We start from the raw sequence: 57,671 nt of genomic DNA, 5'->3' as shown, positions 1-57,671 counted from the left end.
CCGAACCCGGTGACATGATTAAAAACCGGGATTTGGTCTACGATAAGGCGGAAGAAATGGCTGCTAAGTATCGTGAACAGCTGTTAGCCAAGCAACAAGGTGCTACTGCTGCGCCTGCTGCACCTGCCGAAGTTGTAGCAGAGGAAGATATTCCACCAGCGGCGGAACTTGAAGAAGAAATTCCACCAGCAGCGGAACTAGAAGAAGAAATTCCACCAGCAGCAGAAATTGAGGAAGTAATTCCAGTAGTTGCGGAAATTGAAGAAGAGATTCCAGCAGCAACGGAAACTGAAGAAGAAATTCCAGCAGCTATTGAAGAATAATACATTTATAGTTTTACTTCTTTTTAAGTAAGAGTATTAAATTATTGTATAAAGAGGGTTTTTCCCTCTTTTTTTATGTGGAAAATTGCTAGGAGTTATGAGTTAATAAAAACTCCTAACTCCTAACTAAATAACTGGGGTGGAATATTGTGGCAAGCATTAAATGTAGAAATATCACTTTTGATAATATCCAGGCAATTTTGTTTGACAAAAACGGTACTCTAGAAGATTCAGAAACGTATTTGCGATCGCTTGCACAAAAGGCAGCAAGATTAATAGACGCTCAAATCCCTGGAACCGGGGAACCCCTATTAATGGCATTTGGCATCAATGGTAGTTTTCTAGACCCCGCAGGTTTAATATCAGTAGCGAGTCGCCGCGAAACAGAAGTTGCGGCTGCGGCATATATTGCTGAAACTGGAAGAGGATGGTTTGAGTGCTTAAAAATAGCCCGTCAAGCTTTAGATGAAGCGGAGAAATACATTGGACAAACTCCTTCACCACTGTTTGTAGGTAGCTTAGAAATTTTGAAATACCTGCAAGAAGGTGGACTAAAACTTGGTATCCTTTCAGCCGCGACAACTGAAGAAGTACGTAATTTTGTTGTTAATCACCAGTTAAGTGATTATATCGAGTTGGAAATGGGAGTAGATGAGGGGCCGAGTAAACCAGATCCAATACTATTTTTGCAAGCTTGCCAAGCTTTGGGAGTCGAACCAGGCGCTACATTAATGGTGGGTGATTCAGTTGGTGATATGCAAATGGCACGTAATGCTAAAGCCGCAGGTTGTATTGGTATCACTTGGGTAGGTAAGTCAGATAATGTCCGAGGTGCGGATGTGGTAATTAATCAACTCGATGAAATCCAGATTTTAGAGGATTAAGTTATAGCAGTTTTCAATTGCGTGAAATACAGCAACTTGTAGGGGTACACAGCTAGTGCAGTAGCGCGTAAATAGCTACCATCTCAATTCTGGTAAACTGAGTAAGGCACTGGCTCCTCCTCTACACTATCTTCTAATTATTTGCTCTTACATACTTATAAATTCTGGATTTTTCTTCAAATTCACCTGACAGTGCTAATAAACACATACCTGAACATATTCATGAAATATTTCTCTACCTAACGGAGGAATTGAGAAAGATAGTATCAAGACAAAATAAACAGATATTCCGATCACCTGACGAACTTTAACTCATATTTCCCCATTTCTATCTAGCAATGGGGATTTTTTTCAAAAGCTACCAACATAGAATTCAAATGAAATGTTTATCTGTCTTAAGGAGGAATAATATAAAGTCGATAAATAATAAAAACTTAAGTAGCCCGATTACCCTACCGGACTTTAGTTCTAACTCTCCTCATGTTTTTATCTAACGGGGGAGAGTTTATTTAATCGATTTGATTAAGAAGAATTCAGAATTCAGGAGTCAGAATTCAGTATGAATGTAAAGTATTCACAAATTCTGAATAATATTTTATTCTTCCTCTTTCTTCTCTTCCAAATTGATTATCTTTGTATTTTGCAGAGTGATATGGCCTTCCTGATTCTGTTTTTTTTCTTTATTTTCTTGTACAACTTGAGTGGCATATATTTCCACATCTCGCTGAATAATATCTTCTACATGACCTGCGAACAGATTAAAAGCTTGTTCGTGGCTTGTATAATTACAATAAGGGCCTGTCAACTGCGAGAATTGCCACCCTTGGGTTTTCAAAGATTCGACTGTACGGCGATAGTGTCGCCAGCGTTCTCCATAGTGAAAAAACTCTTCAATGGCAGCACTAATAGCAACTATTTGGCTCAAACCAAAAGTTGACCAGATAATGATATCCCTTTTAGGAGTGGTGTTAATGTTTAGACTTACCAATGCTGGGAGAATTACACCACCGATAATAGTTGTGATCCGCAAATAATAATGGCGATCGCGCGATGAATTCGCCTTAGCTTCCATCCAGAGTACTTGGTCTAACCAGCGCGATCGCAAAAAATGTTTTTGCACATCGCCTAAGTTCATCCCTGCAAATAACTTGTTAAAATCTTCCTTTAAAAATTCCTGATAACTATCTTTTTTTCCCATTATTTACTCCTCATTAGAAAGTAACCCCTTAATTACTTTGCCTAAATTCTCAACTCCCTTCTCTATGTCGCTTAAGTCGATGTATTGTAATGTACCAGATTTAGCCAGCTTTTTAGCTCGTTCATCAGTAGCCTTTCCACGCAAGGCATCTGCAAGTATATCTGCGGTTCTACCACTACCAGCAATCACAATAACTAACCTGCCAGTATTAACACTAGAAAGCGCATCCTTAAAGGTAATTTCACCACCGTTCAGCAGTACTGTTACCGAAGGTGCACCATTGGCTAGCACAGTTGCAACGTGAGATATCCAAGGAGACTCGTCGCCCCAATTCTTCCCAGGAACTAGCACAAAATGAGTGTGGTTTGGCTCTAAGGGTGTCAAATCAGCAGCCGTTTCTGAATGATTAGGTAAAGCCACTTTGCTTTCGGGTGTCACACCAACCAAGGCAAACTTAGCACCTATCTGAATACGAGCCTTACCCATCATTCGCATGATTCCTACATCCGTACCCCCATCCACAACGTAAGCCCCCAAAGTTTCGGCGATGGGGGCTAAAACTTCCACAAACAACCTTTGAATGCGGAGAAAGTCAGCTTCACTGATGTTACTTGCACCGCCTACTACTACTAAAACAGGACGCGAACCACCAAGCCCTATTTCCACAAGAGCATTTGCCAATTCTGCTTGCTGCTCAACTTGAGTAGCTAATGCTGTTTGCCCATTGTCAAAGGTAAGCTTTAAACAACTTTTCATTTTTTCAAAATACTGACTGCTTTGGTTTCCCAGCGTAGTGCTTCGCAGTCATTTTCTGCAAGTGTTGTATTCCATTCTCACCTGAAGGATAAGGAATTTTATGATGCTTTTGTAGGAGTTGATCGTTGATTAATGTGCTACTAGATTTCCTCTTATATGTAAATGGCGATGACTGCTGTGGTAACAGAGCTTTGTCATTTGCGTAGTATCTCGTAGAGAAGTGCAGACTATACTTACACTCAAGTTTTTTACGATTATTTTGCTTGCTAGAAAATTTTTGATGCACAAAGTAATAGCTTCTTGTTTGTTAGCATCATAAATTATGATTTTGCATTTTATTTATGGGCAAGATCACCAGTTTTTAAGTTAATCTGAATGATTGGATTTTAACTATAAGTCCCTGCTCTATCACTTATTACCGCAATAGGTTCTGACTCTATATCATCTATCTTATTAAACTCTCCAGCCCGCCAGCTATCTGTTGTATCCTTGATAAAACTGGCAATAGGGATTGCAATTAACAAACCCAGCACTCCTCCCAACTTTGCCCCCAGCAATAAAGAAATCACCACCCACACAGGATTTAAACCAGTCAAATTGCTGAGAATTCGAGGTGCAATAATATTAGAATTAACTTGGTCAATGGCAACAGCTATACCTAAGACTTCTACTCCTAACCAAAAATTTTGCAGGGCTACCAACAAACTTACGATGGCGATACCGACTCCAGTACCAAAGGGGAAGAGTGAAAACAAGCCAATACCAATGCCAAAAAGTAGAGCTAAGGGAACTTGCAACGCCAAAAATACCAGTGTAATTGTCACCCCTAATACAGCTCCCAATGTTGCTTGACCGATGAAGTAATTATGGAAATCCTCTCGCAGTAATTCCCGCACTCTTAACCCAATGTTATGGGGAAACCACTGAAAAATTCCGTCCCAAAGACGCTCACCATTCAATGTTAGGTAGATAGTCAGCACTACCGCTAGTAGCACGTTGAGGACAATACCAATGGTATCGACGGCAAAACCAAGAATTCTACCAGTGAAGGACTGAAGTTGGTTAGATAATCGTTCTAGAACTTGGGTAAATAAACCACTCAAATTAATAGGAAGTTGCTGTTGACTTAACGCCCAATCTTGAAAAGTTTGCAGCTGTTGAGTACCAGAATCAATCCAACTGGGCAAAATATTAGCCAGTTCCACGAGTTGTTGAATAATTAGGGGAACCAAGGTGATGCCTAGAGCTACTAAAATCACCAGAGTCAAAAGCAACACTCCCCCGATAGCTAAGTTGCGTTTCACCCCTTGTTCCTGAAGAAACTGGATTGGATAATTCAGTACAAAAGCCAGTAGGATGGCGGCGGCAATAATGCTAACCAAGGGTTGAAAATACTGTACAACCTGGATTAATAGCCAGCCGTTGAGAATGGCAACGGGAAATGCCAATCCTATAGTTAACCATCGCGGCAGTTTGTTTGTTGATTGCATTTAGTGATGATCCTATAAGAGTTCTAACTTTATTTTGGCTTTTTGGGAGTGGGGAATGGGGGAAGCAGTGGGCAAGGGGGACAAGGGAGAATTATTGAATAAGTCTCTACCTTGTCTCTTCTCCATGCCCCATGCCCAAATTATGTTGGATTTTTCTCAATAAAATCCAACATAATTTTTTGATGCATGTCCCCTAAAGGTCGGACTTCGCCAGCATTTTGTGAATAACAGTTACCTTGGCGAATATCTTCTGGCGTAAATAACCCCATATCCCAGCCCTCATTCAGAACTAGTTGATTTAATTCCACTAAGAGTGGTGCATGAAAGACATGACGAACAACTCTTTCGTTGGAATAACAACCAAATTCAACGAATGGTGGTAATATATAGCCGATTTCTTCTAAAATTTCTCGCTTTACTGCTACATCTGGCGTTTCACCAGGTTCGATGTGACCGCCAAACAGTGCCCAATAACCAGGGTAGAGAATACCGGGGATGTTGTCGCGCAGTTGCATGAGAAACTTGTTTTTCTGGTAGAGAATTGCGATCGCTACATGCACCTGTTGATTGTTCATAAGTTCATTTTTAATTACTGAGTTACTCTTCTTCTAAATAAACTTCCCCCAATTCTTTGCCAGCTAAGGGAATACTCCGGTAGCGAACTGTACCCTTAATCACCACTTGTGCGCCCTCACCCAGGTTCTTTTGATTGGTGACAACCCAAATTTTGCCAGTTGAGTCATTAATTTTATAAGCCCACTGTTTCATCATGGGAGCTTGCTTTTCTACCTGACCTTGGATGTAAACTATAGCCTGATTGTCTTGTTTTGGTTTAATTTCTCCAATTGGGGTGACATTTGTCCCAATTTTTAAGCCATTCCCACTCAAGCCAGACGATGTCAAGTTACCACAACTACAAAGCCCCGCTGCTAGGAAAAAAGTCAACCCCAGTCGGTAAGGAACAATACTGTGCCGACGATACAAGAACGAAAGGGACAAATTTCTTGTTTGTTGCATGAAAGCTACCGATTTATTTATTTTGGGCATTAGACATAGAAAAGAGACAAGGCAGACAAGGAAGAGGGCAAAGACAAAGAACAAAAGATACTTATTCAATAATTCCTCCTTGTCCCCCATGTCCCTCTAATCTCTCCATTTTGTGCTCCCCAATTCTTTATTCTTCAGATGATGTCGTTGATCTGAGAAAATAAATATTATGAATTTACTGTGAGAGAAACTCTACGACATCAAACAGCAACACAATAATAGTCGAAAGTCAAGATTCAATAATCAATACTTTCACTTTTGACTTTGGACAAAAAGCGAACATAGCTGGGAATTTTCATGGAAACAAAAACTGCCAAACTCCTTGATGGTAAAGCTTTAGCTGCAAAAATTCAGCAAGAACTTTCTGTTGCCATTACACAATTACAACCAAAAATTGGACGACCCCCTGGTTTAGCAGTGTTGATGGTTGGTGATAACCCAGCGTCAGCCGCCTATGTACGCAATAAAGAAAAAGCCTGCGCTAAAGTTGGTATCGCTTCTTTTGGCAAACATTTTCCTGCCCAAACTACTTTGGAGGAGTTAGAAGAGGTAATTGCCGCCCTCAACCACGATGAACGGGTGGATGGCATTCTTGTACAGTTGCCTTTACCTGACCACTTGGATGCTGTGGCTCTGCTGCATCAAATCGATCCCGATAAAGATGCTGACGGACTGCACCCAGTGAACTTGGGGCGACTAGTACGGGGAGAAACTGGTTTACGCAGCTGCACCCCGGCTGGTGTGATGCGCCTTTTACAAGAATATGAAATTCCTTTGCAGGGAAAAAATGCAGTAGTTGTGGGACGCAGTATTTTGGTGGGTAAACCTATGGCGTTGATGCTACTAGAAGCTGATGCCACAGTTACCATCGCTCACTCGCGATCGCATGACCTCAAAAGCATCACCCAAAATGCTGATATTCTAATTGCAGCAGTAGGTCGTCCCGGACTGATCTCTGCTGATATGGTGAAACCAGGCGCTGTTGTGGTAGATGTGGGAATGAACCGCGTCACCGATGCTAGTGGCAAAAGTCGCCTCATTGGCGATGTCCACTTTGAATCAACCGCTGGTGTAGCAGGATTTATCACCCCCGTTCCTGGTGGTGTTGGCCCTATGACTGTCGCCATATTGTTGCAAAATACATTGGACAGCTATTCCAGAGCGGCAAGAAAAGAAAAAGAGTGATGAGTTAAAAGTTAAGAGTTATTAATTTCTAACTGCTAACTCTTAATTCCTAACTCCTAACTCCTAACTCTTCATTTTTTTCAGCCCCACAGCACCTTAAAATTGTGACGTATAAGACAAAATCCCAAAGTGTCAGGAATGAAAGAATGGTAGCAACTGATAACGTTCAAAAGACACCACCAGAGGAAGCCACGTTTAACTTAGCAGCTTATCTAAAAGAGCGGCAAAAGCTTTGTGATAATGCTTTGGATCAGGCTATCCCCATCATTTATCCAGAAAAGATTTATGAGGCGATGCGCTACTCGTTATTAGCTGGAGGCAAGCGTGTACGTCCCATTCTTTGCCTTGCTACCTGTGAAATGATGGGTGGAAGTATTGAGATGGCTATGCCAACGGCTTGTGCAGTGGAGATGATCCACACAATGTCGTTGATTCATGACGACCTCCCAGCGATGGATAATGACGATTATCGTCGTGGGAAGCTGACGAATCATAAAGTCTATGGCGAAGATGTGGCGATTTTAGCTGGGGATGGCTTGTTGGCTCTCGCTTTTGAGTTTGTTGCCCTTCAAACCCCCCAAAGTGTTCCCAGAGAGCTAGTCTTACAGGTAGTTGTCCGTCTTGGTCGGGCGCTGGGAGCGGCTGGTTTGGTCGGCGGTCAAGTTGTCGATTTAGAGTCAGAGGGGAAATCAGATATTTCCTTAGAAACGCTAAATTTCATTCATCAACACAAAACGGCTGCCCTTTTGGAAGCTTCTGTAGTTTGTGGCGGGATCATTACTGGGGCATCACCTGAAGATGTGCAGCGATTGACCCGTTATGCTCAAAATATTGGGCTAGCATTCCAAATCATAGATGATATTCTGGATATCACTTCTACCCAAGAGGAATTAGGTAAAACTGCTGGCAAAGACCAAAAAGCCAAGAAAGTGACCTATCCCAGCCTTTGGGGACTTGATGAATCGCGATCAATTGCCCAAGAGCTAGTTAAAGCAGCTTGTGCGGAATTAGAACCATTTGGGGAGAGAGCCAAATCACTCCAAGCGATCGCTCATTTTATTGTCAGCCGCAATAACTAGTAACGCTTTTGGTAATTCGTAATTCGTAATTTCCATACCGCAAGCGTTTCATTGATTTGCAATGGGTGGTTATATTGAGTCCATGCTTTACTACACCGCCCTGCGGAATTCAAACTTTACTCATTCAAAATTCAAAAAGCTTATCATCTAAGCTTTTTGGTGATTTTGAATAATTGGTCTGTTTCCGTCGTAATGTACTTAGGTTAATTTTGGATTTTGGGTTGAATCTAAATGTTTCCTCAACCGACAACTGCTGCTAATATTTACTAACCTAACCAAAATACCATGCAGGACATAGGCAACATTTTAGACAACCGGGTGCTGCTGGTTGCTCTGGTAGCTTGTTTAATTGCTCAAGCATTAAAGCTCGTAGTCGAGATCATCAAACATCGCAAACTTAATATACGTGTTTTGGTAACAACAGGAGGTATGCCCAGTGCCCATTCAGCTTTAGTTACAGCTTTAGCTGCTGGTGTAGGGCAAACACTAGGTTGGGCATCTCCTGATTTTGCCGTTGCGATCGTTTTTGCCATTATCGTCATGTATGATGCAGCCGGAGTACGCCAAGCAGCCGGTAAGCAAGCTCGTATTCTCAATCAAATGATTGATGAATTATTTCATGAAAAACCAGACTTTAGCCAAGACCGTCTCAAGGAATTACTCGGACACACACCAGTTCAGGTAATCGCTGGGTCGGCTTTGGGTATAACCATCTATTGGTTAGCTAGGTCTGCTTATTAGTCAATAGTCTACAGTCTATTAACCAATGACTAATGACTAATGACTAATGACTAATGACTAATAGACTACAATCGCACAGTTGAGCGCAGCAGAATCACCTTACGACTATCTACGATGCTGGCAACGAAACCGCCATTGTTCAGCTTTTGTAATGTGTTGTATGCTTCACTTTGGTTAGTGGTATAAACTGCTAGTAAGTAGGGGCGTTGTCCATAAGAAACAAAACCTACGTTACCTCCTACCGCTTGCTGCACACTATTTACTAGTTCTGGACGATTGTAATAATCTACCAGCACTGCATAACCCTCTCCTAATGCTTGAGGATTATAGCTGACTGTCTGCTGAGGTGACTGTAGCTGTTGCTGTGGTTGTCGCTGTGGCTGTGGTTGTGATTGTGGCTGGACATCTGCCGCTGTTGGTCGAGTGGTAATTATGGCAGACAAGCCAACAATATTGCTGACATATCTCGCCCAACGATTAGCATCATCAATTTTGTTAAAGCCCCCTACTCGCGTCACAGTTTCGTTGAGATATTGACAGGTGATGGTCTTAAGTTCAGGTGGTAAGGCACTACGCAACTGCTTTTGATTATTTGCTGTGGGACTTACTACTAATAAAAGATACTCACCCGCATTTGGTGGTTGACAGAGGGGAATTGCTTGTTGGGCAAAGACAGAACTCATCCCACCAATCAGCCCTGCGTAAGCGAAGCTCGCCGTAGATATCGCTAGTCCTAAAACACTTGGTAAAGTCTGAAATCTATGCACAAAAGTTAGATTATGTAAATCAAGGTGTCTTAGAAGATTTTATAAGAAAAAAGCTGAAAACCCAGCTACTTCAGTATGTAGATAAAAAGAGTGTCAAAAAATATATTTTGTTACTCACAAATAAAATTGGGACTGGGGACTGGGGAGATGAGGGGAATGAGGGGGAATATTGAATAAGTCTCTTCCTTGTCTACCATGCCCCATGCCCAATGCCCCATGCCCAATTCCCAATTTCTAAGATACGGTGGCAAGCGATGCCAATGCATCGGGTATTGCTTCAGAAGGAGCCTGGAATTCACCAGTGATGACGTACTCTAAACGCAGTTTTAACCAAGTAATAAATTGGGCATTTGTAGAAATAATTGCTACTGCTGGTTGGGGACACTTCGCCTTTAGCTCTGCAAACTGCGGTGTTTCCAAGAAAGCTGGTTGCTCAACTAACCAAAAATCTATTTGTTTTTCTTGTTCGTGATAGTGACGAGTGCGTTCTTTGATAACTTCGTGTATCGGTTCTTCTTCGAGAAGAAAACGTTGACTGGCCAAAACGTAATGGTATGTTTGCATTTTCATCCTTTGGTTGCTATGTGAATAATTTAAGGGTACAGTGCTGCACTGTACCCTTACAAACTAACTTTTGTTGGATTTCTTGAACCAAGAACTGAACGGACAAGCACTTTTCTCGTTGTCAGCATTTGTCTGTTTGCCACCAGATGTTAACTTTTCCAAGAACAGATTATTGTCAAAGTAGTGTTCTAAGAAAACAACCTTCAAGTCATCGGTAACTTTTGCAATGCTCATGCCGATAATTTCTACTGTCTCTCCAGTAGGTGCATAGTCTTTGTATTCTCCTTTAAAATGTCCCCAATGCCGCCATTTGAATGTGACATTTGGTGGCCCTGAGTAAACTTCCAATACTTCCCAAGGAAATCCTTGGGGAAATGTTGTGTGGAAGAGTTTTGCGGATGATTCAAAGCTTTCTTCTGAAGCTTTGTAATGCTCTGAATCAGTCATAAATAGATTGTAAGTACCTTGGGCTGATAAATCTGCTGCGGTGTACTCGACTCCACCATTGGTACTCACACGAAACTGTTCATTAACAATAGACAACCACTCTTGTGGGTTAGCTTTGAAGGACACCTCCATCTCGAAGGTTCGCACCAAGTTTTGTACGATCGCTTCCAGTGTACCTTCAAGGTGATTGTAGATACTTTCTTTAGCGAGATTCTCTTTTGAGCGGGAATAATCAGGCGGTGTCTGATAGCGCCACTCGACATCAGTGCTTTCTGCTATCACCTTATCTCTATCCTGTACCCAAAGTGGTAGGTTGTTAGATTCTGTTGCGCTCATAGAAGTTTTTGCTGAAGATTTGATCCCAATTTCTAGATTTCGCAGTGACAACCCTCTGTGGGGATTGGGGATTAGGGATTGGGGACTGGAGGCAGGGGGAGCAGGGGAAGCAGGGGGAGATGAGGGGGATAAGGGAGAATTATTGAACAAGTTTCTTCCTTGTCTCCCCCTCTTCCTTGTCTTTTTCCAATGCCCAATGCCCAATGCCCCATTCCCTATTCCCTATTCCCTTTTATAGCTTGTTTCATCTCGCGGACTGCCCTTTCTATACCTACTAATGCTGCCCGACTGATGATGGTATGACCAATGTTCAGTTCTTCCATGCCGGGAAGCGCAGCTACCGGATAGACGTTCCAGTAAGTGAGTCCATGCCCAGCGTTGACTCGCAATCCAGCTTGAAGCGCTTGTTCACACCCTTTAGCTAATATGGCTAATTCTCGATGGCGATTTGCTTCGTCCTTAGCCTCAGCGTATTGTCCGGTGTGCAATTCAATAAACTGCGCTTGCACCTTGATAGATGCTTCTATTTGTGCTGGTTCAGCATCGATAAATAAACTAACTGGAATGCTAGCGCTTTGCAATTTATCGACTATCTCACCTATTCTAGCAATTTGGAGGGTAATATCTAGTCCGCCTTCTGTTGTGACTTCTTCGCGCTTTTCGGGGACTAAAGTCACGTAATCTGGTTTGATATCGAGAGCGATCGCTAGCATTTCATCTGTAGCGGCCATTTCTAAATTAAGATGCGATCGCACTGTTTGCCGCAATATACGCACATCCCTATCTTGGATATGCCGCCGATCTTCGCGCAGATGCACCGTAATCCCATCAGCACCCGCTAATTCTGCCAGCACCGCAGCTGCCACGGGATCTGGTTCCACCGTCCGCCGTGCTTGCCGGATAGTGGCGATGTGGTCAATGTTAACACCAAGTGTAGGCACCCCTAATTTCTCCCAAATCCACAGTCCTCAGAACTTGATTTTACCGGAAATAGCGGGAGTTTTGCTTGAGGATCTACAGACACATCACACAAGTGAAATGCAATGTCTACGAATTACGAATTACGAATTACGAATTATTGGGTTGTTAAGCTGCTGGCGTTGAGCAATTTGGATTAATAATCGCAATGCCTCATTCACGGATGCATCCGTCGGAAAAGCTTGGGCAACATCAGGCTCTAGAAGGACTAAATTTGTCCCGGCTCGGTATCGCTCAACATACTTACCTTTTACACCTTTTGCCATCTTCGAGAAGTCGTATTCAGGACGTAGTTCGTCTTCTAGCTCGTCAATTTCCTTCTTCATAAAACCTCCTTTCTTGGCGGGTGGCTTTTCTAGCACTGATGATTCGAGTGCAATTTTCTCGGTCAGTGTGGGAGACAACCAATAAGTTACCTGACCCAGACATTCCAATAATAATGTAGCGGTTTTCCCCAATCGAATGATCAGGGTCAGGAAATGTCACAGATAAGGAGTCCTCAAATACGGTCGTGGCTTCTGGGAAAGAGACATCATGCTTTTTCAGGTTGATAACAGCTTTATCTGGGTTCCACTCAAATTCCATGCCAAAAATTTCATTGCCAATGCGCCCAGCAGTTTAGCACGTTACCAATTTTACCGGAAATAGCGGGAGTTTTGCTTGAGAAACTCAAGACACATCACACAGGTTAAATGCGATGTTTACGATTGGCTACGCCTACGCTCAAAAGAAAACTGAGTTAGAAAAAGCTGGTTTTTGGGCAGACTACTTTAAATAAATAGCTGATTTCACAAGAGTTGATCAAGTATGAATACAGCAGTTGAACCGATGGACAAGCTTTTGAACTACCGAATTAGCGAACAACTTTATGCAGGTTCTAGAACCTTAGTTTATCGTGCAATTCGAGAGGCTGATCAACTTCCAGTTGTCATCAAACTGCTTCAGCAGGAGTATCCCACCTTCAATGAACTGTTGCTGTTCCGTAATCAGTATACGATCGCTAAAAATCTTGACTTACCCGGTATTGTTCATCCCTACAGTCTAGAACCTTACGGCAACAGCTATGCTTTGGTGATGGAAGATTTTGGTGGTATTTCCCTCAGAGATTGGATGAACCAAAAAATAGGGAGCAACCAATATACTCTGACAGAGTTCTTGGAAATTGCGATCGCTCTGAGTAATATTCTTGATGGACTCTATCGCCATCGGATTATCCACAAAGACATCAAACCTGCCAACATCCTGATTAACCCGGAAACTAAGCAAGTTAAGTTGATTGACTTTAGTATTGCCTCTCTTTTACCTAGAGAAACCCAGGAAATTCACAGTCCTAATGTCTTAGAAGGTACTCTCGCCTACCTTTCCCCGGAACAAACCGGGCGGATGAATCGCGGAATTGACTATCGCAGTGATTACTACTCCCTTGGTATCACTTTCTATGAACTACTTACCGGGGAGCTACCCTTCCAGTCTAATGATCCGATGGAGTTGGTTCACTGTCATATTGCCAAGCAACCGGAACGTTTGGTAGGCAGGGGGCAGGGGGCAGGGGGCAAGGGGGAAGAGGAGATTCCCGAAGTTATTTGTGACATTGTAATGAAATTGATGGCGAAAAATGCTGAAGACCGCTATCAGAGTGCATTAGGACTAAAGTATGATTTAGAACAATGTTTAGAGCAACTGGAAAACACGGGTAGAATTGAGAGTTTTCCAATTGCACAAAGGGATATTTGCGATCGCTTCATCATCCCAGAAAAACTCTACGGTCGCCAAGCCGAAGTTGAAAGCTTACTAGATGCCTTTGAGAGAGTCAGTCAGGGAAGTACTGAAATTATTTTGGTAGCAGGCTTCTCCGGGATTGGCAAAACTGCTGTGGTGAACGAAGTCCACAAGCCAATTGTGCGGCAACGGGGTTACTTTATCAAAGGTAAATTTGACCAGTTCCAGCGCAACATCCCTTTCTCTGCTTTTGTCCAAGCTTTCCGAGACTTAATCGGGCAACTGCTGAGTGAAACTGACGCTCAATTCGAGCAGTGGAAGTGCAAAATTCTCTCTGCTTTGGGTGAGAACGGACAAGTGATGGTTGAGGTAATTCCAGAACTGGAAAGTATTATTGGTAAACAGCCTCCGGCGTCGATACTCTCTGGGAGTGCGGCACAAAATCGCTTCAATTCGCTATTTTTGAAGTTCACTCAAGTGTTCACGACAAGAGAACATCCATTAGTGATCTTTATTGATGATTTGCAATGGGCTGATTCTGCTTCTTTAAAGTTAATGCACTTGTTAATGAGCGAAGCTGATATCGGCTATCTACTGTTAATTGGTGCTTATCGAGATAACGAAGTCAACCCTGTACATCCACTGATGTTGACTTTGGAAGAAATTCAGAAATTAGGCGCTACAGTCAATACGATTACTTTATCTCCCCTGGATCAGATTTCTATTAATCATTTGGTTGCAGATACATTGAATTGTTCTGTAACATTAGCTGCACCATTAACAGAGTTAGTATTAAGTAAAACTAAAGGCAATCCTTTCTTCAGTACCCAGTTTCTCAAAGCTCTATATCAAGATCAACTAATTACATTTAACTCCCATCACTCCCCACAGGGAGGAATTCAAAGGGGATGGGAATGTGATGTTGCTCAGGTGCGATCGCTAGCTTTGACCGATGATGTAGTAGAGTTCATGGCAATTCAACTGCAAAAGTTATCAATTGAAACTCAAGCAGTCTTGAAGTTAGCGGCTTGTGTGGGAAACCAATTTGATTTGGCGGCATTAGCGATCGTCTATGAAAAATCTCAGGTGGAAACATCCGCAGATTTTTGGAAAGCTATGCAAGATGGGTTGATTATTCCTACCAATGAGGTCTACAAGTTCTATCAAGAGGAGTCAGAATTTAGAATTCAGAATTCAGAATTTATACAACCCAATTCTCCTGACTCCTGTTCTTACAAATTTCTCCATGATCGTGTTCAGCAAGCTGCCTACTCTCTAATCCCTGAATCTCAAAGAAAAGCTACTCATTTAAAAATTGGACAATTACTCTTAAACAATACATCACCATTAGAACTCGAAGGTAGTATTTTTGATATTGTTAATCAGTTAAATGAGGGAATTGACATAATTGATGAGCAATCCAAAAAATATGATCTAGCTCAACTAAATTTAATTGCTGGGAAGAAAGCTAAAGCTTCCACTGCTTATAGAGCAGCCGTTAAATATTTCACATTAGGCAGAGAATTATTAATAGAAGAAAGTTGGACTACTAACTATCAACTAACTTTTAAATTGCATCGAGAATCTGCGGAATGTGAATATTTGACTGGTAATTTTGATGATGCAGAGAGATTATTTAATTTGGTATTATATCATTGCCAAGATAAATTTGAACAAGCAGATATTTATCGAATTCAGATGCATCTGAAAATGACTCAGGGCGAAAATATAGAATCTGGCTTTGAAGCTGGGTTAAAAGGTTTGAGCATCATGGGGATGCATTTGCCAGTAACTTCTGAAGAACAACAAGCTGCCATCGAAACTAAACTTGAAGAATTAAAAGCTAAATTTAAAACGACTCGGACAGCAGATTTGTTCGATCTGCCTGAAATGACAGATCCAGAAAAGAAAGTTTGTATGGGTCTTTTAGCTGACCTTTGGGCAGCTGCTTATATGGGAGGAGATCAAAATCTTAGTTGCTTGATGCCTCTATTAATGATCAGCTTATCGTTGAAATATGGCAATGCAGAAAGCTCTGGTTTTGCTTACTGTTTATATGGAATGAGTCTGGCAAATCAAGGTAATTATCAAACTGCTTATGAGTTCGGTACACTAGCATTAAAAGTTGATCGCTATTTTAATAGTACTCAGTTTATCCCTAAGACTAATAATATCTTTGCACACACAACTAATCCCTATAATCAGCATTTAAAAACGAATTTACCAATTTCTCAACAATCATTCCAAGTCTGTCAAGAAACTGGAAATTTGGTGTTCGGGGTTTGGGCAGTTTCGTTCCTCATTTGGGCAATGTTAATTAAAGGCGATCGCCTCTCTGATGTCTACACGGAAACTGAGAAATATTTGGGCTATGTACAACAGGTAAATGATACTAATATGCTGTATGCATTTACTTTACAACGGCAGTTTTTATTGAACTTACAAGATATATCTAAAAACACCGATTTATTAGATAATCACAATGGCGAAGATATTCCCTATATAGAAGTTTGGCGACAGAAGAATAACTTTGAGCATGGAATTAATTGGTACTGCTTTCTCAAAATCCAATTATCATATCTTTATGGCCGCTACGCAGATGCAGTGAAAGCAGCAGAAGAAGCTGATAAAACCCTTGCTTCTAACTCTGGCTTTTTCCCAATTATTCAATATCATTTCTATTATCCACTCAGTTTGATAGCCCTCTATCCCAATGCGACATTAGAGAAGAAAAAGCAATATTGGGAAATTATCCGAGAGCATCAACAAATTCAAAAAACCTGGGCGAATAATTGCCCAACAAACTTTCTGCATCGCCATCTATTATTATCTGCGGAAATAGCAAGAATTTCTGGTAAGTATATGGATGCAATCGAGTCATACGATCGCGCCATTGCTAAAGCTAAAGAAAACGAATATGTCAATGAAGAAGCTCTCGCCAACGAACTCGCAGCCAAGTTTTATTTAGAATGGGGTAAAGAACGCATTGCACAAGAGTATTTGATTAATGCTTATTATTGCTACACCCACTGGGGCGCTAAAGCTAAAGTCGATGATTTAGAACAGCATTATCCAAAATTGCTAGCTCCTATTTTACAACAGACGCGTTCACGAAGTGACTCTGAAAAAGTATCGCCACTCACACACAATGAGACGATCGCAAATATTGACAGCATTGCTACCTTCCACCCAAGTATTAGCAAATCAATAACTTCTAGCAGCAGTGCATCAGTGATGCTAGATTTGGCAACAGTTATCAAAGCATCTCAGACTCTCTCTAGTGAAATCGAACTGGATAAATTACTTACTAAGCTGTTGCAAGTTGTGATTGAAAATGCTGGAGCAGATAAGTGTGTTTTACTACTACTTAAAGAAGATAGATTGGTAATTGAGGCTACTACTGAAATTGGGCAGCAATCAACCGTGCTACAGTCCATTTTTGTGGAAGATAGCGCAGAGGTTCCCCATAGCCTGATTTACGCCGTCAAACGCAGCCTACAAACTAGCGTCATCTTTAATACAACATTGTCTTCGGCGCTGATAGCTGATCCTTATATCATTCATCACCAACCCAAAAGCTTGCTGTGTATGCCGATTTTGTATCAAGGCAAACTGTTGGGGATTTTGTATTTAGAAAACAATCTTACCACTGGGGCGTTTACTAGCGATCGCGTCGAAGTTCTCAATCTGTTATGCACTCAAGCTGCAATCTCCCTAGAAAACGCCCGACTTTATCAACAAGCACAAGATACTTCAGAAAACCTGAGACAGACTGAACAATTCTTGCGGTTAATTATGGACAATATTCCCCAGTCTGTTTTCTGGAAAGACCGCAATAGTGTTTATTTAGGCTGTAACCAGAAATTTGCTGAAATTTCGGGTGTAGGAGTGCCAGAAAATGTTATTGATAAAACAGACTACGATCTCTCTTGGACTCGTGAAGAATCAGATTGGTATGTAGAGTACGATCGCCAAGTTATGGAGTCTGGACAAGCTCAACTCAATATTATCGAAACAGTCCTGCAAGCAGACGGAAAACAAATCTGGTCGAATACAAATAAAATTCCTCTAAAAGATCGAGAAGGAAACGTTTTTGGCATCCTTGGCACGTGTGAAGACATCACTGCACCTCAACAAGCACAACAATTATTGCAACAGCAAAAGCAACAATTAGAACAAGCGTTGCAAGAACTCCAAACAATGCAATTGCAATTGGTGCAAGGTGAAAAAATGTCTGCCCTTGGTAATTTGGTAGCAGGTGTTGCCCATGAAATTAACAATCCTGTTGGCTTTATTGCTGGCAATTTAGAACCAGCTAAAGATTATATCAAAGACTTGTTTGCACTAATTAAGCTTTATCAACAGAAATTTCCTAATCCCGGCTCAGAAATTGAAGATGAAATTGATGCTATTGACCTAAATTATTTACTTGAAGATTTACCTAAATTGCTGGATTCGATGAAATTAGGTGTTAGCCGTATCCGCAGTATTAGTACCAGTTTACGAACCTTCTCCAGAGCAGATAAGGATTATAAAGTTCCTTTTGATATTCACGAAGGCATTGACAGCACTATTTTGATTCTTAGACATCGTTTAAAAGCTAACGAAAACCGTCCAGCAATTGATGTGGTTAAAAATTATGGCAAACTCCCCCTAGTAGAATGTTTTGCTGGACAACTTAATCAGGTGTTTATGAACTTGTTAGCAAATGCCATTGATGCACTTGAACAATACAATACGGAGCGGAGTTTAGAAGCGATTCTAGACAACCCTAATTGCATCACCATTCAAACCTGTGTAGCAGACTCAGGTAAGGATGTTTTGATTAAGATTGCTGATAATGGCGTGGGAATGTCACCAGAAGTTAAACAAAAAGTTTTTGACCATTTATTCACCACCAAACCTGTAGGACAAGGCACTGGATTGGGATTAGCGATCGCTCGTCAAATTGTCGTAGATGCACATGGCGGTTCACTCTCTTGCACTTCAGAACTTGGAAAGGGTACAGAGTTTGTCATTCAAATCTCTACTCAACAACAATGATGAGTGCTGAGTCAATACGGTTTGGTTAAGGCAAGAGACGGCGATTTATCGCGTATTTGGATCTAGAATTTTCATCAAAAAACCTTAACCGAACCGTATTGAGTGCTGAGTGATGAGTACTTTATTTAGTATAAAACACGCTACATTTTTGTTTTTTAAATTTTAACTTGGAATAAATCGATGATAATGCTTAAATTGCGAAAAGTGTGGTTGAAAATCACGTCACAATGGTATGCTCCAACCAATAAAAATTACTACTCATTGAAATGGCGATCGCGAAATTTACTATTACTATCAATTGTAGTGATTTTGTCCATTAGTATTAGTGTTACAGCTATCACTAGTTACAAGATTATTAAGGGGTTGTTGCTTAATAGTCTCAAGGAGCAAGCACTTTTAAAAACACAGCAAGGTGAGAATGATATTGATAACTGGTTAGCCATTCGCAAGACAGAAATTAAGACTTTGGCAAATTCTCCAGTGGTGCGATCGCTAGATTGGTCTGTGATGGAACCTTACTTACAATCTGAGGTGAAGCGGCTACAAACGTTTTTGCTCATGTCGTTGAGCATACCAGATGGTGCATTAATTAACACTCAGGGGGGTCGTCTAAATGTTAAAGATCGAGAATTTTTTCAGCGGAGCATAGTAGGTGAGACGATAGCCGCCGATCCAATTATTGGCCGCACAAGCAATCAGTTACAGATTCAAATTAGTTCGCCGATTCCTGCCCAAACAGGCACAAAGCCAGCAGGTGTATTAATGGGAGGTATTCCAATTAACCGAGTAGTTGAAGTGATCAGCAATTTACATCAAGGTAAAGGTAGCTATGCCTTTGCGTTGAATTCTCAAGGAGTTCCCATCGCCCATCCCAATACGGAACTAATTGGCACACCTGAAAAAGCCGCAGAGAGTTTCCTCAACTCGCCCAATCCCAGGCTGGCTGAAATTGTTCAACAAATGGTAGCTAAACGCACAAATATTGAATTTGCTCAACTAGATGGTAAATGGAGCTATGTTGCTTATACCCCCCTAAAAGAAGCAAATTGGTCAGTAGCTTTAGTTGTGCCACAAGAAAATATTGAATCACCATTGCAGGCGTTGAACCTGTTGGCTACGGTTTTGGGAGGATTGCTACTGGTTGGGTTGATTAGTGCGTGGCGACAAGTGCAACTATATGAACAGATTCGCGATCGCGCCTTGATTTCCAGCCAACAGGCTCACGAACTCAGCAAAACTTTGAAAGAATTGCAAAATACCCAAGCTCAACTCATCCACACCGAAAAAATGTCTAGCTTGGGACAAATGGTTGCTGGGGTGGCACACGAAATCAATAATCCTGCCAATTTTATTCATGCCAACCTCAACCATGCCAGTGAATACAGCGCAGGTATCCTCGATTTGCTCAAGCTTTATGAACAAACCTACCCAAATCCTACAGCCGAAATTAGCGATCGCGCCCAAGACCTTGATATTGAGTTTCTAGCAGAAGATTTACCCAAGTTAATGGCATCAATGCAAGTGGGAACCAAGCGTATTCGTGAAATTGTGCTGTCGCTGCGTAATTTCTCGCGCCTCGATGAAGCAGACATGAAATTTGTAGACATCCACGAAGGATTAGACAACGCTTTGATGATTCTGAATCATCGCCTAACAGCGACGCCTAATCAACCAAAAATTCAGATCATTAAGAAATACGGTGATTTGCCTCTAGTAGAATGCTATGCAGGGCAACTCAATCAGGTGTTTATGAATGTTCTGGTAAATGCGATCGACGCACTGGAAGAAGCCAGCCAAAAACGAAGTTTTGAGGCTCTTGAAAATAACCCTAATCAAATTAAGCTCCAAACCCAAATTGACAAATCAAGTGATTGTGCGATCGTTCAGATTTACGATAATGGGATTGGGATGTCACAGGATGTAAAACAACGGGTATTTGACCACATGTTTACCACTAAACCTGTGGGCAAAGGAATTGGATTAGGAATGGCGATCGCTTATCAAATTGTTGTAGACAAACACGCAGGAACTATTGAAGTTGATTCTACCCCAGGATGTGGGACAGAGTTTACCATCTGTATTCCTTTAATAAGTAAAAATTAAAAGTTACTGACAAAATTGAAACAGCCAAGAATTATATAAAAGATTGTTTTAGCTAATTTATACACTCATGATTAGAGGCGATATACTTTAATAAATTTGATTTTTAAATTTAATCTGCTTCTAATTTGTACACTTTAATTCAGGAAGCTCTCGGCAGATTATGATATAAATCTAAGGCTTTCTGAGAAAGGCGATCGCTCATGACTACCGAAAACAACCCAAGAGCCATTCTAGACTGGGAACACCCTACACCGCCTACAGATTTAATTTTTGATGATGGTGAACCATTGGAATCAAATCGCCACCGTATTGCCATGAATGTATTGATTCGGTCATTGCAGCAAGCTTGGGCTGATCGCAATGATTTCTTTGCTGGGGGCAATATGTTTATTTACTACAGCAGCACCCAAGTTCGTAACCGTGATTTCCGAGGCCCAGATTTCTTTGCAGTGCTAAACGTTGACGGCAATAACTCAAGACAAGGCTGGGTAGTTTGGGAAGAAAATGGTCGCTATCCTGATGTAATCGTGGAATTAATGTCACCATCTACGGCAGCAATAGACAAGGGTATTAAGAAAAATCTTTACGAACAAACTTTCCGTACTTCAGATTATTTTGTCTATGACCCTTTTGATCCTAATTCTTTGCAAGGGTGGCATTTAGATGATAATCAGCAGTATCAGCCCTTAACACCAAATGAACGTGGGTGGCTATGGTGTAAGCGTTTAGGTTTATGGTTGGGGACGAGTAAGGGAACAATAGATAGAGAAACGGCGGTATGGTTGCGGTTTTACGATGTAGCTGGCAATTTGGTTTTGTTACCAGAGGAGGCTGCAATTGCACAAGCGGATGCAGCGGTTTCACAAGTACAAGCTGCTGCTGTAAGAGAGGAAGCCGCGGTTGCACAGGCGTCTCGTTTAGCGGCTAGATTAAGAGAATTAGGGGAAAATCCAGATATATTGTGATCTGTAAGTGAAAGACTGGATGCGATCGCTATTTTATAATCTCAAATCAGCTATTGAGTATACACGTAAAAATTTGTGTCAGATGCAGCTAGCATTTAATCAATTGCTGCCATTTCTAAGTTTAGATCCATCAGAACTAACTGGAGGCAGCAATACAAAATCATAGCCAGTTTGATTTTTAGTGCTTGGCTGAACTTTGATTAATACAAAATCACCCTTACGATCGCCCGATGGCTCAAATTGAATCTTTCCCGTTGCGCCATCAGTAGAAAAATTAGGATTACGTAACACTCTTTGTAAACCATCACGAGTGTTGCTTTGCTGTAAACCAGCAATAATCGTTCTAGTCGCATCATAAGCCATCGCCGTTCGCCAACTCACACTTCCACCCCAAAGCTGTTGAGCATTTTGTGCAAAAGGGCTGCCTGGAAATTGCTGGGGATGCCAAGATGTAGAAAGTACCATACCATTGATATTGGCTTCTCCTTTCTCTAGGGTTTCGTAAGTGTATAGAGCAGGGCTGCTAAATATTGCTAGCTGTCCCTGATTAGCTTTTGCTATCTTTATAGCCTTATCAATTCTATCTATGTGGGGAGCGAGGAATAAAGCATCTGCACCGTTATTTCTAGCTTGAGAAATCACCGCATTTGCTTTCAAATCGTCATCAACTGTCGATAAATCACAATTTGTGGGATTAATATTACCACCAGCATTCTTAATTGCTATAAGAAATTTATTTTTAAAATACTCATTATCTATACTTCTGGAATCAACACAAATAGCAATATTAGTTTTGCCAGATTTTCTAACAATATAGTCAGCGAGCTTATCTCCTGACAAGCTAATATTGGTGAGAGTACGAAATATATAGTTGCCAAAATTAGAAAGGTTTTCGGAAAAGCCTGTAGGAGCAATCATTACTAACCCTCGCTCTTGATACTTTGGCGCAGCAGATAGGGAAGCACTACTTGCATTATGTCCCACCACAGCTAGAATATCAGTATCTTTGACAAACTGGTTAGCAATATCTGAGGCTGTACTTGGGTCATTATTATCATTAGCGATCGCCACTTGTAAATGCTTACCATTAATGCTGCTATTCTTATTCACTTCATCTTGAGCTTGAGCTACACCACGCAATATTTCTTTAGCAACATTCGGGTTAGTACCAATTGGTACACTCACACCAATTTTCAGATAATTACCTTTCTCAATAGCCTTAATGTTGTTCAAGTAAATTAATGTTTCTGGATCGTTACGATTAGTTTTACGATATGAATTAAACCTATCAATAGCATTTGGACAATCACCATTGAAAATTGCTGTACCTCCAGCTTCTTTATCTGGGTTCGTATCTTGTTTGAATAAAATTTCTTCACCTATGCTAATACTATCCTTTAAACTATATTTCTCTTTTTCTTTGGCGCAAAATGAATTTACGATAGGTATATTAGGTCGGGAAATATAGTATAAATATACTAAAATACCGCCAATAATTACTCCGACTAAAAGTCCTATCAATGGGCTAAAATTAATTTTTCTTATAGGAGGAGTATTTACTTTTTTCTCAATTACTCTATCTGTTTGGAAAGCAAGTATGGGAGCTTCAATTAAAGCTATATCCTCATCTCTAAGTCCTAAAACTTGCTGAAGACGTTTCAACAAAGCGCGAGTGTTATCAGAAAGAGGAAATTGACGTTCAATCTCATTGCGTAAAGTCTGTTCATATCGCTGCAATTTTTGCTTGTAGACTTCGATAGGTTCTAAAACTTGAGCTTCAATTGCAGTAGCTTCTTCAACTGTTAGTCTCAGTCTTTTTCGTAACTCATCCAATGTAGCGCGACCAGTAAAAGAAATTTCACCATTACCACCCTCTACGCAAAACTCAACTTCTCGACGATATTTAAGCTGTAGGTCATCACTGGGTGCTTTAGCAAGCAGAATCTTAAAGCCTTCTCTAATTGCATATATCTCCGGTTTCATTGCTGGAGTAGCTTCTTGTACTCTCTTTTTAGCGTACTCATGTAATTCATCAACAGAGATCAAGCTATCTTGATCCCGATCTGCGGCACCAGTCTCCAGCCCCTCAACTATATAGCGGGTGTAAGTTGAGGTATCTGCCCCTTGCTGTTCAAAAGAATATTGGGTTGAGGTACTAGATGTCAGAATAGCTCGTCCTTCACCACCCAATTGGTTCTTGACATCCACAAAACCATCATCTTTTGCTAACAGACCCTCGGCAAATGCGCCACTAAAGCAACAATCGAGAATTACGACCTCGTGCCTAGAGCGACTATTGCTCATGACCTCATGCACAAAGTTAGCTGGTACTGTTGTTGCCTTAACTAATACTCCTTTGTCATTTTTGCGTGTGTTGCGAGCTGCAAAGTAAAGCCTGCCGTTCTCATCTTTAATACCATGTCCAGAGAAAAACAGTAGCAAGAGGTCATCTTTTTGACGACCGTCAAACAAGGTTTCGATCGCTTCCTGCATTACATGTTGTTGAGGATTTATCAGCAGTGTTACATCATCAAAGCCGCCAATGTCTGGATGCAACAAAACTCGCTGCATAGCCTCAACATCTTTTGTCGCTGCTGGTAACGGGTTAAGACTAGGCTCATACTCACTGACTCCTATTAGCAGAGCTACTTTCGACATCTTGTTATTCTTCCTTAATGCTGGAATTTCTTAGTTGCCTGCGATAAACTTTTGAGCTTGTTCGATGGCAGCGTTTAACTCTTCCTGACTGCTAGCTTTCACCTTAAGCTTCTTACCGTTAGCCTCAACTTCAAGTTCGATTGTTTTGTTGCCCAAGCGATCGCCCAAAAATCCCAGCAATTTCTTAAAATTGGCAAGGCTCACCTCTGCCTGCAATACACCCAACAAAAAACCGCCAACAGACTTGGCTCCTTCAGGTATTTCTGTAACTGCTACGAGTTCAGCACTTTCAACATCTAAGTCTTTGATTTCTCGCAGCAGATTCCGTGCTTCCCGTTCTTGTTCTTCTGCATCTAAGTCTGGATTAGCAAGAGCGATCGTCAGCTTGACGTTAGATTCAAAACTCATTTTGTACCCTTTTCGGTTTTTAAGCAGTTGACTGTCAACTATATTGCCGTAATTTCTCTATTGACATCATAGCTGCTATGTAAATTTCCTGAAACTTCTTCAAGATTTTTACAAAAACTCATAAAATTTCAGTAAAAATTACTAGAAATAGGAGTATTGTCCCTTCTCTAATTAGGAGCAGTAGTATAAAATTAGCGACGCAGATTGCTAAAACCAAGTAGAAACGAAAAATGGTGTTATGTCATGTTCGCTTGATTGCTTATTAAACCTGAAGAACCCCACCCTGTAGAAGGATGGGGAATTAAGGCGTTCAGTTAAATCATTTAAAACAAGTCTAAATCTGTCACAGCCCCAAGACTGCTAGAAGATACCAACTTGGCATACTTCGCCAACACGCCTTTAGTGTAACGTGGTGCAGGAGGTTGCCAATTAGCACGACGACGAGCCAATTCTTCTTCAGATACATTCAACTGCAATAAACGAGCGGGTGCATCAATAGTAATACTATCGCCTTCTTCTACAAGCGCGATCGCACCACCCACTGCTGCTTCTGGAGCAACATGACCAACTACCATGCCATAAGTACCACCAGAAAAGCGTCCGTCGGTAATTAATCCCACCGCATCACCCAAACCAGCACCGATAATTGCCGAAGTGGGAGCCAACATTTCTCGCATTCCAGGGCCACCTTTGGGCCCTTCGTAGCGGATTATGAGAATATCACCAGCTTGAATTTTACCCGCCAGAATTGCATCCAAAGAAGCTTCTTCCGATTCAAATACCCGTGCGGGGCCGGTAATTACTGGTTTTTTCACCCCGGTAATTTTGGCGACAGCCCCTTCTGTTGCCAGATTACCTCTAAGGATGGCTAAATGTCCTTGAGCATACATCGGGTTATTCCAAGTCCGAATCACATCTTGATTGGCAGATGGTTCTTCGGGGATGTCTGCTAATATCTCTGCAATGGTTTGACCGCTGATAGTAATGCTATCACCGTGTAATAAATCATGCACAAGTAACATCTTCATTACTTGCGGAATACCACCAGCTTTGTGCAAATCTGTAGCGACATATTTACCACTTGGTTTCAAATCACACAAAACGGGAACGCGGGCGCGGATTGTTTCAAAGTCGTCTATAGTTAAATCTACTTCAGCGGCGCGGGCGATCGCTAAAAAGTGCAGCACTGCATTTGTCGAACCACCTACCGCCATAATCACAGAGATGGCATTCTCTATAGATTTGCGGGTGATAATTTGGCGGGGCAAGATTTGTTTACGGATAGCTTCGACTAGCACAGATGCCGATTTTTCCGTGCTGTCGGCTTTTTCGGCATCTTCCGCCGCCATTGTTGAGGAATAGGGTAAACTCATCCCCAACGCTTCAAATGCTGAAGACATGGTGTTAGCTGTGAACATTCCCCCACAGGAACCAGCACCAGGACAAGCCCGACCTTCAACTTCTAATAATTCCTTTTCGTCAATTTTTCCAGCACTGTATTGACCAACAGCTTCAAAAGAACTGACAACAGTTAAATCGCGTCCGTTGTAGTGACCGGGTTTAATTGTACCACCGTAGACAAAGATAGCGGGGATATTCATCCGAGCGATCGCCAGCATTGCCCCTGGCATATTTTTATCACAGCCACCAATGGCTAGTACGCCATCCATACTTTGGCCAGTACAGGCGGTTTCAATGGAATCGGCGATGACTTCCCGCGATACTAGGGAATATTTCATCCCTTCAGTTCCCATCGAAATCCCATCGCTAATGGTAATCGTGCCGAACATTTGCGGCATCGCCCCGGCGGTTTTAATTCCAACTTCTGCCCTTTGCGCCAGTAGATTTATCCCCATATTACAGGGAGTGATCGTACTGTAGCCGTTGGCAATACCGACAATGGCTTTATTGAAATCTTCATCTTTAAAACCAACTGCACGTAGCATAGCCCGATTAGGCGATCGCTGCACCCCTTGCGTGACAATTTGGCTTCTCAAATTCTCCGACATTTTTTTTCCTTCCCTGGCATCATCGCAACTATTGCGATTGTATTATCTGATTTTCTCATGCATACGCGGCGCGATCGAGCATGAGCAAGCATTAACGTTAGTGATAAATACAACAATTATAAAAATACCCCTCCCCGATCAGGTGGGGTAGGGGTGTAAAAGCAAGTAGAGCTTTAGCGGGGTGGGTTTCTAGCGGGAATTAGGATGATTAATCTAACTTGATATTAGACCCCGGTTGTTCACTCATTAATTAAAGAATAATGTCGCTTGCTACTAGTCCTGGTGCTCCTGCGAGTTGAACCTCAAACTCGGCGGCAAAATCGAAATTGGTGTTAGCTTGAAGAATACCTCCTGAATAACGGACTTGACCGACTGCGGAGAATGCGCCAGCCCCAATGAAAGTGAAGGCTTGGTTGCCGCCAGCAATAGAGTTAGCATCAATGGTAGATAGATCGATTTGATCGCCTGCAAAGATACCGTTTCCAGCGAAGTCAGTGATCACATCCCGCGCTAAACCAGGTTGACTGTCAAAAAGTGAGTTGAAATCGAAAATATCGTTACCCAATCCTCCAGTTAGGCGATCGGTTCCACTACCGCCAACGATCGCATCGTTGCCTGATCCACCGTTAATGGTGTCGTTGCCCGATCCACCATTAATGGTATCGTTGCCACCATTGCCGTTAAGGACGTTATTAGCAGAGGAGCCAATGATTGTTTCACCGCCTTGGCTACCCTCAGCATTCTCGAAGTTAAGGATGGTTTCAGTATTGCCATTAAGGACAGAGGTTAAGCCTGTTGCCAAGTTGATTGTCACCCCGGAACCGAAGGAGACACCTGAATAATCAATGGTGTCAACGCCAGTTCCACCATTATGGACATCAAAGGTTACAAAGTCGGTATCAATGATGCGATCGTTGCCACTGCCGCCGTTGGTTGAGTCTACCCCAGCACCACCATTAATGGTATCGTTGCCACCATTACCATTGAGAACGTTATTGCCAGAGGAGCCAATAATTGTTTCACCGCCTTGGCTACCCTCAACATTCTCGAAGTTAAGGATGGTTTCAGTATTGCCATTAAGGACAGAGGTTAAGCCTGTTGCCAGGTTGATTGTCACCCCGGAACCGAAGGTGACACCGGAATAATCGATTGTGTCTACACCAGTTCCGCCATTATGAACATCGAAGTTCACAAAGTCGGTATCAATGATGCGATCGTTGCCACTGCCGCCGTTGGTTGAGTCTACCCCAACACCACCATTAATGGTATCGTTACCACCACCACCAGATAGTTGGTTATTTTGGTTGTCGCCAGTAATGCTGTCATTTGCATTTGTACCAATGACATTATCAAAGTTGACTACAGTAAATGGCAATGCTCCCAAAAAAGGAACGTTATTGGCAGTCAAACTTTGATTTTGCAGGTTAACGGTGATAGATACTCCAGGCAAAGATTGGGATGCATCTATGGTATTGTTGGCAACATTAGCATTAGCAATAATCTTTTCGACTTTAAAGAGTTGGTCTTGCCCCAATCCTCCAGCTTTTTGAATGGTTCCAATACCTGACAAGGTAATGCTTTGACCTAGTTGACTGTAGTCGGCGGTATCAAAGCCATCTCCACCATCAATGTTGTCGTTACCTTGACTGCCTTTGAAGATGTCATTGCCTGCGCCCCCATTGAGGCTATCATTGCCACTACCCCCATCGAGGCTATCATTTCCAGCACCCCCATTGAGTGTATCATTGCCAGCACCACCATTGAGGGTATCGTTGGTACCAAGAGCGTTAATAATGTCGTTACCGTTCAGTCCGTTGATGGTATCAGCAGCATCGGGGATTAAAAGACCTGGAAAAACAAAAACTGGATCGACGATACCGTTCAGGGCAGGGCGAAAGGCAAATGGTACACCGTTGAAGGTATTGTTGTCATTGAAATTGCTACCGTTAATAGTTGCCATAATGAGTTCCTCTGATAGTTTCGAAAAGTAAAAGTTAAGAAATTATCTCGTCATTTCCTCGCTAGGAAAGGAGTAAGATAAATGAATAGACATTTGAACCAGACCTGACTTAAGCAGGTCTTTACCGTCAATTCTAAAGATTTGAGAAATACTGCATATATCGATGATATTGGCATTAAAAATTGTGCCAGCAATCATGTTTTATCCTTGTGCCTGATGTCTTCACTTCCAAGACCAGGCTGCTAGGTAAGAAGCAGATTTACTCGGATTTAACTTTAGGTGTCTTTGATGTTTTTAATTTATATCCAAATCACAAGGTCGTGATAGTACCCCTCAGGGTACTTTGTTTTATTTATCAGAAAAACTTACTAATACCAATTCAATTAATGATTGCAACACGTCCTTGGGTAAAGACGCGATTCATCGCGTCTCTACAAATGGTCTATTTGTCGCGTTCTTTTGCGATCGCCAAAATATCAATATTTATAATAAATTATGTATATTACGACACCTGTAGTTCGATATAAAAGAAGCATGGTGTTTCACCGTGTTTGTTGTCAGATAGTGTTTAAAAGTATCTCCATTAGGTGAGTTAAGCTACCTGTAAGTAGCAGTACTATTGCTTACAAACAATTAATTTATGTAATTTAAGTCACATTTATCATATATGATGATGCACGTGTGACTTTTCTGAAAAAGCTTAACAAGTAAGAAGTAAATTAAATTTTTCTCGGCGATTTTCCCTGAGATTATGGCTGGCTCAAGAAGTCGTTAATAGCGTGTAATAATTGATGGAAAGTGTAAGGCTTCCTTAAAAATATATTGACGCCAGCGTTAGCGGCTTCAACCATCTGACTCTCAGTCACAGTGCCACTGATACCCATAATCTTGACTTGTGGATTCATTTGTTGCATTATGTCAATGGCAGTCAATCCATCCATTGATGGCATCATCATATCCATCAACACCATGCTGATTTTACTTTTATGCTGGGCGTACAATGAGATTGCCTCAATGCCGTTAATAGCTGTCAGAGTTTTGTAGTTGTGGTCTTCTAGCAAAGTTTTACTAATCTCTAGAATAGCGGCTTCATCATCTACAACTAGAATCAATTCTCCGTTGCCGTTGGGCAATTCCAATTTCTCTGGTTGCTGCTTTGTAGTTTTGTTTATGGCTGGTAAGTACACTTCAAATTGGGAACCTTTACCTACCTCACTAGACACTTTCACAAAACCATTGTGGTTTTTGACAATCCCAATCACAGTTGACAAACCTAAGCCAGTGCCTTTCCCTGGCTCTTTGGTTGTGAAAAAGGGTTCAAAAATTCGCTCCAAAATTAGTGGCGGAATCCCAAATCCTGTATCTGAAATAGTTATGACTATATATGGCCCTACCTGAGCATTTAGATTCATTTTGGCAAAGTTTTGATCGACGAATAAATTCTCCGCAGATATAGATAAAGTGCCACCCTTGGGCATGGCATCACGAGCGTTGACGCACAAATTCATTAACACCTGATGAATTTGAGTAGGATCTGCCAAGATAGTCCAGAGTTGATATCTAGGCAGATTATTGATAATTGCGATAGATTTGGGAAATGTGCTTTTGACAATTTGATTAATTTCTAATAGTAGATGTTCTATTTGTAAAGAAATACCACTGCCTTCAGACCTACGAGAAAAAGTCAGAATTTGTTTGACCAAATCCGCCGCACGTTTAGAGTTATGTTCGAGCAGCTTCAATAGTTGGTGATTACGTGCATCTAGATTGGGAAGTTTGAGCGCTAACATTTCCACTGAGGAGAGAATGGGCGTCAAGATATTGTTGAGGTCGTGAGCAATACCACTTGCCAATGTGCCAAGGCTCTCTAAGCGTTGGGCACGGAGAAATTGGGCCAGGAGTTGTTTTTTCTCGGTGATATCGGTGTCAACGGAGAGGATGGATTTAGGTTGTTCTGCTTCATCACGCATCAGTGTCCATCGGCTTTCCACGATAATTTCTTTGCCGCACTTTGTTACTTTATGTAACTCACCTTGCCATAATCCATAGTCAGTAACATTTGTTAAGGCCGCTTGTAATTGCTGTGAGCTTTCTTTGCATAGCAACTTCTCCAGGTTCTTTCCGAGAGCCTCGTGAGCTTCCCAACCATACAGACGTTCTGCACCTTGATTCCAGAATAAGATTTGGTTTTGGAAGTTGCGCACAATGATCGCATCAGAAGCAATATCTAATAAAGCTGCTTGTTCGCGAATTTTCTGTTCTGCCCACTTGCGCTCAATGGTTGTAGCTAATATGTTAGCGATCGCTTGCAAAAAGTGAATATCATTTTGGGTAAACTCCCGATGTCTAGTTGTGTGTGCGCCTAAGACACCAAGAGGTTGTTTTTGTCCCTGAATGATGACGCTAATCCCACTAATTACCGAGTGGTTAATCAATAAAGGTGGCCCTTGAAATCGCGTTTCTTTGCTAAGGTCGCAAACAATTACTGGCTCATGGGAAAGTAGTGTATAAGAAGCCTGAGTCTGATTCCCTGCACCTAATTCTAATTTAAAATTTCCCACTAGCCCTGACTGCCAACCGAATCCCGATCGCAACAATAAGCTGTTCTCATCCGGAAGCAGTTCTAAAACTTTACTGTACTCTACCTCAAGGCTTTGAGTAATCAGGATAACTGCTTCGTCCATTAATGCGGAAAGGTCTATATTCGCTAGAGCTAATTGACCAAGTTTAGCCACAGCTGCTTGCTGGCGCACGCGTGCTCTTAAACCCGATTCTACCCGCTTGCGTTCAACCAGTTCAGTTTGTACCTGCTCGTACAGTTGAGATTGCTGGATGGCAATGCCCACCTGCATTGCCAATTGTTTGAGTAGATCGATTTCCCACGTCTGCCACTGGCGGGGTGCTGCACACTGATTTGCAACTAATAATCCCCACAATTTTTTTCCTTGTAAGATGGGGACTGCCAAGTTTGCCCTGACCTGAAACTGAGTAAGTAAATTGTAGTGGCATTCAGTCAGACCTGCTGTATAAATATCTGCGACAGCTTGAATGCGCCCCTGTGTGTACTCCTCCCCGTGAGTTTCCATGAAATAACTGTCTTTGACTTGGGTATGCAGAGCCGAAATCCAATTTTCATCAACAGACTCCACTACTACCACTCCGCTGTAGTCTGGTTCAAACTGATACATGAACACTCGATCTACTTGTAAAAACTGACGTACTTCAGTGACGGTGGTATTGAGAACATTATCCAAATTCAAACTCTGGCGGATGCGCTGGGCAATTGCCATCACCAGTCGCTGCCATTGAATTTGCTGTTGTAATGCCTCCTCTGCTTGCTTACACTCTGTGAGGTGGCACACTAAATTAAATTCATCATTGTTCATCTGTAATATGCTACTTGCGTAGGGAGTGAACAGGGAACAGGGAACAGGGAATAGGGAATAGGGAATAGGGAATAGGGAATGGGAAATAGGAAAGAAGGGAATAGGGAATAGAGAATAGAGAATAGGGAATGGGAAATAGGAAAGAAGGGAATAGATGTGTACTGAGTTTTATTTAAAAATCAAATAGGAGTCCTGTCCTATATAGTTAAAACTATTTGATGACGAGAGGATCTAAATTTTACGGCGGTTGTTATTTTTATAGTTCTTCCTTAAGAGGTGCGCCGATTCCAGATATGTTTTCTTTATTGCAGCATAAATTATCATTTGTAACAACTTGTGGAAAGTGTATGTATGTTGAGTTAAAGAGTGAAATAAGGTGTTCAATCTGGCTTTGACACAGTTTTTTACCTGTTTTGACCACTAGGGTTTAGACTAAACCTTACTTAGAGATTGTTTGAAAAGTCCTGTTGTTGGTAGCGAAAAGTTTTAGATCCCCCTAAATCCCCCTTAAAAAGGGGGACTTTAAGAAGTTTTCCCCCCTTTTTAAGGGGGGCTAGTAGGGGGGATCAATAGGTGCTGAAAGTCACAGCTAGCCACTTATAAAAAAAGTGGTATTCATTTGTAAAAACTGAATACCACTCTGTATTTCTTAAAAATTCCCGTTAACGGAGATATTTCAGCCAGGTAGAGTTATCCCAGTCACAGCGATCGCACCTGCGATCGCACTGGCTGCGAGGGAAGTGATCGCTGTCCCAAATATCCACCAAGCAGCGTTTGCAACGGTTTTTTTGGTTTCTTCAGCTTGCTTTTTAGCTTGCTCTTGGATTGCTTTCAAGCGTTTTTGGGTTTCTTTTTGGATGCGTTCGGCTCGTTGCAGTACGCCATCCCGCGCCGCTTCTATTTGGTTGATGATCCGGTTAGCATCGGCTTCCGAAATATCCTCACGAGAACTGATCACAGCAACTAAGGTGTCACGATCAAATTGACTGAGGCGATCGCGCAATGCTTCAAATCCGGCTTGCGGATCGTCGAACACTTTCGCAAAGTCTTGCTTAATCCCTTCATAGTTGAGTTCTGAACGATCCAGGGAGTTGAGATAGTTACGAACTTTGGCAAAAACTCCATCCAGCAATGATTGCACTCTCTGCTGAATCTGCTGAAATTGTTCGACAATGGAACTGCGAACCGAGTCAATTTGATCCACAATTCGGTTAGCTTCCTCTTCTGAGATATCCTCTCGTTGGGATAACAGCGCCACAATTGTCGAACGGTCAAATTTCGAGGCGCGATCGCTTAAATTCCCAATTCCAGCACGGGGAGAAGACAGCAGCAATTGCAAATCGCGTTTGATTCCTTCGGGATTTAGCTCGTCTTTGTTGGTATTACGCAGATATTCTTCAAGATTACCTTCAAAATCTAAAGCTTGTTGAGCAGTACGCTTGGCTAAACGTCTTGGCGCTCTCACAATGTCACCAATCGCATCTTGAGCGCGATCAATGATCTGATTAACTTGCTCTTGGCTCAAGTCTCCCCGTTGACTTACGAGTTTAACTAAGGTTTCTCGATCAACGTGAGATAAGCGATCGCGCAAAGCTAAGGCTCCGGCTTTGGGATCATTGAGTAATTTTTCCAAATCGGCTCTAATACCTTCTGGATCAAGTTCTTCCAAGTTGGTATTGCGGAGATATTCTGCGATCGCTTTTGTCGTTTTTTCGTACTGTTCTTTCGCTTGTTGCGGTACTTGCAAAATACTATCTCGGACTGCTTCGAGCTGATCGAGAACTTGGTTTACCTGTTCTTCGCTCAAATCTTGACGCTGACTGAGTAATTGGACAAAAGTATCGCGGTCAAATTGCGATAGGCGCGATCGTAAAAGGCTAATTCCAGCTTGTGGATCGTCTAGCAAAACTCTAAACTCACGTTTGATAGCTTCAGGATTGAGTTCGTCTTTGTTAGTATTCCGCAGATAATCTTCAACTCTTTGGCGCAGTTCATCAGCTTTCGCTTTTGCTTGTTCTTGCAATTCTCTAGCACGATTCAAGAAATTATCGCGGTTACGTTCGAGTTGACTAACAATATTATTAGCTTCCTCTTCGCTGATATCTTGACGTTGCTGAAGCAATTGTACAAAAGTGTCGCGGTCAAATTGTCCGAAGCGGCTACTTAAATCTTCAAACCCAGCTTCCGGATCTTCCAGCAACTTTCTAAAGTCCCGTTCAATACCTTCAGGATTTAGTTCTTCTTTCCCCGTCGAACGCAGATAATCTTCGATCCGGCTGCGGAAATCTTGCCCTTTTTCTCGCGTTTCGGCTTGTTTAACAGTTTCTAAAACTTCCAGGCGATCGCTTTCCATTTGATCGGAAATTTCTTTCACTCTGGCTTCACTGAGATCATCTCGCTGCTTCAGCAAGTTGGTAAAATATTCTTGATTTATTTCTTCCAACTCCCGTCTGACAGTGGTCGGATCTGCATTTACGTCATAGATGACTTCTTTAAATTCATCTACTAGGGTAATTCGGTTAAAGTGCCAAGGAAATGAATGCAATATGTAGTCTTCTACATCTGCCTTAATCGTGTTCTCAAGTGAAATTGGCAATGTTGCAGATACTTGCTCAGATGCTTGCTCTCTAAACTTTTGAAATTGTTCGGTGATTTGATCGACATCAACATCTTGAACTTTTTCTTTCAGCTTTTGCAACTGAGTTGTAATTTTATTCACATCGATATTAGAAAGGTTTACCCGTTCCATAACTGCTGGTGCAGCGGCGCTCAAACCATATCGAATAGCTTGCTTGATTACACCATTCCCATTACCACCTCCAACGGTAACCAGTTCTTGTAGTCGTTCACCTAATTGCTCAGAATTGAGTTCTTCAGGAGTGGCAGACTTGAGCAAATTAATTACTTGCTCAGTGGGATTTTTGCGATTCAAAGCTTGTTGCCAAGCGCCTTCAAATTGGTCAGCAATACGATTGACATCTTCTTTAGATAAATCTGCACGGCTGCTGATTAAATCAACAAAAGTTTGGCGGTTGATATTTTGCAATAAATCACTATTAGCAACAGATTGCAAATCAGTATCTTTTAGAAGCTGGTCAAATTGATTCCGAATTTCTTTGATATCCAGCTTTGGCAATTCCAGAGAACCTAAAGAACTTTGGAGTGTATTTCTAATCCCTTCAGAATCAAAACCTGAAGTTAATTCCCGGCGAACTGCGGCTGTAATATCTTCAGCGGTAGAAACTAACTGTTTTTTCGCAGTATTAGCACCAACGCCAGCAGTTGCTGTCCCCATCAGAGCTTGGATACCAGAAGTGACAGTATTAGCAATAGAACCAATTAAAGAACCTACTGCTGAGGAACCCAACCAAATTACTAATGAGAAATAGGTTGACCAGATTACTACACCAATAATTGCTCCTAAAAATGCACTTTCGATTAAGCTAAGTTTTACCGCTAAAAAACAAGCAATAAATAATGCAATACTAGCGGTTATTAATGCCCAAGCACCAACTTTACCTTGAACTTTCCGAATTGTTCTACCCAAACTTTCTGACTCATCATCAGAATCCGAGTCGATTTCCCAAGATGAAATTCCTATAGCGACTGAAAAGTTTGTGAATAACAATTGAAAGGCAAATGCCATCGCAACACCAGCCAGCAATGCTACCAAAAATTTAGGCCCAGAAAACAGAACTGATGCTTCTTCTGGCGTTAGTACTTCTTGCGCTAAAGTTATCGGTGCTAATCCAAAAGGTAGCCAGTTCGATCCAAAAATAGTTAAAACACTTTGAAACATAGGATTTTCTCACTTGCACTCAACTAAATACCAATTCTGTCTGAAGATGCACAGAATAAGACTCGTCTGTAGTCCCCCAAAGTATCGCAGGGTAAATGTATATGCACCTTCACAAAGAAACGGTATGAATACCCATTTACAAAATGGCTTATTTCTCAGCTTAATTATTAATTAGATAAGTTGGCACTTTCTTAGGTAATAGGTTTCTTTGCCAGAAGTTGTATTTAAGTAAATAAATATTTTTATTGTTTTTATTAGATAGAAGAATCTATCTACGCTTGTAAATTTTTGTTAAATATATATTTTTAGGAAGAAGCAAATTTTATAAAAATGTATCTGTGGATATGGCAGCATATAAATGGTTTGGCTAATGTAACAAACAGTAGAAAACAATATTTTTGGGATCAATTTTAAATAAAATTTTGAGAAGAAGAATAATTAATGTCTAACTTTTATAAAACAAATAACCATTTTATACTTGATATTTTTTTACTGATTTAGATAAAACCACCTATGTCTAATGATAGAGAGAAAAATTATTCCAAGCGATTGATGAAAATGAAATAGAAACATGTATTAATAAGGGTTATTACGAGCTATGAATTAGTGAATAATTGATTTTTGCTGAGGAGAAAAGATAATGGTAGTAGGTGTACATAAACGTGCTGTAGGCGTATTTTCTAATCGTAGAGATGTAGAACATGCCTTACATGAATTAAAAAAAGTTGGCTTTGACATGAATAGAGTCTCTGTCATTACGCAGGATGGAGACAGAGAGGATATTGCTGGGGCTGAAGTGAGCGATCGCGTCGGCGATAAATCTGACGAAGGTGCTAAAGTCGGAGCAGCAACAGGTGGTGCTTTGGGCGGATTAACTGGCTTATTAGTTGGTCTTGGCACTTTGGCAATTCCAGGAATTGGGCCAATTATGCTGGCTGGAGCCGCAGCAACTACCCTAGCTACAACTCTCGCTGGTGCTGGTATTGGTGCAGTAGCTGGTAGCTTGCTTGGTGCATTGATTGGTTTAGGAATTCCTGAAGAACGAGCCAGAGTTTACGACGAACGTGTGAGACGAGGACATTATTTAGTTATCCTCGATGGCACAGATACAGAAATTCTCAGAGCAGAAGCAATTTTACATCAGCGGGGTGTAGAAGAATTTGGCATTTTCGACCATCCAGATGCTACAAATGCAACCACCGGTTATGTCGCTCCAACCCCCACTGCGGCTCATAGTGGTGTTGCAAGACGTGCAATTGGAGTCTTTTCTCATCGGCGAGATGCAGAAGTAGCACTTACAGAATTGCGAGATGCGGGTTTTCCCTTAAATAAAGTTTCCATCATTGCCAAAGATACAAACGGTCATGGGATCGCTGGCGTAGATGTAGACAGAAACGTTAGTACAGGTAATAAAGCAGACGAAGGCGCAAAAGCTGGAGCAGCTACAGGTGGTGTTGTCGGCGGTTTAACTGGCTTATTAGTTGGCCTTGGGACTTTAGCAATTCCTGGAGTTGGGCCTGTGATTGCAGGTGGCGCAGTAGCAACAGCTTTGGCCACAACATTGGCTGGTGGTGCTATTGGTGCAGCCGCAGGGAGTATTGTTGGCGCACTCGTTGGCTTGGGAATTCCTGAAGACAAGGCGCGAATATATAATGAACGCTTCCAAAAAGGTGACTACCTGCTAATTATCGATGCTACAGAAGCTGAAATTCATCAAGCTGAAGCTATTCTCAAACGTCGAGGTATTGAAGAATTTGCTATCTATGATGCCACTGAAATTAGTGAACATCGCCCAGGTTCCGAGCGAGTAACCCATAGTGACTCACCAGTTATTGATCCCATTCGTCCTAATTACTCAACAGAGCCTCATAGAAACGATCCTGCCGTAGTTATTGTTGACCGTCGTGATGAAGTACTCTAACCCAAGGTAGGTGTAACTCACAGTAATTCCACAAAATTATCGGAGCAAGAAGTCGAATAAGAATGAAAAAAACAAAAATTACAATGCTTTTTCGTTCTGGATTCTAAATTCTTTTTGATAAAGACCTTGCTCCTGACTAAAAAACTTGCTCCTCACTTTTACTGTAAACATCAATCAATTCTGAGCCAAAATTAAACATATGCAAAAGCTAACTCCTTTCCTAATTAGTAGTCTTTTAGTTTTTGGTGTTGCTGCTTGTCAAGATACCGCCAAAACAACTGTAACTGCACCAGCTCCAGACGAAGCCGCACAAGCTCCAACAGCAGCAACAACACAAGCTGCTAAAGAAGACGCACAAAGTGAACTTCGCAGAAGACAACTTGATGCTGATATTCGTGCCCGTGAACAGCGCAATAATGCCACTGGCGGAGATACAGACAGAGCCTCAGCCGATCTAGCAAGTCAAGTTCGCTCCAAATTGGAAGCTAACATACCTAATGGTCAACTAACAGTTAATGCAGTAGAAGATGGGACTGTCACTGTAGCTGGAACTGTTAATAATCAAGAGCAATTGGCTAAAATTGAGCCTTTGTCTAAGGAAATTAAAGGCGTCAAAAATGTAGTTGTTAAAGCAGTTGTTGCTCCGCCACAAAGCTGAAGCACCTAACAATAAATTCCACTGAGTAAGTAGGCAAAAATAAATTTAGATGCTCTTACTCAGTCTTGGTGGTCAGTTATACTTATTACTGACCACTAAGAATTGACAACTGACGACCTTAATAATTATATTTATTGATGATCAGTTAAGTTATACAAACTTTTGTAGTCACCAAAAATAAAAACTATGGAAACCGAACAACAGCAACGTGAATCCATCAAGACTTCCTTTTCACAAGGTACGTTAGCACTTGAAGGTGCTGATACTGCAAACTTGCCAAAGTTACCACCAGCAACGGAACCGGAATCCCAATGGCAGCAAATTAGCAGACAAATTACTCAATTTTTGGAGCAACTACCCGAATACTTAAGTAACTTTTTTCAAAACTACAAGCAGCCTCTAATAACTGTTGCTTTAATTTTAGCGGCGATTGTTACAGCTAAGGTAGTACTAGCAGTATTAGATGCAATCAATGATATTCCTCTACTATCACCGTTTTTTGAGTTAATTGGAATTGGTTACGCTAGTTGGTTTATTTTCCGTTATCTCCTAAAGTCTTCAACTCGCCAAGAATTAGGCAATGAAATTCAACTACTGAAAAACCAATTTGTGGGCGAGTAAGTTTGTAAATGATTAAGCTAGCTCCATGATTCAGAACCCAGACTTCTTACAAAAGTCGAGGTTCTTGTTAATAAGAATTTAGGATTGCTATATATAGCAATCCTATTTAATTTGTGAAAATGCGCTGTGTCTATATCCCCGACTTCTCAAAGAAGTCGGGGATATAATTTTTTACTAATGATTTAGAATTGTTATAGTGCTGATTAGTGTCCAGTTAGCCAAAATATTTATTCTACTCAAATTGCGTAAATGACAAATATCGAGATGGACTTAAGATTAGTCCTATAGATACATCTGAAGATGGATAAAATCAATATATTTTTGAACTTAAATCACTTCTAAAGATAGTAGTTTTGAGATGAGAAACAGCCTAATCTAGTTTTTGAAGTTATTTAATAGATTCTTTAACGAGGACATAAATTATGGCTAATGAAGCAGTTAAAAAAGGTACAGATTCATCTGATCGAGCAGAAGTAGATACATACGATCGCGGCATTATCCCAGCAGAAACAGCTGCTCGTATGGAAAGAGAGGGAGGTAAGTACAAAACACTCCCCACAGAAGAAGGCGAAGCAGATGTAGCTACCGACGATCAAACTGATCCAGACAGTATACGCACCACTGACGGCTATACCGTAGATAAAGAAGGTTTGTTGAACAACTATGCAGTTGAACCGGAAATGTACTACGAAGAACCGGGTGATGCACGCAAACAAGCAGCAGCAGATACGGCAGAACGTGTTGAAGAACTCGGAGAAATTAATCAGGACGAAGAAGGTAAGTTAACAGAAAAAGGTGACAGCCGCGGTAGAGGCCCAGGAATCATTTAATTAACAACTTCCTTTTGCTGGGTGCAATTACACGTAAAAAGGCTAAATAGGTGGTTTCTAGAGACGCAATAATTGCGTCTCTAATTTTATGGGCAAATAAAGCCTAATTTGATATATCAGAATTTTTTAGCTTTTGATACATTGGGCTTGTAATAACTTGTGGTAGCCCATGTTAGAAGAAAAGCCCTTAGTTATCACTAAAGAAGATGATTTATTGCCGCTATTCCCACGTTTACCAATTCTCACAAGTCTTCAAGCAGGTTGGCATGGTGCTTCATTTGGATACATGTGTCAACCCGCTTCTGCGTTTCCTGAAGTTTCCACTCCCCTGTGGCACTCTCTAATCATTTTTACTCATGGAGCGCGGGTAATTCATGCTGAACGGAAAATGGATGGACGCAAACATCGTGACGCTGTAGTTGGAGGTGATATTATTATTACTCCCGTTAATGTCGGGCATCAGGCAGCTTGGGATGCTGAAGGCGACTTTATTTTACTTGCTATTGAACCACAGATTTTTGCTTGTGCAGTTGACGAAACAGCAGATGCCAAACAGATTCAACTTTTGCCGCACTTCGCCACACCCGATCCCCTAATTTATCAAATAGGGCTAGCACTGAAAGGCATTTTGGAAAGCGATCCTCTAGGGAGCCGTCTTTACGCAGAGACGATGGTAAATGCCTTATCAGTACATCTGATGCAACACTATTCCACGCGCAAACCGATATTAAAAACATATAAAAATGCTTTAACACCTCGTCAATTACAGCAAGTTATAGACTACATTCACGAACATCTTGACCAAAATTTAGGTTTAGCAGAGTTGGCGGCGTTACTACCAATGAGTTCCCATTATTTTTCCCAGCTTTTCAAACAATCTACGGGGATGACTCCTCATAAATATATAATTTACTGTCGCGTGAAACGTGCCCAGGAATTATTACTGAAGGGAAAAATGACAATAGCTGAAATTGCTGGTGCAGTTGGTTTTACTAGCCAAAGCCATCTAAATTTTCACTGTAAGCGACTAACGGGTGTAACTCCTAAAGCTATTCAACAAAGATAGGATAAATCTGCAAAAAATCGGACGATTTTGCAAGACTCCAGCCCGTAAATTCTCTAAAATTTTCAAAAATAGTATCTTATTCCGAAATATTAGAGATTAGGGAAACTTGTTATTTATGGGCAGAATTGAAACCAAGACTGAGCCAATGGTGATTAACTTTGGCCCCCATCATCCTTCTATGCATGGGTGCTTTCGGATTGTTGTCACCTTGGATGGCGAAGATGTGATGGACTGTGAACCTGTCATCGGCTACCTGCACCGAGGTATGGAAAAGATTGCTGAAAACCGTACCAATATTATGTATGTACCTTACGTGAGCCGATGGGACTACTATGGCGGGATGTTTAATGAAGCTGTGACGGTAAATGCTGTCGAGAAACTGGCAAATGTTTCTATCCCCAAACGTGCTAGCTATATTCGGGTAATCATGCTGGAGTTAGCCAGAATTGTCAACCATTTGCTGTGGTTGGGGCCTTTTGTGGGAGATACTGGCGCACAAACTCCCATATTTTACACTTTGCGCGATCGCGAAATGATTCTCGATTTGTTTGAAGCTGCTACAGGCTACCGAATGGTCAACAATAATTATTTTCGCATCGGCGGTGTTGCTGTTGACCTTCCTTACGGCTGGGTGAATAAATGCGAAGAATTTTGTAACTACTTTGCACCAAAGATTGATGAGTATGAAAGACTAATTACCAATAATCCCATTTTTCGCCGCCGAGTTGAGGGTGTAGGTGTTTTAAGTCGCGAAGATGCGATTAATTGGGGAATTTCTGGCCCGATGTTACGCGCTTCTGGGGTGAAGTGGGATTTACGAAAGGTTGACCACTACGAATGCTATGACGATTTTAACTGGGAAATACAATGGGATACAGCAGGAGATTGTTTTGCCAGGTATATCGTCAGAATTGGAGAAATGCGTGAGTCAGTCAAGATTATTCAACAAGCACTTAAGGGATTACCTGGTGGTGCATACGAAAATTTAGAAGCTCAACGTCTGGTAGCAGGTTATAAATCTGAGTGGAACGGGTTTGATTACCAATTCATTGCCAAAAAAGTTGCACCCACATTTAAAATTCCTGAAGGTGAAAATTATGTCCGTGTAGAGTCAGGAAGAGGAGAATTAGGAATCTATATTATTGGAGACGATCGCATTTTCCCTTGGCGTTGGAAAATTCGTCCAGCCGATTTCAATAATTTACAAGTTTTACCTCAGTTAATCAAAGGTCAAAAAGTAGCAGATATTTTCGTCATCTTGGGAAGTATTGATGTTGTGATGGGATCGGTAGATCGGTGAGTAGAGAGTGGGAGCAGGGGGCAAGGGAGCAGGGGAGCAGGGGAGCAGGGGAGAAGTAGTAAGTCGTAAGTCTTTCCCCAATGCCCAATGCCCAATGCCCAATGCCCATTTTTTAAATGATTAGTGGCTCAAGTTCACGATTATGCCATTGCCGCTGATGCCATTCGGCAACCAAAGGACGGACAATAAACTTAGGCTGTCCATCGCCTTTAACGTCAATACGTAAACCTGAATAAGGTCGCCGTTTCTGAGAACCTTGACCGTTGCGACCGATGAACAGATGCGATCGCGCCACTAATCTATTGTCCTCTATCAAATCTGCTCCCTCAATCCGCTGGCGTCGCAAACTAAACCCACTCCCACCACAAACAATCCAGTGGATATGAGAATCAGCGTGTCCTGTATCCATTGTCTCCAGGTGTTCTAAGCAGTGTGCGTGACCGTTTATTACTAAATCGACCAAAGGACGCCCCTGATTTAAAGAACCGATTTCTTTAGCTACTGCATTCAGTACCTCACGCAGGCGATCGCGAATAATCAGAGTTTGTGCTTGTTGCCACTTCGTCGCCTCTGTTACATAGGGAGGATGATGGAAATAAATCACCCTTCCCCTAACTTCACTATTATTCCAAGATTCAATTAATCTTTGCTTGAGCCAATCCAATTGTTCAGTATCAGTCAGCGTTGTTTTATTAGTCGCTAGTTGCTTATCGATATCAACAATAATTTCTTCAATTTGTGACAGTTTGGCGTGGAAGTCGTCTAATTGATCGGCTTCGCTGGGGTTTTCGGGTCGAAGCTTGGCTGAGATTTCAACTATTTCCAGCTTTTCTTGCTCAAAATCTTCACGGCGTTTTTCTAAGAGTCTACGATTGGCGTCACCTTCTTTGGTTTTAGGCAGCGGTGGTGGATCGTTAAATGTATTAGAATCCAAGGCAAAGAAATCAATACCGCCATAGCGAAAAGTGTAGTAACGATTGGGAAGACGGGTAAATTGTCCAGGTTGATATGAAATACAACGACCTGTATCTGTCTTGGCTGTGTAGTACTGATCTAAATGATCATTTAACTCTCCCGGAAGCTGAAACGCCTTCAGATAATCGAGAAATGCCCGTGCGTAGGCGTCACCGGTTCCTGAGCCATGTAAGCCCACATCTAGGTCTAAGCGCGATCGCAATAGGCGACGAAGGGGTAATGTTGTTAAGGACGCAAAGCTTAATAGAATCGGCAAGTTATAGTAATCGTGATTTCCCGGTACAGGTAAAATGGGCAGCTTAAAAACCATCTGGTCATAAGCAACCCGTTTAGGATGCTCTCCGCCCAAGATAAACTCTCGGTAAGGTTGGATGAAGTTCTGCTGGTAGTATTCACTCGACCCCACCAAATAGATCACATCCCCGGTATGCAGCATAAAGCGGGATTCGTTGTGATGAGGCAACATGAGTTCAGCTACCTGTCGCTGGGGATTGTGTCCCCGGTGTTTACCGGAACCACTGTCACCTACAACTAAAAATGAGAATTCAGGATTGTCTGTTTGACCATCCTCCAACACTAGCCGAGTTTGGTCGATGTTCCGTTCCACGATCAACGGATCTTGCCACCGTACCCGCTGATTCATTTTGCGAATTTTTTTAGCGATCGCTGGATCAGATACAAGTTTCAATACAACCTACTCCTGAATTTTAATTGAAGGGGAGCAGAGGAACAAGGTTGCAGCAAGTCTTTCCTCTCTGCCCCAATGCCCAATTCCCCATGCCCCATGCCCTCACTCCTCTACTGTGTTTTTCATTTCAATAGTCAGATTAGGGAGTCCCTCTAGTTTTTCCGTAGGCTCAACTTCTTCTACTAATGGCACAAAAATTCGCAAGCCTGCCGGGACACACTTTATTTCTACTGGTGTTGTGCCTACGATTTCACCATCTAGAACAACCTTTTGTGGTGGCTCAGTCGTAATTTTAAACTGTTTAGCTCGCAGGAAGCCAATATCATTCCGTTCTGTAGCGTTACCTGTAGAAGCCGTTTGAAATAGATGAAATGTCGCCGCGATCGCTCCTGCTTTGTTAGCTGGAGCAACAATTGTTAAATCTAGTAACCCATCATCATAAATTAGACCTGCTGGGCCTTGAGCCAAAACTGAAGTGGGAGGCGCGGCATTTGCTACCGTTACTGCACAGGCACTAGTTTTAATTATCCTATCTTCAGTTTCAATTTCAACATCAAAGTTATGTAAGTTTCTTAATTGTTGGATTCCTGCCAAGACGTAGGCCATCATCCCAAAGCGATTCTTGGAGTCTCGGTCTGCCAATTCTACAGTTTCAGCTTCAAAGCCAATACCTACTAACAGTACCATTGGCTGATCGTTGCAATAAGCTACGTCTACAAGGCGGGTTCCTCCTTCCACAATTGTTTTACAGGCATCTGCGATCGTGTCAGGAATTCCTAAAGCTGTGGCAAAAGCGTTAGCTGTGCCTCTGGAAATGATCCCAAATGGGATGTCAGTACCAACTACGGCCGCCGCTGCTGCTGAGAGAGTACCATCTCCCCCCGAAGCAATGATTGCATCTACCCCTCGTTCTACAGCTGCATAGGCCAGTTGGTCAGCGTCGATTTCTTTAGTTGTGAGATAAATATCTAGGTCAATATCTGGCTCTAATATTGACCGAATTTCTGCTAGTTCTATATCTGGGTCGCCCTGACCCGCAACAGGATTGAAAATGAGACAGGCGGAACGATTCATAAGAGATAATAATTAAGCTTGGATAACTAATGAAGATACCAAATTATTCTTAGCATTCCTGTAAATTTTCACCTTCTGTTTTGGGGCTGAGTTTTCTAGATATATTGAGTAAGTACACGGTCATGTGCGATCGCATCATACACCAAGAAAAAGCGAGAACTTGTCACCTTTAGACTGCATGCCTTGGGCATTCCCGTAGTTTCAGCGGCGCACCCTACTTATGAGATATTGCTACAGACTTCTCTCGGTGTCTTTATGTCAGTCTTAATTATCTGAACTACTTAATGTTGTAAAATAAGCAGTGGATTTTGTCGATTAACAAATTAAATTGTAATTTGGCTGTAATTTGGCCATTTTTGGTAATTGAAGACCAAAACAATTGGACATAATCAGCATTTTCATTTCACCAAATTAATATTATGGATGGGTCTAATTGACAAACCACTCTTTTTGGTATTATTTCTTTTCCCTGTTTGGTATCACTCTTGCCCGATACTTTCTGATAGCTGGGGGAGCATACTTGCTCTTTTATTTAGTTTTGGGAAAGTCCCTCGCCAACAAGAGTTTGCGTTTAAAACCGTTGATGAGTGGTTCCGTTAAAAAGGATATCGAATTATCGGTACTATCCGCAGTAGTTTTTGCTATTTGTGGAGCGTTTATCATCTCAGAGTATAGTTTGGGAGCAACGCTGTTATACACTGATATATGGAAGTACGGACTGTGGTATTTGGTAGTTAGCTTTATTGCAGTGCTTGTTCTTCAGGATACTTACTTTTATTTTATCCACCGGATATTTCACCAGCCTTTGATTTTTAAGTGGATGCATTATGGGCACCACCGTTCAGGAGAGCCAACGCCCTGGAGTTCTTCTGCATTCGACTTACCAGAAGCGATCGTCCAAGGACTTTTCTTTGTAGGTGTAAGCTTTATAGTTCCGCTGCATTTTATCACTTTAGTTGCCGCACTTGTGATTATGACAGTATGGGCAGTCCTTACCCATCTCGGATTTGAGGTATTTCCCTCCTCATCTAAAAACAACTGGATTGGAAGGTGGCTTATCGGCTCTACGCATCATTCTATACATCATCGCAAATACAAAGTACACTACGGTTTGTATTTTACCTTCTGGGACAAACTGCTTGGTACTGAAGACCCTAATTATGAAAACGATAGTCATTAATCATTTACAAAGGACAAATGACAAATGACATTATTTCTGACTTTGTGATTCGTCTTGATTTTTAGTTTTATGATGATTAAACCGAATCCCTACAAAGATATCGTAAATAAACTCCAAAAAGTCTTTCTTTTGTAGTAATCCTGAACTTTGATAACAGCCTTTTTCATCTAACAAAGGCTTCATCACGTAATATGTAGACTGATATTTATACCAGGGAATATTAGTCCATAAATGATGAATTAAATGGTAGTTCTGTCCTAAAATCAGGATATTAAGAATTGGGCTAGGGTATACACGAGCATTTTTCCAGCGATCGCGTTCAACAAAGGGACGATGGGGTAAATAATCAAAAAATAGGCCCAGTATTAATCCCACAATACCAGAAGGCACAACCCAAAAATTGAGAACGTACATTAAAAAATGATATTGAATTGAGATATAAACAATTGCAATAACGATTGAGCGGCTAATAAACCATTCCAATAGCTCATATTTGCGCCACAGTCGCCGTCGAAAGAAAAACACCTCGTGGGATAAGAATCGAAATGCAATTAGCCACAGCGGCCCACCTGTAGAAACAAAATGATCTGGGTCATCTTTGGGATGGTTGACATGAGCATGATGCTGCAAATGTACTCGCGTAAACACTGGGAAAACAAACCCTAGCATCAGGGCGCTACCATGCCCTAGCATGGCATTAATTACTCGATTGCGGTGGGCAGATTGGTGACAAGCATCATGAATTACTGTGCCAGCACAATGCAAGGCAATAGTGTTAAAGCTAAAGCACAGCCAGTCTGGCCATTGCCAAAGCCAGTAACCACAGTTAGATAAAACTAGCACCGTCACCGATGCACAAAACAGTAGTAGCGTTGGATTGAAATCACCAGGAGGCGCTAACAATTCTTTAGGTGGAATTTTCAGCAGCTTATGTGCTTCTGAAGTTACCGTTTTTACTTCTGTATTTACTACGTCTTTAAAGATGACTTCCAAGTTGTTGCCATTTAGTTTTTTATAGTCATCAACGGCTGGGTTGATGATGATTAGGCTTTTGTCAGGGATGTCAAAAAAATTAGGATCTAAAGAGGTCATAATTTTCCTGGTCGTGATTCGTTGATAAAATGGGCTTGAAATCCCAAACTCAGCCAGCACAGAATAAGTTTCTTGCCTCGATTAGTAGAGATGAAAGTCTGAGAATTTAGCCGATACTCTTCTTTATTCAAATTAGGTATAGCCTGTAGGAGATAAGGGATAGGGAAATTTTTGAATTCTTTGCTACACTACATACATAAACAAAATATTTAATTTTTCATTTTTGTAGTTAGTCCTGTTACTTATCATGCCAGCGACAACGGCATACATATATTTTGGTTTGATATCGACTATTTATCGATTCGCCAAGACAATACTTTTCCTATGTGCTGAAATTATGCGTTGTTATTGCTTTTGTGAAAAACAATTTTCAACAATATAAAGAATACAGTTATTTGAATAATAAACGCAAGAGTTTTGTCGTAATTTGACGTATAATAAAAATATTTTATACACAGATATCATACTTCTAACAAAAATGTACGTTTTATTTGCTTAAATAAAATAAAAATTTCATTCCTTTTCTTGACTGATGCAATAAGTATATATACTAGCGATCGCTTTCCCTCCTTTTGATTCCGTGTGGCTACTGTCTTCTTCTTGTAACCAAAACTCCATCGAGAGAGTCTCCTGGTAGGCAGAATATAAAAAATTTCTAATGCACTTTACTATGTACGTAGCAGTGAGTTAGGCTAAAGAAATAACACACCCTACTTAAAATTTACTTTGTAAATCAACTCTAACAATAAATATTTTCCTATGCGTCAGTTATTATTAGTTTTGGCGAGTATGTTAACTCTCAGCAGTTTAGATACTACCACTGTGACATTAGCAGGCACAACGCCTGATTTATCTGAGATCCTTTTAGTTCAAAAGCTCAACTGTAATAATCCTCAAACTCAAACAGCAATTAATGAATGTACGAAGTTGTCTTATCAGAATTCAGATAAAAAACTGAATCAAGCTTATCAAAAATTGGTATCTACATTAGAAAAGCCGAGAAAACAGAAATTAATTGCTGCACAGTTAGCGTGGATAAAGTTTCGAGATACCAATTGTGAGTTTGAGAGAAGCAGATATGAGGGCGGAAGTATTGCCCCTACTATTTATTTTGGTTGTCTAGAAAATACTACAAAACTGCGTACTCAAGAATTGCAAGAATATCTGAAGCCTGACCCTTAAGTGTGAGTAATTAATCGAGTTGTTTAAGACGGTAGCCTACACCGTGAACTGTTTCAATAAAATCTTCAAAAGCTCCGGCGGCTTTAAGCTTTTGACGCAGGCTTCTAAGATGAACTTTCACAGCGTGTTCTTCTGGAGGAGACTCTAGCGACCAAATATGTTCAATAATCACGCTGCGACTCAGGACACGACGACCATTTCGCAGTAATAGCTCTAATATTCCGTACTCTTTCGGTGTTAAATGTAGCATATTATTACCGTAGCTCACTTCATAAGTACTGGGGTTGAGATGCAGATTGCCCCATTCCAAAATCGGCGGCGATGAAACATTACCCCGACGAAGCAAGGCGCGAATTCGTGCAAATAGTTCTTGCAAATCCACCGGTTTAACGACATAATCATCTGCACCTGCATCGAGTCCGGTGATTTTATCGCTAACGGTGTCACGAGCAGTAAGCATGAGAACAGGCATAGTGTAGCTGTGCGATCGCAACCGATGACATAAACTAATTCCATCGAGTTCTGGTAACATCACATCCAGCAGCAGCAAATCATAATCCAGCATTTTGGCTTGATTCCATCCCGCCTCACCATCTGTCACCACATCAACCACATAACGCTGGTCTGTAAGGGCTTCTGCTAAAGTTTCGGCAAGGCGTACATCATCCTCAACTAAGAGAATTCGCATAATTTTTTTTAACCATACTAGTAGAACACGGCGGAAATAAGCCAATCATTCCAAATCAACGAAACCCTTATGCTGTATTCATTTTTAATTTTTAATTTTTAATTCCGCCTTGCGGTACTAGTTATCTTTAAAACAATCTACGAACTCTGCTTGAGGAAATATTGCGAAAAGTAACAATTTCTAGATTTCGTTGCTTCTTTCCGATTTCTTTACTATTTCCTGAGCTATTTCCTTACTTTTGATATGTAACTTTCTATTCTATGTAGGTTTTTAATAACCTCCTTTAGACGTTCCAAAAGAACTCTATCTTGAGCCAAGAGATTTTCAGAAAATGCCTTTTGGTGGATAAGTCCCATAAACCCCAATATGCTCCGATAAGCATTTTGACCTCAGAATTACGTTTGGGGAAAAAGTTACTGGGTTTGGCTTAAAGGTTTTTTCTTCCCTCTGCCCCTTATCCCCACTGCGTGGGGGCCCCACCTTCCCCTTTCACCGAACCGTACTCCCATAAACCCTGCATTCATATCAAATTATTTGAAGCAAAAGAATGTTGCCGCCACAAGCGCATAAAAAGCTCCAATGTTGGATAAGAAGCCGTCATTTAATCTGTTCGGGTCACTTTTTTCTATTTGAAACTATAGACTATTCTTGCGTTGAAAGATTTACCGAGTGTATAGATGCCCTAGGAGGAACATTAATTTCTGTTGAGCCGGTTGACAAAATTTGGATGGGCGACCATCGGCAGGTTTTTCTTTATCGTGTCAAAGCCAGTTTGTTTACGCCTTGTCATCAGTTAAGGCAATACTGGTTTAAGTATGGTGGTTTATACACTAGATTTGATAAAAATTGTTAATTTTTTTGTATTATGGACGTTCGATAATTTTAATATGAGCTTTTTACTCTGTCGAATCATGACCCATATTGATTATATTTCTTAAGGCAAATACCGCAATCAATGGGATGATAAATAAGTACAGACAAAGCCGAAAATGCTGGTTGTACACTGAACCTAAACAATCTAGAATATGGGGTTCCATTCAAGAATAGACATTTTTTTTGTCATCTCCGTGAATGGGTAAAATTCTAGCGGTACTAAGGTAGAACAGACTTTTTGGTACTTGTTCAAAGTCTGCGGAGGGGCATCTCGTGGACTTAAAACAAAGCTCAGTTAATGTCCGACGGGATACCGGGAGTCACTGAGAAGCCTAAGCTGTATGCTTGCATCAGTGTAGGAGTATGTCACCGTTATGAATCTCGCCCCCATCGGTGTTGGCTTTAGCATTATTGCATTGGCGGTAATTTACTATTTTCTCAATCTAGAAGTAACTAAACGGCAACGGGCAGAAGTGATACTGCGGCAACAAACTGAGCGGGAACGCCTGGTAAACCAGATTGCTCATCATATCCGTGAATCTTTGGAGTTAGAGGAAGTTCTTACTACCACTGTTGCAGACGTGCGCGAGTTTCTCCAAGCAGATAGGGTGCTAATTTATCGCCTCTGGGAAGATGGTACAGGCAGCGCAATGACTGAAACAGTTTTACCTGAATATATAAAAATTTTAGGGGAAACTTTTCCACAAGAAGTGTTTCCTAGAGAGTATCATCAAGCTTATTCATTAGGAAAAACCCGCGCGATCGCAAACGTTGAACAAGCAGATGTCGAACCATGTTTGGCAGACTTCGTGAAACAGTTCGGTGTTAAAGCCAAGTTGGTAGTGCCAATTTTACAAGAAAATCGGGAAGCGGATAAACAACGAGATAGCAAGACACCTGCTTCTACCCCTTATCTTTGGGGCTTATTGATTGCCCATCAGTGCGATCGCACCCGCATCTGGGAATCTTGGGAAGTTGAGTTAATGAAGCAACTTGCAACCCAGGTAGCGATCGCTATCCAACAGTCAGAACTTTACAAACAGCTACAAACACTCAACGCTGAATTAGAACACCGCGTTGAACAGCGGACTCAAGAATTAGCTAAAGCCAATGTCTCCCTCCGAGCAGAAATTGCCGAACGTCAGCGCACCCAAGCCGCGCTGCAAGCTCTAATTACTGCCTCTCCTCGCGCCATTTTCACACTTGATTTAGAAGGGAATGTGAAAATCTGGAATCCTGCTGCTGAACGGATGTTTGGCTGGACAGAGGCGGAGGTAATGGACCTTCCTAACCCAATTTTTTTAGACGATCAATTAGAGGAATATAATACTCTGCAACAAAGTATCTTACAAGGAACAACGTATACCAGAGTAGAATTGCGCCGTTTTAAAAAAGATGGCACTGCGATCGATATAATTTTCTCCGCCGCTCCATTACATGATCGCGACGATAGTATCAATGGCATGGTAGCAGTGATTGCTGATATCACACACCAAAAGAAGCAGGAAGAACAGGTAAGATTGCTGCAATCTGTAGTTGTAAATACCAATGATGCTGTAGTGATCACTGAAGCGCAACCCATTGACGAACCTGGGCCACAGATTATTTATGTTAACGAAGCATTCACCCGAATCACAGGTTACAGCCTGGGAGAAGTTTTAGGTAAAACGCCCCGTATTCTTCAAGGAGCGAAAACAAGTCAAACTGAAATGGATAAAGTCTGGACTGCGCTTTCTCGTTGGGAATCAGTCACCGTTCAGGTAATTAACTACCGCAAAGATGGGTCTGAATTCTGGAATGAATTTAGCGTTTTCCCCGTAGCCGATGAAACTGGCTGGTATACCCACTGGATATCAGTACAACGTGACATTACCGAGCGCAAACAAGCTGAACAGGCGCTACGCCAGAGCGAGGAACGCTTCCGCTCATTGATTGAAAATGCTTTAGATATTGTCAAAATTCTCGATGTAGATGGTTCTATTCGTTACGAAAGCCCATCAGTTGAAAAGGTTTTGGGTTATCCAGCCGCAGAACTAATTGGCAAAAACTTATTAGATTACATTCACCAGGATGATTTTGCTAATACTCACCATAGCTTTACTCATGCTATTCAAAGTTCCGAAGTTACTACCCCAATCGAGTTTCGTTGTCGGCACAAAGATGGCTCGTGGCGGATGCTAGAAGCTATTAGCCAGAAATTTCTAGATAATACAGCAGACACTAGAATTATAGTTAACTGTCGCGATATTACAGAACGCAAGCGGTTAGATGAAATTCGCATGGCCTTAGAACGAGAGAGAGAACTGAGCGCCCTGAAAACACGTTTTTTCTCAATGGCATCTCACGAATTTCGCACTCCTCTGAGTACTGCCTTAGCAGCGGCTCAATTGCTAGAAAACTGTCAGGATGAATGGGATAACTCTTCTAAACGATTGAGGAACTTGCAGCGAATTCAACTCTCTGTCAAAAATATGGTTCAGATATTAGACGATATTTTGACCATCAATCGAGCCGAAACCGGAAAACTAGAATTTAATCCCAAACTCCTAGATTTAGAAGGATTCTGCGGTTATTTTGTGGAAGAAATGCGCTTAAGTACAGACGAAAGGCACACACTTGGTTTTATTTGCCAAGGAAAAGCTGTTCCGGCTAGGGTGGATGAAAGGTTGTTGCGTTCTATTCTGTCTAATTTGCTGCTAAATGCGATTAAATATTCTCCTCATGGAGGGAATGTGCATCTTAGTCTGGAGTTTAAATCAGATACGGTGATTCTCCAAGTTCAAGATCAGGGTATTGGAATTCCGCTAGCAGATCAACAGCAGTTGTTTGAGCCGTTTCATCGTGGCAAGAATGTCAGAAGTATTCCTGGTACAGGATTAGGATTGGTAGTGGTGAAAAAGTGTGTAGATTTACACCAAGGTCATATTAACATCACCACTCAAGTAGGAATTGGTACAACTTGTGCGGTCACTCTCCCATTAGAAGGTAAGTCTAATTAGTTGGGGATTGGGCATTGGGCATTGGGCATTGGGCATTGAAAAGAGACAGGGAAGACAAGGAAGAGATTTATTCAATAATTCCCCATTCCCCATTCCCCATTCCCCATTCCCTTTTTAGTAAAGAATTGTAATCCAAAATCCAAAATCCAAACTCCAAAATTAGTATGAGTCCCTGACTACGGTAGTCTAGATGAGAGTGAATTTATCGCCTCCTTTGATATATTGTTTTATGACTTCAGTTGTTTCTAGTCCCCCACGCACTATTCGGATTGGTTCACGCAAAAGCCAACTTGCTCTGGTTCAGACCTACTGGGTACAAGAGCAACTCCAGAAAAGCTTTCCTGATATCACTTTTGAAGTCCACACCATGTCTACCCAAGGCGATAAAATCTTGGATGTAGCATTAGCTAAGATTGGCGATAAAGGACTTTTTACTAAAGAACTTGAACTCGGAATGCTCAATCAGGAGATTGACTTTGCAGTTCATTCTCTCAAGGATCTGCCGACTAACTTACCTGAAGGGTTAATGCTGGCAGCAATTACTGAACGGGAAAATCCAGCAGATGCATTAGTGGTGCATGAAAAGCATAAAGATAAACAAATTGATACGTTGCCAGAAGGTGCGGTAATTGGTACATCTTCTCTGAGACGTTTAGCACAGTTACGCCACCATTTCCCCCACTTTACTTTTAAGGATGTCCGGGGAAATTTGATTACACGGTTGGCAAAACTGGATGCAGGCGAGTACGACGCCCTGATTTTGGCAGCAGCAGGATTAGAAAGATTGGGAATGAGCGATCGCGTTCATCAAGTTATCCCCAAAGAAATCTCACTCCACGCCGTTGGACAAGGTGCTTTAGGGATAGAATGCCGTGCTGATGATAGTGAATTGCTATCTCTACTCAAAGCCATCGAACATCCCGAAACACGCGATCGCTGTCTCGCTGAACGATCTTTTCTACGCTCATTAGAGGGCGGCTGTCAAGTACCTATCGGTGTAAATACAGAAATATCTGGTGATAACTTGACCTTAACGGGCATAGTCGCCAGTGTAGATGGTCAAAAGCTGGTAAAAGATACCGTCACTGGCATTGCCAACAATGCCGAAGCACTAGGCACAGAACTAGCAGAAGTGTTGCGGCAACAGGGAGCGCAAGAAATTCTAGAAGAAATTTTTGCGGTGATTCAGCGCGGTTCCTAAGCAATTGGGCAAGCCGATGTGATTAGATAAGAATTGATCGCCGTTACACAAAAGACGCGAAAAATCGCGTTGGTGGGGATCAGCAAGTTAATTTGACAATATAGACTCAGGGAAGCAAAAATTACCATGCGGATTCTATTTGTTGCAGCAGAGGCAGCACCCATTGCGAAAGTAGGAGGAATGGGTGATGTTGTTGGGGCATTACCCAAATTTCTGAGAGAAATGGGGCATGATGTGCGGATATTCTTGCCTTACTATGGCTTTCTGCCAGACAAAATGGAAATTCCCAAAGAACCCATCTGGCGGGGAAATGCCATGTTCCAGGAATTTGCTGTTTATGAAAGCGTTCTGCCTGGTACTGATGTTCCCTTGTACTTATTTGGACATCCCGTATTCCTACCCCGCCGGATTTATTCTGGAGATGATGAAGACTGGCGGTTCACCTTTTTTTCCAATGGTGCAGCCGAGTTTGCCTGGAATTACTGGAAGCCAGAAATTATCCACTGTCATGATTGGCATACGGGGATGATTCCCGTGTGGATGCACCAAGATCCTGATATCACCACAGTGTTTACCATTCATAACCTGGCTTATCAAGGGCCGTGGCGTTGGTATTTAGAGAAAATTACTTGGTGTCCGTGGTATATGCAAGGACACAACGTCATGGCAGCGGCGGTGCAATTTGCCAATAAGGTAAATACAGTTTCGCCCACTTATGCCGAGCAAATCAAGACAGCGACTTACGGTGAAACTTTAGAAGGTCTGTTGTCCTTTATTAGCGGTAAACTATCTGGAATTATCAACGGTATTGATACCGAGGTTTATAATCCAGAAAATGACAAATACATTGCTCAAACCTTTACTGCTGATACTTTAGATAAACGCAAAGCCAACAAAATTGCTTTGCAAGAAGAAGTAGGATTAGAAGTCAACTCTAAAGCCTTTTTAATTGGGATTGTGACCCGATTAGTAGAACAAAAAGGCATTGATTTGATATTGCAAATCCTCGATCGCTTCCTATCTTATACAGATGCCCAGTTTGTGCTGTTGGGGACAGGCGATCGCTACTATGAAACTCAGATGTGGCAATTAGCATCCCGCTTCCCCGGACGCATGGCAACTTACTTACTGTATAACGATGCCCTGTCTCGCCGCATTTACGCTGGTACTGACGCTTTCTTAATGCCTAGTCGTTTTGAACCATGCGGTATTAGCCAAATGATGTCTTTGCGCTACGGTTCTGTGCCCATTGTCCGCCGCACAGGTGGATTAGTTGACACCGTAACCCATCACGATCCTGAAAATGCTGCTGGTACTGGTTATTGCTTTGATCGCTATGAACCGCTAGACCTTTTCACCTGTATGATCCGGGCTTGGGAAGGCTTCCGTTTTAAACCGCAATGGCAAGAACTACAACAACGTGGCATGGCCCAAGATTTTAGTTGGTATCAATCTGCCAAAGAGTACGTGAAGTTGTACAGATCAATTTATGGTTTGCCAGAAGAAGAAGAGACACCAGAACCAAAGTTAGTTTTAAACGAAGCAGTCACCACAAGCAAGTCCTGAACACCGCCAGGAGCATACAAATGTAGGGCGGTTTAAAACCGCGTCTACACAGGCAAAACCCACCTCCGTGGGTTTCAAACCTCAATTTCTCCTGAGTCCGCGGAGGCGGACTACCCTGCGGGAAGCCGCAAAGCGTCTATGTTTGTATAGTCGCGACTTCCAGTCGCCAGGACTATTAATTACTCGTAGCTTTCGCCCTAATTAACCAATCACAATCGCCAGTACAAATTTCCCGACCAGACGAGTCTCCTAAGCGGTCTAGCGCCAATAAACAAGCGTATTTCAAATCCCAGATTGGCGTATTTAGGCAAATTTTGAGTTCAGGAATCGCTCGTGAATCACTCAATTCACCAAGAGCGATCGCACACGCTGCACGAGATTTCTGAAACTGAGGTTCGCGGTTGTGCAGGTTTTCTATTAATAAATCGTAAGCGGGAGCATATTTGAGCCAGCCGAAAAGTTTCATCACATGATAATGAGCGCCATAGTCGTTATATGCCTTATCCTCATAAGTAACTAAAAGTGCTTGGGGTGCTTCTTGTGCATAGATATCCAGTAAGGTTTTTGTGGCTAAATAGCAGCGTCCAAAATCAGTTTCGTAGAGTTCGTTAATCACAAAATCTAGCACAGGTGTAGCATCATACTCGTGTACTAAATCAAGGTCGTTGGGATGGTCGTAGAGTACTTGCTCTAAGTAAGGTTGAATTTCTGTAAAAGTAATTTCACCACTGGGAACGCCTGCATCCAAAAGCATCCGCAATCCTCGCAACCGGAATACCAGAGATACAGGACAACGGGCAATTTCTGGGATGGCTTTGTAGTAGCGTGAATCAATCAGGTCTTGAATACAACCCCGTCGTGCATTGACGCTGGAACTTTGCAGCAGCGTCATCACCTCAGTAATTTGGGAGTAGTCACCCGTGAAACGACAAACTGTAGCGATCGCTGCACTACGGGTAGGTTCATCCTCAACTTCAGTAAATTTCCGTACACGTTCGAGAGACGGTTGATAGTCGGCATTAGCTAGAGTATGAATAATCACTCGATAGATTTGACCTGGTTTATCCAGTAGTTGTGCCACTTCTTCGAGAATTTCTGACTCTTTAGTGCCGATTTCGCCGATCGCCCACACGGTATTTTCAACAGTATAAATATCATCATCTTTAAGGCACTGCCGAATTACAGGTAAAGCTGATTCGGCCTGCAATCGCCCCAGACTTTCCACAGCCTTGCGTCGAACAATCCGGTGGTCTAACTCATCAGGGTTACTGGTTTCAATCGCCCGTACCAAAGCCGCGATCGATTGCTCAGTGGGGAAGTTAATTAAATGGGAAACAGCAATATACTTATCAGAAGCGTCTTCGAGTTGTTCTAATGGTGTATCGATAATTGCGATCGCTTGTTCTTCTGTTAACCCAAACATTTTAAAAAAACGTTTATCCATTGGTCTATAAATGGCTCTTGGATAATTGCTCAGAGGTCACGTTTATTATCGTACTGGGGATTGGGGACTGGAAAATAGCGATCAGTAAGTTATGTTGGAGGGTTGAAATAAATCATACTTGCAGATATCAAGAGGTCACGTATATCTGTTAGCAACTCTTAACTCTTGACACAAATCACGGTGTGGGTGCAGGATTCGGATGTTTTCCTGCGTAGTAGACAACGACTTTAAACTTTTCTTGATCAGGAACGTAAAATACTCTGTCCCCTTTTGTTACCTCGTATTCCCATACTCCCTTGTAAGGTTTGCCCTTCAAAGGGAAAACACGGCGAGGCTGTCTGGTTGTTGGTACAGTACATAAATCTTCGTAACAACGATGAGTGTTTTCTGGATGCCGCTGCATTAAAGCCTCTCAATCCCGATTCACTCGACTATTTTTGGCTACCACTAACCAAGTGCTTTCTTTAT

General features: G+C 41.7%; 43 protein-coding genes (2 of these 43 running past the window's edge). 19 read left to right on the top strand and 24 right to left on the bottom strand.

Going from position 1 to position 57,671, the window contains the following annotated elements; genetic code table 11:
- Together HUN01_RS15475 and HUN01_RS15470 are read left to right on the top strand one after the other, a co-directional pair.
- Positions 1–323, top strand: the 3' end of a protein-coding gene (locus HUN01_RS15475; RefSeq protein WP_181932013.1) for a 30S ribosomal protein S1. 805 nt of this gene lie to the left of the window's left edge; the window shows 323 of its 1,128 coding nt (coding positions 806–1,128); its start codon lies off the left edge, out of view; its stop codon occupies positions 321–323.
- Between the two features lie 149 nt (positions 324–472).
- Positions 473–1,207, top strand: coding sequence for an HAD family hydrolase (locus tag HUN01_RS15470; protein ID WP_181932012.1), 735 nt, complete (start codon positions 473–475; stop codon positions 1,205–1,207).
- A 595-nt stretch (positions 1,208–1,802) separates the two neighbouring features.
- Here the strand turns inward: HUN01_RS15470 and HUN01_RS15465 are convergent.
- From HUN01_RS15465 to HUN01_RS15445, 5 genes are all read right to left on the bottom strand, one after another.
- Entirely contained in the window at positions 1,803–2,405 is a 603-nt protein-coding gene (locus tag HUN01_RS15465) for a DUF4231 domain-containing protein (RefSeq protein WP_181932011.1), read from the bottom strand.
- Positions 2,406–2,408: 3 nt separating this feature from the next.
- Entirely contained in the window at positions 2,409–3,161 is a 753-nt protein-coding gene (locus HUN01_RS15460; protein WP_181932010.1) for a hypothetical protein, read from the bottom strand.
- Positions 3,162–3,547: 386 nt separating this feature from the next.
- Positions 3,548–4,591, bottom strand: coding sequence for an AI-2E family transporter (locus HUN01_RS15455; RefSeq protein WP_420832812.1), 1,044 nt, complete (start codon positions 4,589–4,591; stop codon positions 3,548–3,550).
- 200 nt (positions 4,592–4,791) lie between these two features.
- Positions 4,792–5,226: an NUDIX hydrolase gene (locus tag HUN01_RS15450; RefSeq protein ID WP_181932008.1), complete on the bottom strand. Its 435-nt coding sequence runs from the start codon at positions 5,224–5,226 to the stop codon at positions 4,792–4,794.
- 22 nt (positions 5,227–5,248) lie between these two features.
- Complete coding sequence (locus HUN01_RS15445) at positions 5,249–5,668, bottom strand: hypothetical protein (RefSeq protein WP_238846275.1); 420 nt, start codon at positions 5,666–5,668, stop codon at positions 5,249–5,251.
- A 327-nt stretch (positions 5,669–5,995) separates the two neighbouring features.
- Here HUN01_RS15445 and folD point away from each other — a divergent pair, with 327 nt between their 5' ends.
- The 3 genes from folD to HUN01_RS15430 all read left to right on the top strand — a co-directional run bounded on the left by folD (position 5,996) and on the right by HUN01_RS15430 (position 8,703).
- Positions 5,996–6,883 carry a bifunctional methylenetetrahydrofolate dehydrogenase/methenyltetrahydrofolate cyclohydrolase FolD gene (folD, locus tag HUN01_RS15440; protein ID WP_181932006.1) on the top strand — a complete coding sequence of 296 codons (888 nt, stop codon included), beginning with the start codon at positions 5,996–5,998 and terminating at the stop codon, positions 6,881–6,883.
- A gap of 146 nt (positions 6,884–7,029) precedes the next feature.
- On the top strand, positions 7,030–7,962 hold the full coding sequence (gene crtE, locus HUN01_RS15435) for a geranylgeranyl diphosphate synthase CrtE (RefSeq protein ID WP_181932005.1): 933 nt from the start codon (positions 7,030–7,032) through the stop codon (positions 7,960–7,962).
- A 285-nt stretch (positions 7,963–8,247) separates the two neighbouring features.
- Positions 8,248–8,703: a divergent PAP2 family protein gene (locus HUN01_RS15430; protein ID WP_181932004.1), complete on the top strand. Its 456-nt coding sequence runs from the start codon at positions 8,248–8,250 to the stop codon at positions 8,701–8,703.
- 65 nt (positions 8,704–8,768) lie between these two features.
- Here the strand turns inward: HUN01_RS15430 and HUN01_RS15425 are convergent, their stop codons facing one another.
- The 6 genes from HUN01_RS15425 to HUN01_RS15400 form a co-directional block, all read right to left on the bottom strand.
- A complete protein-coding gene (locus tag HUN01_RS15425; RefSeq protein WP_181932003.1) occupies positions 8,769–9,470 on the bottom strand; it encodes a hypothetical protein in 702 nt (233 codons plus the stop codon).
- Positions 9,471–9,704: 234 nt separating this feature from the next.
- Positions 9,705–10,034 (bottom strand): MgPME-cyclase complex family protein, encoded by a 330-nt coding sequence (locus HUN01_RS15420; RefSeq protein ID WP_181932002.1) that lies wholly within the window; start codon positions 10,032–10,034, stop codon positions 9,705–9,707.
- A gap of 63 nt (positions 10,035–10,097) precedes the next feature.
- On the bottom strand, positions 10,098–10,817 hold the full coding sequence (locus HUN01_RS15415; RefSeq protein ID WP_181932001.1) for a nuclear transport factor 2 family protein: 720 nt from the start codon (positions 10,815–10,817) through the stop codon (positions 10,098–10,100).
- A gap of 215 nt (positions 10,818–11,032) precedes the next feature.
- Positions 11,033–11,758 (bottom strand): pyridoxine 5'-phosphate synthase, encoded by a 726-nt coding sequence (locus tag HUN01_RS15410; protein ID WP_181932000.1) that lies wholly within the window; start codon positions 11,756–11,758, stop codon positions 11,033–11,035.
- 120 nt (positions 11,759–11,878) lie between these two features.
- Positions 11,879–12,121 carry a hypothetical protein gene (locus HUN01_RS15405; protein WP_181931999.1) on the bottom strand — a complete coding sequence of 81 codons (243 nt, stop codon included), beginning with the start codon at positions 12,119–12,121 and terminating at the stop codon, positions 11,879–11,881.
- Positions 12,105–12,380: a BrnT family toxin gene (locus HUN01_RS15400; RefSeq protein ID WP_181931998.1), complete on the bottom strand. Its 276-nt coding sequence runs from the start codon at positions 12,378–12,380 to the stop codon at positions 12,105–12,107. Before HUN01_RS15400 ends, HUN01_RS15405 begins: the two co-directional genes overlap by 17 nt.
- Before the next feature lie 222 nt (positions 12,381–12,602).
- Between HUN01_RS15400 and HUN01_RS15395 the strand changes: the two genes are divergently transcribed.
- The 3 genes from HUN01_RS15395 to HUN01_RS15385 all read left to right on the top strand — a co-directional run bounded on the left by HUN01_RS15395 (position 12,603) and on the right by HUN01_RS15385 (position 21,625).
- The gene (locus HUN01_RS15395; RefSeq protein ID WP_181931997.1) at positions 12,603–18,557 is read left to right on the top strand and encodes a trifunctional serine/threonine-protein kinase/ATP-binding protein/sensor histidine kinase; all 5,955 of its coding nucleotides are present in this window, start codon (positions 12,603–12,605) and stop codon (positions 18,555–18,557) included.
- A 180-nt stretch (positions 18,558–18,737) separates the two neighbouring features.
- Positions 18,738–20,660 (top strand): sensor histidine kinase, encoded by a 1,923-nt coding sequence (locus HUN01_RS15390; RefSeq protein WP_238846272.1) that lies wholly within the window; start codon positions 18,738–18,740, stop codon positions 20,658–20,660.
- Between the two features lie 200 nt (positions 20,661–20,860).
- Complete coding sequence (locus HUN01_RS15385) at positions 20,861–21,625, top strand: Uma2 family endonuclease (protein ID WP_181931996.1); 765 nt, start codon at positions 20,861–20,863, stop codon at positions 21,623–21,625.
- A 99-nt stretch (positions 21,626–21,724) separates the two neighbouring features.
- On the opposite strand, the gene HUN01_RS15380 is transcribed toward HUN01_RS15385, so the two are convergent.
- From HUN01_RS15380 to HUN01_RS15355, 6 genes are all read right to left on the bottom strand, one after another.
- A complete protein-coding gene (locus HUN01_RS15380) occupies positions 21,725–24,283 on the bottom strand; it encodes a caspase, EACC1-associated type (protein WP_181931995.1) in 2,559 nt (852 codons plus the stop codon).
- 30 nt (positions 24,284–24,313) lie between these two features.
- Positions 24,314–24,691 carry a hypothetical protein gene (locus HUN01_RS15375; protein WP_181931994.1) on the bottom strand — a complete coding sequence of 126 codons (378 nt, stop codon included), beginning with the start codon at positions 24,689–24,691 and terminating at the stop codon, positions 24,314–24,316.
- A 323-nt stretch (positions 24,692–25,014) separates the two neighbouring features.
- A complete protein-coding gene (gene ilvD / locus HUN01_RS15370; RefSeq protein WP_181931993.1) occupies positions 25,015–26,700 on the bottom strand; it encodes a dihydroxy-acid dehydratase in 1,686 nt (561 codons plus the stop codon).
- A 250-nt stretch (positions 26,701–26,950) separates the two neighbouring features.
- A complete protein-coding gene (locus HUN01_RS15365) occupies positions 26,951–28,660 on the bottom strand; it encodes a beta strand repeat-containing protein (RefSeq protein WP_181931992.1) in 1,710 nt (569 codons plus the stop codon).
- A gap of 749 nt (positions 28,661–29,409) precedes the next feature.
- The gene (locus HUN01_RS15360; RefSeq protein WP_181931991.1) at positions 29,410–32,046 is read right to left on the bottom strand and encodes a GAF domain-containing protein; all 2,637 of its coding nucleotides are present in this window, start codon (positions 32,044–32,046) and stop codon (positions 29,410–29,412) included.
- A gap of 676 nt (positions 32,047–32,722) precedes the next feature.
- Positions 32,723–35,845 carry an MFS transporter gene (locus tag HUN01_RS15355; RefSeq protein ID WP_181931990.1) on the bottom strand — a complete coding sequence of 1,041 codons (3,123 nt, stop codon included), beginning with the start codon at positions 35,843–35,845 and terminating at the stop codon, positions 32,723–32,725.
- 640 nt (positions 35,846–36,485) lie between these two features.
- Between HUN01_RS15355 and HUN01_RS15350 the strand changes: the two genes are divergently transcribed.
- From HUN01_RS15350 to HUN01_RS15325, 6 genes are all read left to right on the top strand, one after another.
- Positions 36,486–37,766 (top strand): histidine kinase, encoded by a 1,281-nt coding sequence (locus HUN01_RS15350; RefSeq protein WP_181931989.1) that lies wholly within the window; start codon positions 36,486–36,488, stop codon positions 37,764–37,766.
- Positions 37,767–37,965: 199 nt separating this feature from the next.
- Positions 37,966–38,424 carry a BON domain-containing protein gene (locus HUN01_RS15345; protein ID WP_181931988.1) on the top strand — a complete coding sequence of 153 codons (459 nt, stop codon included), beginning with the start codon at positions 37,966–37,968 and terminating at the stop codon, positions 38,422–38,424.
- 186 nt (positions 38,425–38,610) lie between these two features.
- Positions 38,611–39,045 carry a CAAD domain-containing protein gene (locus HUN01_RS15340; protein WP_181931987.1) on the top strand — a complete coding sequence of 145 codons (435 nt, stop codon included), beginning with the start codon at positions 38,611–38,613 and terminating at the stop codon, positions 39,043–39,045.
- Positions 39,046–39,467: 422 nt separating this feature from the next.
- Positions 39,468–39,875 carry a hypothetical protein gene (locus HUN01_RS15335; protein ID WP_069073320.1) on the top strand — a complete coding sequence of 136 codons (408 nt, stop codon included), beginning with the start codon at positions 39,468–39,470 and terminating at the stop codon, positions 39,873–39,875.
- Between the two features lie 169 nt (positions 39,876–40,044).
- A complete protein-coding gene (locus HUN01_RS15330; protein WP_181931986.1) occupies positions 40,045–40,941 on the top strand; it encodes an AraC family transcriptional regulator in 897 nt (298 codons plus the stop codon).
- Between the two features lie 115 nt (positions 40,942–41,056).
- Complete coding sequence (locus HUN01_RS15325; protein ID WP_181931985.1) at positions 41,057–42,241, top strand: NAD(P)H-quinone oxidoreductase subunit H; 1,185 nt, start codon at positions 41,057–41,059, stop codon at positions 42,239–42,241.
- Between the two features lie 112 nt (positions 42,242–42,353).
- Here HUN01_RS15325 and HUN01_RS15320 read toward each other — a convergent pair whose 3' ends face one another.
- Both HUN01_RS15320 and HUN01_RS15315 read right to left on the bottom strand, forming a co-directional pair.
- Positions 42,354–43,904 carry a metallophosphoesterase family protein gene (locus HUN01_RS15320; RefSeq protein WP_181931984.1) on the bottom strand — a complete coding sequence of 517 codons (1,551 nt, stop codon included), beginning with the start codon at positions 43,902–43,904 and terminating at the stop codon, positions 42,354–42,356.
- A 102-nt stretch (positions 43,905–44,006) separates the two neighbouring features.
- Positions 44,007–44,978: a YegS/Rv2252/BmrU family lipid kinase gene (locus HUN01_RS15315; RefSeq protein ID WP_181931983.1), complete on the bottom strand. Its 972-nt coding sequence runs from the start codon at positions 44,976–44,978 to the stop codon at positions 44,007–44,009.
- 433 nt (positions 44,979–45,411) lie between these two features.
- Between HUN01_RS15315 and HUN01_RS15310 the strand changes: the two genes are divergently transcribed.
- A complete protein-coding gene (locus tag HUN01_RS15310; RefSeq protein WP_181931982.1) occupies positions 45,412–46,158 on the top strand; it encodes a sterol desaturase family protein in 747 nt (248 codons plus the stop codon).
- 30 nt (positions 46,159–46,188) lie between these two features.
- Here the strand turns inward: HUN01_RS15310 and crtR are convergent, their stop codons facing one another.
- Positions 46,189–47,250: a beta-carotene hydroxylase gene (gene crtR / locus HUN01_RS15305; protein ID WP_181931981.1), complete on the bottom strand. Its 1,062-nt coding sequence runs from the start codon at positions 47,248–47,250 to the stop codon at positions 46,189–46,191.
- Positions 47,251–48,009: 759 nt separating this feature from the next.
- Here crtR and HUN01_RS15300 point away from each other — a divergent pair.
- The gene (locus HUN01_RS15300; protein WP_181931980.1) at positions 48,010–48,432 is read left to right on the top strand and encodes a lysozyme inhibitor LprI family protein; all 423 of its coding nucleotides are present in this window, start codon (positions 48,010–48,012) and stop codon (positions 48,430–48,432) included.
- A 10-nt stretch (positions 48,433–48,442) separates the two neighbouring features.
- Here the strand turns inward: HUN01_RS15300 and HUN01_RS15295 are convergent, their stop codons facing one another.
- A complete protein-coding gene (locus HUN01_RS15295) occupies positions 48,443–49,120 on the bottom strand; it encodes a response regulator transcription factor (RefSeq protein ID WP_181931979.1) in 678 nt (225 codons plus the stop codon).
- 1,247 nt (positions 49,121–50,367) lie between these two features.
- Here HUN01_RS15295 and HUN01_RS15290 point away from each other — a divergent pair.
- The 3 genes from HUN01_RS15290 to glgA all read left to right on the top strand — a co-directional run bounded on the left by HUN01_RS15290 (position 50,368) and on the right by glgA (position 55,759).
- The gene (locus tag HUN01_RS15290) at positions 50,368–52,992 is read left to right on the top strand and encodes a PAS domain S-box protein (protein WP_181931978.1); all 2,625 of its coding nucleotides are present in this window, start codon (positions 50,368–50,370) and stop codon (positions 52,990–52,992) included.
- A 229-nt stretch (positions 52,993–53,221) separates the two neighbouring features.
- A complete protein-coding gene (hemC, locus tag HUN01_RS15285) occupies positions 53,222–54,193 on the top strand; it encodes a hydroxymethylbilane synthase (protein WP_181931977.1) in 972 nt (323 codons plus the stop codon).
- A gap of 126 nt (positions 54,194–54,319) precedes the next feature.
- Positions 54,320–55,759: a glycogen synthase GlgA gene (glgA, locus tag HUN01_RS15280; protein ID WP_181931976.1), complete on the top strand. Its 1,440-nt coding sequence runs from the start codon at positions 54,320–54,322 to the stop codon at positions 55,757–55,759.
- Between the two features lie 175 nt (positions 55,760–55,934).
- On the opposite strand, the gene HUN01_RS15275 is transcribed toward glgA, so the two are convergent.
- From HUN01_RS15275 to HUN01_RS35400, 3 genes are all read right to left on the bottom strand, one after another.
- Entirely contained in the window at positions 55,935–57,203 is a 1,269-nt protein-coding gene (locus HUN01_RS15275; RefSeq protein ID WP_181931975.1) for a HEAT repeat domain-containing protein, read from the bottom strand.
- Between the two features lie 175 nt (positions 57,204–57,378).
- Complete coding sequence (locus HUN01_RS35405) at positions 57,379–57,606, bottom strand: hypothetical protein (protein WP_238846270.1); 228 nt, start codon at positions 57,604–57,606, stop codon at positions 57,379–57,381.
- A 9-nt stretch (positions 57,607–57,615) separates the two neighbouring features.
- Positions 57,616–57,671: the final stretch of a hypothetical protein gene (locus tag HUN01_RS35400; RefSeq protein WP_238846268.1), read on the bottom strand. It continues 82 nt past the right edge of the window; the window shows 56 of its 138 coding nt (coding positions 83–138); its start codon lies off the right edge, out of view — the gene reads right to left on this strand; it ends in the stop codon at positions 57,616–57,618.

It is taken from the genome of Nostoc edaphicum CCNP1411 (genome assembly GCF_014023275.1).
Lineage (GTDB): Bacteria > Cyanobacteriota > Cyanobacteriia > Cyanobacteriales > Nostocaceae > Nostoc > Nostoc edaphicum_A.
Note: the sequence above shows the minus strand (reverse complement) of the source record. Positions and strands in the feature narration are given on the sequence as shown.

Bases quoted from the DNA above. Each gene is read 5' to 3' on its own strand.
- crtE (WP_181932005.1), top strand. From the start codon at position 7,030: ATGGTAGCAACTGATAACGTTCAAAAGACACCACCAGAGGAAGCCACG.
- HUN01_RS15430 (WP_181932004.1), top strand. From the start codon at position 8,248: ATGCAGGACATAGGCAACATTTTAGACAACCGGGTGCTGCTGGTTGCT.
- HUN01_RS15400 (WP_181931998.1), bottom strand. From the start codon at position 12,380: ATGGAATTTGAGTGGAACCCAGATAAAGCTGTTATCAACCTGAAAAAG.
- HUN01_RS15365 (WP_181931992.1), bottom strand. From the start codon at position 28,660: ATGGCAACTATTAACGGTAGCAATTTCAATGACAACAATACCTTCAAC.
- HUN01_RS15355 (WP_181931990.1), bottom strand. From the start codon at position 35,845: ATGTTTCAAAGTGTTTTAACTATTTTTGGATCGAACTGGCTACCTTTT.
- glgA (WP_181931976.1), top strand. From the start codon at position 54,320: ATGCGGATTCTATTTGTTGCAGCAGAGGCAGCACCCATTGCGAAAGTA.
- HUN01_RS15360 (WP_181931991.1), bottom strand. From the start codon at position 32,046: ATGAACAATGATGAATTTAATTTAGTGTGCCACCTCACAGAGTGTAAG.
- HUN01_RS15340 (WP_181931987.1), top strand. From the start codon at position 38,611: ATGGAAACCGAACAACAGCAACGTGAATCCATCAAGACTTCCTTTTCA.
- ilvD (WP_181931993.1), bottom strand. From the start codon at position 26,700: ATGTCGGAGAATTTGAGAAGCCAAATTGTCACGCAAGGGGTGCAGCGA.
- folD (WP_181932006.1), top strand. From the start codon at position 5,996: ATGGAAACAAAAACTGCCAAACTCCTTGATGGTAAAGCTTTAGCTGCA.
- HUN01_RS15460 (WP_181932010.1), bottom strand. From the start codon at position 3,161: ATGAAAAGTTGTTTAAAGCTTACCTTTGACAATGGGCAAACAGCATTA.
- HUN01_RS15345 (WP_181931988.1), top strand. From the start codon at position 37,966: ATGCAAAAGCTAACTCCTTTCCTAATTAGTAGTCTTTTAGTTTTTGGT.
- HUN01_RS15450 (WP_181932008.1), bottom strand. From the start codon at position 5,226: ATGAACAATCAACAGGTGCATGTAGCGATCGCAATTCTCTACCAGAAA.
- HUN01_RS15415 (WP_181932001.1), bottom strand. From the start codon at position 10,817: ATGAGCGCAACAGAATCTAACAACCTACCACTTTGGGTACAGGATAGA.
- HUN01_RS15325 (WP_181931985.1), top strand. From the start codon at position 41,057: ATGGGCAGAATTGAAACCAAGACTGAGCCAATGGTGATTAACTTTGGC.
- hemC (WP_181931977.1), top strand. From the start codon at position 53,222: ATGACTTCAGTTGTTTCTAGTCCCCCACGCACTATTCGGATTGGTTCA.
- HUN01_RS15395 (WP_181931997.1), top strand. From the start codon at position 12,603: ATGAATACAGCAGTTGAACCGATGGACAAGCTTTTGAACTACCGAATT.
- HUN01_RS15445 (WP_238846275.1), bottom strand. From the start codon at position 5,668: ATGCAACAAACAAGAAATTTGTCCCTTTCGTTCTTGTATCGTCGGCAC.
- HUN01_RS15375 (WP_181931994.1), bottom strand. From the start codon at position 24,691: ATGAGTTTTGAATCTAACGTCAAGCTGACGATCGCTCTTGCTAATCCA.
- crtR (WP_181931981.1), bottom strand. From the start codon at position 47,250: ATGACCTCTTTAGATCCTAATTTTTTTGACATCCCTGACAAAAGCCTA.
- HUN01_RS15315 (WP_181931983.1), bottom strand. From the start codon at position 44,978: ATGAATCGTTCCGCCTGTCTCATTTTCAATCCTGTTGCGGGTCAGGGC.
- HUN01_RS15350 (WP_181931989.1), top strand. From the start codon at position 36,486: ATGGTAGTAGGTGTACATAAACGTGCTGTAGGCGTATTTTCTAATCGT.
- HUN01_RS15295 (WP_181931979.1), bottom strand. From the start codon at position 49,120: ATGCGAATTCTCTTAGTTGAGGATGATGTACGCCTTGCCGAAACTTTA.
- HUN01_RS15330 (WP_181931986.1), top strand. From the start codon at position 40,045: ATGTTAGAAGAAAAGCCCTTAGTTATCACTAAAGAAGATGATTTATTG.
- HUN01_RS15385 (WP_181931996.1), top strand. From the start codon at position 20,861: ATGACTACCGAAAACAACCCAAGAGCCATTCTAGACTGGGAACACCCT.
- HUN01_RS15275 (WP_181931975.1), bottom strand. From the start codon at position 57,203: ATGGATAAACGTTTTTTTAAAATGTTTGGGTTAACAGAAGAACAAGCG.
- HUN01_RS15465 (WP_181932011.1), bottom strand. From the start codon at position 2,405: ATGGGAAAAAAAGATAGTTATCAGGAATTTTTAAAGGAAGATTTTAAC.
- HUN01_RS15335 (WP_069073320.1), top strand. From the start codon at position 39,468: ATGGCTAATGAAGCAGTTAAAAAAGGTACAGATTCATCTGATCGAGCA.
- HUN01_RS15420 (WP_181932002.1), bottom strand. From the start codon at position 10,034: ATGCAAACATACCATTACGTTTTGGCCAGTCAACGTTTTCTTCTCGAA.
- HUN01_RS15300 (WP_181931980.1), top strand. From the start codon at position 48,010: ATGCGTCAGTTATTATTAGTTTTGGCGAGTATGTTAACTCTCAGCAGT.
- HUN01_RS35405 (WP_238846270.1), bottom strand. From the start codon at position 57,606: ATGCAGCGGCATCCAGAAAACACTCATCGTTGTTACGAAGATTTATGT.
- HUN01_RS15380 (WP_181931995.1), bottom strand. From the start codon at position 24,283: ATGTCGAAAGTAGCTCTGCTAATAGGAGTCAGTGAGTATGAGCCTAGT.
- HUN01_RS15405 (WP_181931999.1), bottom strand. From the start codon at position 12,121: ATGAAGAAGGAAATTGACGAGCTAGAAGACGAACTACGTCCTGAATAC.
- HUN01_RS15290 (WP_181931978.1), top strand. From the start codon at position 50,368: ATGAATCTCGCCCCCATCGGTGTTGGCTTTAGCATTATTGCATTGGCG.
- HUN01_RS15390 (WP_238846272.1), top strand. From the start codon at position 18,738: ATGATAATGCTTAAATTGCGAAAAGTGTGGTTGAAAATCACGTCACAA.